The following is a 57,671-nucleotide window of genomic DNA, read 5'->3' as shown; positions in this document are numbered from 1 at the left end:
GCGATATGAGGAGGAGTTGCACTTTATGGTGCGATATTAAACGAAAGGGAAAAGTGAAGTTGAGTTTAGGGAATAAGGATAGGATGATGGATGGAGTTTCCCTTTCGTTAATTAACAAATTAAAACGGACAATTAAAATACATTGTCTATCAAGCATAATTCAAATAGTCTAAACAAATACTTAAAAAATCGAAAAATGAGCATGTTTTGTTATCAGTGTCAGGAAGCAGCTAAGGGTACAGGCTGTACAGTTAAAGGAGTTTGTGGTAAAACCGACGAGGTGGCTGCACTTCAGGATGTATTACTTTTTGTTTCCAAGGGAGTTGCACATGTAAATGCTCTTGCTTCTAAAAACGATTTAGGAAGTGATAAAGCCTATAAATATATGGTTGATGCTTTATTTATTACCATCACTAATGCAAACTTTGATGGTGGTAAAATTGAAGCTAAAATCAACGAAGGAATTCAGTTAAGAGATGAGTTAAAAGCTGCACTCGCAGCTAAAGGCATTGACTCAACTACTAAAGAGCACAGTGTAAACTACGCAGGGTCAACTAAAGAAGACTTTTTAGCTGTTGCACCAGCCATTGGCATCTTAGCTATCGAAAACGAAGATATACGTTCGTTAAAAGAACTTTTAATTTATGGGGTAAAAGGTATGGCTGCTTATGCAGAACATGCAATGAACCTAAACTACAATAGCCAAGAAGTTTGTGACTTTATTCAAAAAGCATTAATCGCTTCTACTGATAATACTTTAAGCGTTGACGAGTTAGTAGGCCTAGTACTTGAGTGTGGTAAGTTTGGTGTTGATGTAATGGCATTATTAGATAAAGCCAACACTGAAAGCTTTGGTAACCCAGAAATTACGTCTGTTAACATTGGCGTTCGTAACAAGCCAGCTATCCTTATTTCGGGCCACGACCTTAAGGACATGGAAGAGCTATTAAAGCAAACTGATGGAACAGGTGTTGATGTATATACACACAGCGAAATGTTACCTGCTAATTACTATCCAGAATTTAAAAAGTATGAGCACTTTGTAGGTAACTACGGTAATGCATGGTGGAAGCAAAAAGAAGAATTTGAAAGCTTCAACGGACCAATCTTGTTTACTACTAACTGTATCGTTCCTCCAAAAGAAAACTATATCGACCGTATTTATACAACTGGAGCTAGTGGTTTTGACGGATGTACACATATTGCAGATCGTCAAGATGGTCAGCCAAAAGATTTCAGTATAATTATTGAGCATGCTAAAAAATGTGCTTCTCCAACCGAAATTGAAACTGGAGAAATCGTAGGTGGATTTGCTCACAATCAGGTTTTACAATTAGCCGACAAAGTAGTCGATGCTGTTAAAGGTGGTGCTATCAAGAAATTTGTTGTAATGGCTGGTTGTGATGGTAGAATGAATGATCGTGATTACTATAGCGACTTTGCGACAGAACTACCTGAAGATACAGTAATATTAACAGCGGGTTGTGCTAAGTATCGTTACAATAAATTACCATTAGGTGATATTGGTGGTATTCCAAGAGTATTAGATGCTGGACAGTGTAATGATTCATATTCATTAGCGGTTACTGCACTTAAACTTAAAGAAGTATTTGAGCTTGATGACATTAACGATTTACCAATTGTATATAACATTGCTTGGTACGAGCAAAAAGCAGTTATTGTATTGCTTGCTTTATTAAGCTTAGGAGTAAAAAACATCAACCTTGGACCTACATTACCAGCGTTCTTATCGCCAAATGTAGTTAACGTATTGGTTGAAAACTTTAATATTGGCGGTATCACTAATGTAAAAGATGATATCGAACGAATGATTTTGTCATAGAAATCATTTAAATACGCCTTTTGTTTGTTCCCTCATTGTTTATACGATGGGGGATTTTTATTTTTACAGCAAAATAGGATTCCATAATATGTTATACGAAACAGTAAAGTCATCCATCTTTTTTTTAAAGATGGATAAAAAGCCCTCAGCATCTTTAATTGATAAAGAAGGTACATCTATTGAAGAAATAGCAAAGCCGATAGACACCGACTGGTATCGAGCATTATATTCAAGTGTTGGTGAAAACTTAAACTGGTTGGATAGAACTTTTATGAAAGATGATGTTCTTCAAGAAAAAATAAACTGTAAGAACACGCACATTTTCTGTTTTAAGATAGAAGGAAAACATGCTGGTTATTGCGAATTAGTTCAGGAAGATGATTCTGTTGAAATTTTGTACTTTGGTCTAACACCAGAATTTATTGGACAGGGATATGGAAAATACTTTTTAAACAAAACCATTGAATTAGCTTGGAGCCTTTGTCCTAAATTCATTGAATTAAACACCTGCGATTTAGATCATCCCAATGCCTTAAGCACCTATAAAAAGGCAGGTTTCACATGGTACAAAACCATAGTTGAAGAAAAGAAAATAAAAAAGCTTCTTTGATATTTCTACCAAAGAAGCTTAATTCTATAAATGTTATTTATTATCCCACTCTATTAAGTCGGGCTAATTTCAATTACGATAATGCATTTTTCATGGTAACACCAAGTGTTGCTGGCGACTCCACTACATGAATTCCGCATTCTTTCATCACTTTCATCTTAGCAGCAGCAGTATCATCTGTTCCACCAATAATTGCACCGGCATGTCCCATTCTACGACCCTTTGGCGCTGTTTGTCCTGCAATAAAACCCACTACTGGTTTAGTACCATTTTCCTTGATCCATCTGGCAGCTTCAGTTTCCATTCCTCCACCAATCTCTCCAATCATAATAATACCATCCGTATCTGGATCATCCATTAAAAGCTTAACAGCCTCCTTAGTAGTAGTACCAATAATAGGATCACCTCCAATACCAATACAAGTACTCTGACCTAAACCTTCTTTGGTTAATTGATCAACCGCCTCATAGGTTAATGTACCTGAGCGAGAAACAACGCCAATCTTACCTTTAGAATGGATAAAACCAGGCATAATACCCACTTTAGCTAATCCTGGCGAAATAACACCTGGACAGTTTGGTCCAACCAATCGTATATCTTTTCCTGTAATAAAATTCTTCACTTTTACCATATCCGCTGTAGGAATACCCTCTGTGATCGCAATGGCCACCTTAATACCCGCATCAGCAGCTTCCATTATAGCATCCGCCGCAAAAGCTGGTGGTACAAAAATTACCGACACATCGGCCTTTACCTTTTCTACAGCTTCTTTAACTGTATTAAAAACAGGCAAATTTAGGTGAGTACTTCCACCCTTTCCTGGAGTAACACCTCCAACTACATTGGTTCCGTATTCAATCATTTGTGAGGCATGAAATGTACCCTCACTACCGGTAAAACCTTGAACTATTACATTCGATTTATCTGAAACTAATACACTCATATTTTTTTCTCTAAATGTTTGTTTAACAAAGTAGGATTTTTTTTACATAAAGCCAATTACATATATCAAAAATATTCTGTTGGCTCGAATTACATAAAATAACAATGCTTTTTCAAATATGTTCGGCTTTTTTATGGTTGAAGTTTTAAAGTAGGTAATGCTTTACTTACTTTTGCGCTAAAATATGCGTTATAATGATTAATCTTAAGGATACAATTGTCGCGGTTTCTACCGCTCAAGGTGCAGGAGCTATTGCTGTTATTCGTTTAACAGGACCAGAAAGTATAAGTATTTGTGATCAGGTATTTAAATCCGTAAAACAGGGTAAAAAACTTGTTGACCAAAGCGCTAATACCATCCATTTTGGTTCCTTAATAGATAACGATAAGGAATTAGACGAAGTATTGGTCAGTATCTTTAAGGCTCCCAACTCTTTTACCGGAGAAAATACTGTAGAAGTATCGTGTCATGGCGCCCCTTATATCCAACAAAAAGTACTGGAGTTGTTTATTAATAGCGGAGCTCAACTTGCTGCTCCTGGTGAATTTACCCAACGTGCCTTTTTAAATGGTAAGATGGATTTATCTCAGGCCGAAGCGGTGGCGGATTTAATTGCATCCAGAAGTGAAGCTGCGAGACGAGTTGCTCTGCAACAGATGAAAGGTGGGTTCTCTAACGAACTAGTTCATTTAAGAGAACGCCTATTAAATTTTATCTCATTAATAGAATTAGAGTTGGATTTTAGTGAAGAAGATGTTGAATTTGCCGACCGTAAACAATTGGTAGGTTTAGTGGACGAAATTGAAAAAGTATTATCAAAACTCGTTAGTTCCTTCTCATTAGGAAATGCCATCAAAAACGGTATTCCCGTGGCTATTGTGGGTCATACCAACGCAGGCAAGTCTACCCTACTCAATACTATTTTACAGGAAGATAGAGCTATTGTATCAGATATTCATGGCACTACACGCGATGTTATTGAGGATACCATCAACATTGAAGGTATCACCTTTCGTTTTATTGATACGGCCGGTATTCGGAAAACTTCTGATACCATCGAAAACATTGGTATTGATCGTACTTATGGTAAAATTGAATCTGCTTCTATTGTCATCCTCATGCTCGACATAAACGATCCGGATGAAAAGATTCATGAGGCTATCTCTGATGTAAAAGACCGAATGAATGAGGATCAAAAGCTAGTAGTCGCCATCAATAAAATTGACTTACTCAATGAAAAAGAAATTGGTGCTCGTTTTGACAAGAACAATTTTCAGGAACTATCAGGCACAGATGCTATTGTTCCAATGTCGGCCAAACTACAAAAGGGTATTGATCTTTTGTCTTCTGAATTGATTAAGACAATTAACCTTAAGGCTGTAGATAATGATGAAGTAATTGTAACAAACGCTCGCCACTACGAAGCGCTTCAACGTTCTCACGAATCTATATCAAGAGTGTTAGACGGACTTAAAAGCGGAATTTCGGGGGACTTTCTTGCTCAAGATATCAGAGAAGTGCTAAGTCACCTTGCTGAGATTACAGGTGGAGAGATACATACAGACGAGGTATTAGGTAATATATTCAAGAACTTTTGTATCGGAAAGTAAATATCGAAAACAAAGTCAAACCAACGAAATTTAACACTTGATTATCAGTGATGTTAAGTATTTATTTAAATTTACCACTTGAGTTCGCTATACTTTCTTTTTACATCTTTTTACCTTACTTTTACAACTCATACTATTTGAAGTTGTAAAAAATGAAAATAAATTTACGAAAAAGAAAACTCAAGGATGGACGCACTAGTTTATTCCTTGAGTACTACAAAGGGTACTCTAAAAACGAAGATGGTAAAATTAAGCATAATCGAGAATTCGAAAACCTAGAACTTTACCTCACAGATAAACCTAAAACACCAAACGCTAAACAGCAAAACAAAACAAATCTTGATTTAGCCGAAAAGATTAAAACTAAACGTCAAGCTGAGTATGATTCTGGAAAATTTGGATTCAAGGATACTTCAAAAATAAATATCGACTTCATTGATTACTTTAAGAAGTTAACGGATGAAAGATTTGAAAGCAAAGGTAACCATGGCAATTGGGAAAGTACACATCGTCACCTAATAAAACATTTTGGGGAACGTCTTATGTTTCGCGATTTTGGTGCTGATAAACTTACATCATTTAAAAAGTACCTTGATAATGATGCTACAACGCCGCAAGGCAAAAACTTAGCTCCTAACACAAAGATTTCATACTTTAACAAAGTAAAGTCAGCACTTAATCAAGCCTTTAAAGAACGTATTATATTTGAAAATCCTGGAGATATTGTTAAAAGCTTTCCTAAAGCAGAAGTAGAGCGCCCATATTTAACCCACAGCGAAGTGCAAAAGTTAGCCAATACGGAATGTCGTAAACCAATATTAAAGAAAGCTTTTTTATTTGCATGCTTAACTGGTTTAAGATATTCCGATGTAGAAAAACTTACTTGGAAAGAACTAAGGGAAAATGAAGACGAATTAAGAATCATCTTTAATCAAAAGAAAACGGATGGTCTTGAGTATTTATACATAAGTGAAAATGCCCGAGAATTAATGGGTACAAAAGGTGATCCTGAAGAACAAGTATTTACAGGATTAAAATACACCGCTCAAACATCACAACTTCTGATGAAGTGGGCTATTAAAGCAGGAGTTTTTAAAGAATTTACATTTCACGCTAGCAGACATACGAATGCAGTTCTGATGCTTGAGAATGGAGCTGACATCTACACGGTTTCAAAACGGCTTGGACATAAAGAAATTAGAACTACAGAGATTTATGCCAAGATAGTGGATCAAAAACAAAAAGAAGCAGCCAATATTATACCCGAAATTAACTTATAATGGAAAGATTTCTGACTTATACCCAAACAGGGATAACCCTACTCCTACTTTTGCCTATCGGAAAAATGTTCTTTCTATATTTCAAATATTTTGTTTTTTACATGTTCAACTCACCGATATTTTGGTGGAATAAAGATATAGAAAAACCCAGATTACTATTTTTTATACTAGGACTATGCTTTAGTACTTTTTCCTGGGCATTTTTTAAGTACAACGACAATAATTGGCTACTAGTTTATATACTAGCAGTATGTCTAAACCTCATTGGGCTTTCGACCATGGTTTACATTTGGAGTAAAGGATTTGAAAAAAAGTTAATACCATTCATTAGAGAAAACCTACTTTCAGAAAAATTATTATGTCCGTACATCAATGGATATAATATAAATAACACCCTAAAAGAATTTATTGACAAACAAATAATTGAGTGCGATTTAGAATCTTTTTTTTGTTTTTTAAAGCTAAAAAAGATTTCTTCTGATTCAAAAATAATTAGCTATTACACAAAACGTGACTTAATACGTTTTATTTTTATAGTATTTGATATTGATGATATCAACCTAAAGTCATTAAGTAATATAATATCTCATTATTTCATATGTAAAGACAATACTCCTTATGAATTATCAGGGCTTAAAACCGAATTACCAAAGGTGAAAGCAGAAATCCTACACAACAAACATATATACACCAAACTAAGACGCGACATTCAATCAATATTTCTTGATAATATAAGATAGGAAACACTAATTTCCTATTTGTTTCCTCTTGATTTTAGGCCACTTACTTAACTTGCTTTTACTTTGTTTACGAATTCAAAATAAACGCAAATGGCCATTTGTTCATATTCACTTTTATAACAAAAGATCATGGACAATATTATTTCACTAGAGGAACGACTTATTCGTATTGAGAAACTTCTTATTTCACAAAAGAGGACTTTAACATTTGAGAATCTTGTTGATTACACGGGATTCAAGCCCTCGTATGTTTACAAATTAACAAGCTCATGTTCCATTCCACATTCTAAACCGGGTGGCGGTAAGCTCTTCTTCGATAAAGAAGCAGTAGATGACTGGTTACTAAATTCAAATAAAATTCCAACAAGAGAACAATTAGATCAGGAGGCTAGTGATTATCTGTTAAACAGAAGGCGCTAATTTAAAAAAGCGTTGCCTCCACAACGCTTCCTTATTTCATTGAATTTTAATCCAAAATAATATTCCAAAATTATGGAATTTTTCTGTAGTAACAACCAATTATATGGAAGGATGGATCAAATTACATCGAAGCCTATTAGAGCATTGGCTTTACAATGACAATCAACCTTTTTCAAAAAGAGAAGCATGGATTCATTTACTTCTTATTGCCAATCATTCAAGCAAAGAAATCGTTATTGGCAATCAAGTTTTTCTCTGCGAAAGAGGCCAAAGCATAAGGTCTCTAAATAGCTATGCATACACCTTCAAATGGTCTAAATCAAAAGTATCGAGGTTTTTTAAAATGCTCGAAAATCGACACATGATTGAAACGCAAAGCATTCATAAATCGACACGGATAACAATCTGTAATTATGAACATTACCAAGGTGAGCGAAACGCAAGTGAAACGCAACGGATTAAAAAACGGAACGCAAGCGAAACGCGCGCGGTACCAAACAAGAATGTAAAGAATGAAAAAGAAGAAAAGAAGTTAACATCTAATGATAATTTTCTAAATAATACAAAATCAAAAAAAGATCCTTTTTATGTCGAATTATAACCTTAAATCAGTTTATGCATACATTTCCCTTCTAGGAGCAAGAAGGGTTGATAATTTCTATTTAAACGATAGGGATAAAGAAATCTACAAACGACTCTTTCTATATTTTTACCAAAACAATCAATTTGAAAAATTGCACCCTTCGTATCGATTATCTAAAGGATTGCTTGTTACTGGAGATATTGGCGTGGGAAAAAGCCTAATGATGTCAATATTTAGAGACCTACTTCAAGAAAAATCACCACAAACAAATTTCCGAATGGAGAAGGCTTTTGATATCGCTGGCGAATACTCTCAAAATGGGTATGCTATTATCGAGAAACATGGTAAAAACTGTTTTGGAAAGAAAAATGGTATTTTAGATAAAAAACAACCAATCATAAAATGCTATGATGACTTAGGCACAGAAGATAGATTAACAGGGTTTTATGCAAACAAAACCAATGTTATGGAAAAAATATTACTTACTCGATATGACCAATTCATTCAATTTAAAATGAAAACTTTTATTACAACCAACTTTACAGGAGAGCAAATAGAAGAGTATTATGGGGCTAGAGTTAGAAGTAGATTAAGAGAAATGGTTAACGTGATTAATTACCCTGGCATTGATAGAAGAAACTAACATTAGGGAAAATAATAATTTACGCCACAATTATTAAACCTACTTAATATAATTCCCCTAGCGTTTTTAGCAAATGTTCACATTTTGTCCCTTAATTTATCAGAAAGAAAATTCCAATTAAAAAGTATCGCAAAGTAGATTTGATAAAAATGAAGCAAGATGTGTTTTTGTGCGGACAAATTAAAATTTATCAGCACAAAACCTTCTTGCCTGAGTGAATCAGGAGTGGAAAAACCCTCGCAACTTGGGTTCTTATACTAGTAACATATTAAACTTACAGTACAGTTATGAATAGAGACAAACGTTTATGGATTCGCGTTAATCAAAAAGAAAAAGAGGAGCTGGATTTATTGGCAAATGGATATAAAAACACCTCGCACTTTGTTCGCTCGTGTATATTTAATAATTTTTCTAATCCGATTAATCCAGTTGATTTTATTCGCGTGATGGATGAAGTTTCTCTGGATATGAAAAAAATTGGCAATAATATAAATCAAGTTGCTAAATATGTAAACCAAAGAAAAGATACACCCAGTGATAATTTGCTAATGGAATATAATAATTTACTGGATTCCTACATTAAAATTCAAATTAGGTTAGAAAAAGCATACGGAAAGATGATTACAAAAGCAATTCAATAATCAAGTTCCATATTTATATATTCTGTGAATATGGATTATTACATATATAGAATACATAAACATATATTATATGAATATTTGTTTATATAAAATATGTTTATGTATTTACACTTCCCTCACACCTACAACAACTTACACCCAGCCAAACAACAAGTAAATTACCAACAACAGATAATCCATATCATTTTATATAAATATATATTTCCATATTCATAGAATGTATATTTATATATTATTTAATTATGGATAAACTATAGACACAATAGTTAAAGCATAAAAAAAAGGCACCATAACTGATGCCTCATAATTCATTTCCATCTTGTTTTACGGTATCTTTTCCAATTTCGGTTTCTCCCTTTTTTAAGGGTTGAATTAGGAGTCTCCCTTCCATGAGGATAACAGAATCTGCACCCTCCCATTTCAATAAAGTTTTGAATCCTCGAAATTCTAACGTTATTATACTTTTTAGGAATGTCTACCAAACCTGGATAATAGCATCCAAAAGCTTTTTTCAGACGGAATTCTTTCTTTGTTTTTACTTTAAAGCTATGAGGTAAATTCTCCTCAAAATGTTCCATTTTTAGTTAAGTACTGATGAATACTTAACCAAGAACCTGTTGATATTTGTGAAATAAGCTCATTATAAAATGATAAATTAAAATTCTTTAAAGTATAATAGTAAAAATTCAATAAACTACAGGTTTATAGCGATTAATGTTTTTAAACATCCTTTAACCGTTATCAAATTTGCTTTCATATTCCTTTATTTCACTTTTATTACAATAAAAGCCTATTGTTTTACTATTTTCACAACCGTTTTACCAATTGCGAGCAAATGAACAAACAAAACCTTTCCGAAAGAGACATATGTACCAAGTTCATTAATCCAGCCATTGAAAAAGCAGGGTGGAATATGAGAAAACAGGTACGTGAAGAAGTTTCGTTTACCGACGGACGAATTATTGTACAAGGTAAACTGCATGCGCGTGGAAAACGAAAGCGAGCTGATTACATACTCTACAACAAACCCAATGTACCCATTGCTATTATTGAGGCAAAAGACAATAAAAAACCTGTGGGGTGCAGGAATGCAACAAGCTTTAGAATATGCAGAAATACTACAAATACCTTTCGTATTTACTTCTAATGGAGATTCGTTTGTATTTCACGACAAGTCGGCAATAAACGGACAAATTGAAACTGAACTAACCTTAGATGAATTTTTACTTTGGTAAATACAGCGAACTGGCTCAAAAGGTAATTACCAGCTTACTTGATAAGTATGAAAGCGAAGGTATTGTTTCCATTGAAACGGGCTCAGTTTTAAAAGTACAACCCCTAAATCAATTGGGTGGCCCAGTAGAATTAGTTAAAGCCTTTGGTAAAAAGAAAGATTTTGAGAAAGCAATTAAAGAATTAGAAAACGAACTATACGAAACTGCATAAATGACAGAAGAACAACTAAATCAACTCAAAAGTGCTGTAGAATTATCTCCTGATAATGTAGTACTATTGAAAATGTATTTCAATGGTTTAAAAGCACTCCATAAATGGAACGAAGCAGAAGAAATTATATCTAACCTAAACAAGCTGGAACCGTCAGTTGAGCATCAAGTGGAGTTTGCTCAGGTACTTTACCATCTAAATAAAATTTCGCAAGGTGTATTGATTTTGGAAAACGCATTAGCTTCTGACTCGAATAATATGGAAGCCTATAAGTTAATTATCCTTCTTTACTATAAAGAGAATGATGAAAATACCGCTTACAAATATTATAAAAGACTAAAGCGTATAGATCCTGATTTTTCTGACGAAGAAATAGACGAATTGTTTAGTTCTGAAGATGATAACAGTAGCGAAGATGATAAAATACGCTTACTTAGCGCTCCTGAAAAGATTACGCCTATTATACCTTTAGAAAAACCTGACGTTTCTTTTGATGATGTTGGAGGTATGCAATCTGTTAAGGAAGACATCTCCATGAAAATCATCAACCCTATTAAACATGCCGATTTATTTAAGCAGTACGGTAAAAAGATTGGGGGCGGAATTCTACTTTACGGTCCTCCTGGGTGCGGAAAAACACATATTGCCAAGGCTACTGCAGGAGAAATTGATTCTGCATTTATTTCGGTAGGCATTAATGAGGTAATGGATATGTACCTTGGCCAAAGTGAAAAACAGTTACATGAGATATTTGACTTTGCCAGAAATAATACGCCAGCAGTGATATTCTTTGATGAAGTTGATGCATTAGGTGCGAGTAGAAATGACATGAGAGGTAGCGCTGGAAAAAATGTAATTAATCAGTTTTTACAAGAGCTAGACGGCATCAATGCTTCAAACGATGGAATATTAGTATTAGGAGCCACCAACGCACCTTGGCATATAGATAATGCATTTAAGCGACCAGGAAGATTTGACAGAATCATCTTTATTCCACCACCAGACGCTATTGCGCGAAAAGAAATATTGGAAATTCAGCTTAAGGATAAACCTAAAATGGAGGTTGATATAGAAAAGGTAGCCAATAAAGCGGTAAACTTTACTGGTGCTGATTTAAAATCGTTAGTAGACTACACCATTGAAGAAAAATTAAAAGTGATTCTAAAATCGGGCAAAGAAACACCTATAAAAACCAAGGACTTCTTATCTGCTATTAAAAAAATTAGGCCTTCGAGTATGGAATGGTTTGAAACTGCACGAAATTATGCCGTGTACTCAAATCAAGGTGGACAATATGATGATATCAAAACCTTTTTAAACATTAAGTAACTATGAGTACTATAAGCAGAGCTGAGTTATTACTGCAGCAAAACAAATATGATTTAGCAGAAAAGGAATTACAATTACATTTAGCCGAAAACCCAAACGACGCTTTTTCTCATGCTTACCTGGCATTGGCCTATTCGGGACTCGGTAAAGACCAGAAAGCGCTAGAAGCAGCAAAACAAAGCGTAAGTCTAATTCCTGACGCATCTTTCCCTTTATATGTATTATCTAGGTGTTATGTAAGTATTGATAACCTAAAAGATGCTTTAGCTACGAGCGAACAAGCTTTAAGATTTGCCCCTGATGATGCCGATTTTTTATGCAACCATGGAGCTATATTATGCGACCTGAAAAAATATGAAGAAGCCATAACGGCACTCAATAGTGCTTTAGAAAATGATCCGGAACATGCAGGAAGCAAACAAATAAAATCAATTGTATTACGAAACCAAGGACGTTACAAGGAGGCTGATGATATTGCACAAGAGGCATTGGAGGATAATCCAGAAGATGCGCATTCATTTGCAGCCAAAGGTTGGACAGCCTTAGATTCTGGCAATACAAAGGAATCGTTACAACATTTTAAAAGTGCAGTTATGATTGACCCGAATAGTGAATTTGCTAAGTCGGGCATGGTGATGGCTTTAAAAGCGCAAAACCCTTTATTTAATTTGTTTTACAAGTTTCATACTTGGATTGCAAGCCTATCTCCTTCTGCCAGATGGGGATTTATTATTGGCATCTATGTATTTATGCGCGTATTAAGAAAAGTAAGCGAAACCAACTCTCCTATTGCACCTGTGCTTGGTTTTATCTTTGCCTTGTATATCTTATTTGCATTCCTATCATGGACAATAGACCCCATATTTAATATTTTCATGCGGTTTAACCAGTATGCGAAATATGCACTTAACAGAGGAGAGATTATAGCCTCTAACATTATGGCCTTTTTACTGATTTCGGCAGCAACACAATATCTATTAACATTTGCACTTCCCTGGTATCCTATTACAGGAGCTATTGGAGCTCTGTTTCTTACCTTGCCTGTATCCGGAACTTTTAATAGATGGGACACCAAAAAGTTTATTCCTCATTTGGTTTATACCATTGCTTTGAGCATACTATGGGTTGCAAATATAGTTTTACCCATAGCAGGAAATGATATTCCATCGTTATGGTTTTTATTTTTAGGTGGTACTATTGCCTACACATGGATATCACAAATGGGTAAATAACAAATTCAATTTTAGTTTATAATGAGCATTACAACAAACATAAAAGCCATAGTAGCCAAAGTAAACTTATGCGACCAATTGGAACAAGAGATTGCACAAAATACAAAGCAGGTGGAGAATTTAATGCAGAGGTGTTTGAGGGAGGTAGTTAGATAAAGATTAATAATTTTTATTACCATGGATAATGAGATTCTAAAATCACTTACTAAAGAAAAACTCAATCAAGAGATTAGAGAATTTGAGGGTGATAATGTTCATCTTGATTCTAATCAAATTGATACAGAAGCATCGGTGTTTCACAGTAACAAAAAGATAGTTTCTGCAGCACATTTTTTCTTTGAAAAAACTTTTAGCTATGTTATTGAATTAAAAGAATGTTTATTCACTAGTGGAGTAACGATTAATGCTGAATTTGAAAAACCGCTGGTATTTAAAGGTAGTATATTTAGCAAATCTTTTTCTCATACCGGTAATGTAAATAACAGGGCTGTTTTTGCCAATGTATTCTTTGGTAGCGAAACAGAATTTTCAAATGTCAACTTCAAAGATGATGTAAGATTTTCAAAATCAAGGTTTCTCCGTGGAGCAAAGTTTATATCATGCACCTTTGAAGGAATTGTAGATTTTAAGGAAGCAATAATAAAAGAAGAAATAGAATTTAATGACTGCACCTTTAATGGTAAAGTTTTCTTTTCAGTAGCACATATCAACTGGCTAACATTGAACAATTGTATTTTTAACAGTCTATTTTCTTTTGAAGAAGGAAGTGTTGCTACCTTCTTTCTTATTAGCCTAAGTAATTTTAAGTTAGATGTTTCCTTTAGGCAACTACGTTTAAATAGTTTTTCAATCAATAAAGCAATATTCGAAAGCAACATAGATTTTTCAGCATTACAAACAACTCCTTCAATACGTTCAATTGATATTAAATACTCAGAATTTTGGGGTGAAACTGTTTTCTTTGACAGACACTTTGAGAGCGTTTTATTCTATGATGTAATTTTTAAGGGAGTTGCTGATTTTTATAATTCTACGTTTCTAGAAGGTATTCCATTTATAAAAACACGCTTTTTAGATAGCTTGATTTTAACCAAAGTAAAAATAAAAAAAAACCTATTGGCATTTGTTAATTCATCTGTTGCTAAAAGTTTTATTCTTCATGATGCAACTTTCGAACAAGGATTAAACCTTGCTCCAATGCATGGTAACGGAGAAGGTACCATCAATGCACTTAATTGCAATTTTGGCGACTTTAAAGCATCTTTAGATGCAGGTGATGTGTACTTGGACGAAAACTGGAAAAAAATATCATTTGAGCACAAGAGGGAAACATACAGAATACTTAAAAATGAAGCTATAAAGCAAAATAATCGTATTGCAGCTTTAGATTTTCATGCAAGAGAGATGGAGTCGCATACTTTATGTGTGAAAGAAAAAGGAAACTATATTTTATCCCGAACTAGTAAAGAGACAAAACTTGATAAACTAGCGCATAAGTTATCTGAGAGGGCATTCAAAAAAGATACTATTGTAAAAAGCATTGTATTGGCACCCTTTGCTATCCCTATAATCTTAATAATGGTTATTTGCTACCCCTTTGCAAATATTAAATTTAACTCTGATTTATTTGTTCTAAGACTTAATCAAATAACCAATAACCATGGTTCGGACTGGAAAAGAGGAATAATATTTACACTATCAACATCTGCTATTTTCTTTATGCTATTCTGGTTTTCTTTGGAACAAGCACCTGTAGTTTTCAATGTAAATGCTTCTTTGGAGCATACTCTTGATGGAATTGGAAATATTTTTAGTAATTATCTAAACTTTACTAATCCAACGCATAGGGTCAGTTTTATGGAAAACCATTATAGTGAAGAAATATTTACCAAAGGAGCCTGGACTGTATTCTTTGATTTTATAGCTAGAATCTTTATCGGTGTAGGCCTTTATCAAACAATCCAGGCATTTAGAAAATATGGGAGGTTTTAATTTATATAGCGCATGAGTACAAACAAACTAGATAAATATATTCCAACCGTAACTGATCTGTCTGACTGGACTATAAACCTATATGCCAATACAGGTAGAAGTAGAGCAAAAAGAATTGCCTCCGAACCAGTAACAGATGACCTATATTTTGTAAAAGGTTAGAAAGTAACAAAAGATGGAGAAATCAAATAACCAACGGAGTTTTTATGATACTAGATAAAATCTAGAATCTTTAGAATCTATCCCTTCACCACTGCCAAAGGCTCCAACTCCACTTTTATTTTCACTAAATCCTTCTGATTGGCCATTACGGTATCAATATCTTTGTAAGCACCCGCAGCTTCATCTAAATCTTTGTTATGGCGAATGCCGTGAATGATTCCTTTGTCATCCAAACGTTTGATTTCGGTATTTAAATCTAATTCTCGTTGCGCTTGCTTTCGTCCCATTACACGACCTGCACCATGCGAGCATGACTCAAAGCTTTCTGGATTGCCTAAACCTTCCACGATATACGATTTTGTTCCTTGCGATCCAGGGATAATACCTAATTCACCTAAACGTGCTCTGGTTGCCCCTTTGCGATGAACCAGCACATTTTCGCCAAAATGATTCTCCCAAGCAGCATAGTTATGGGCAATGTTTATTAATTCATCAAACTCCACTTCTCCTTTTATAACTGATTGAAAAGCATGTTGCACACGCTCCATCATTAAACTACGGTTAGCAAAAGCAAAATCTACGCAGTAATTCATCTCTTCCATATAAGCATGTGCTTCATCCGTTTCGATGGGTAAAAATGCTAGGTCGTATGAAGCTGGAACTGAAGCGTGCCAGCGTTCGTTTAGGGCTTTCGCTTTTTTGTCGTAGAATTGAGCAACTTGATTCCCCAAATTTCTACTTCCAGAATGTATCATTACCCAGATATAACCATCGGACCCGTGTTGTATTTCTATAAAGTGATTCCCTCCTCCTAAAGAGCCTATTTGTTTTTTTGCTTTATCTATGTGTCGTTCAACGATTGAGGGTAATTCATCCATACTTGGCATGTATTTATCATCCTGAACCTCTTTATGCCAATTAAATCCTACAGGAATCAGCTTTCGTATTTGACTCATAATACGTTTTAATGTATCAGAATCAGCATCATCTATATTGGTTCGCATGGCGCACATACCACAACCAATATCAACGCCTACCGCATTGGGAATAATAACTCCTTTGGTAGCCAATACTCCTCCAATAGGCATTCCATAACCCATATGCGCATCAGGCATTAAGGCAACATGCTTATGTACAAAGGGCAAGTTGGCCATGTTTTTTGCCTGAATTAAGGCATTCTCTTCTATTTCGTCCAACCACATTTTTATAGGTCGGTTTTCTGTTGATATAACTTGTTTCATATTTAATTTTAATATCAAGACACAAGTATAAAGTATTTAGACTGATGTACAGGAAGTAAAACCAATACACCATAATTCTTTACTAACTCCCATTAAGTTATGGTCATACTCTATGTGTCATTTTTTGTTAAAATGGGATTCTTTAATGTTTTCTTTTTTTATCTATCAGTAGAGAATATCTCCTTTAACTGATCTACTACTTGACCTCCACCGGATAAGGAAATAGTATTAATTTTATCTGCAATTTTTTCCACATACTCCATTTCTTTTAACTTAAAAAGCATTGTGTTATCCTGCATCAATTTTGCAGTATTCAATAAACTTCGTGTAGATGCTGTTTCTTCTCTGCGCGTGATGATATTAGCTTGAGCTCTCTTTTGGGCTACTAATACCTGATTCATGATTTCTTTAACTTCCCCTGGTAATATAATATCTCGAATACCACCATCAGATAACTCTATACCATAATCAACAGATTTTTCGCGTACGGAACCCATAATAAAATCAGCCACCTCCTCTTTTCTCTCCAATATTTCATCCAAGGTTAAAGTACCCACATATTCTCGCAAAGCTAACTGAAGCGTTACATGCAATTGCTTCTTATAATCTTGATTTTCTGTTAAAGCTTTCATCGCATTTACTACTTTATACGTAGCAAAAAAGCTGATTCGAATCGCTGCTTTATCCTTTGTTAATAATTCTTGTCCCGAAATTTCTAATTGTGTCTGACGCAAATCAGCTTTCATAACAAGCACAGGCGTATTATTTTTCCAAAAACAATATACACCTTGGTTTAACTCTTTAATAAACTTATCATTAACAAACAACAAACCTTTTTCGTACGACTCTACACGATAAATTCTTACATAAGGAAAAATATCAGTTTTATAAAGAATATTTACAGGTATATCTTCGGTAATATCTACCTTACTTAAATCTACTTTTTTAAAGGCATAGTTCGTTGATCCTTTCCAATACGCATAACGCCCAGGCTTAAGCACTTCATTGAATACTCCGTTTTCATATTTCAATACCAATTCATTATCCAACACTTCTACAACTTCTAACATGTCGGCTAATTCTTCATCTTGCAACAAGATGTTTAATTCCATAGATAATGTAAATGGTTGCGACATATTACAAATTCCTACTTTATCAAAGAACCACACCCAATGAGTACCAGCTTTTAATATTTTAATATAATCTCCATTTCTAAATACTAAACCGATTTTACCTTTGTTTATTCTTATTCGTTTCATCTTTAGGTATTTTTAGTTTGTTAATCATTCATTTAATAAATAAGCAGAGCGACAAAGCCATCTTTGGTAACGGGAATTAGAGAATCACTATTTCTGAACAATTAGTTTATCTATTGATTGAATTCGATAATCTGAATTGCATATCTATAGAGTAAGTAATTATCCGCAATAATCATTACACCTCATTCGCTAGTAAGCCAAAGATTGTTATCATCCGAAAATGAATACTGGCTATTAGTCACTCTACTTTCATGTAACTGTTAAAAAGTGAGTAGTCAACTCAAAGTCAGGGTTCGAACCTGTAGTCTTGCGACCTTACCAATTAGAGATGTTGCTCTACCTATTTTAGCTATTCTGACATTTATCAGAAGGAGGGCTCGAACCTCCAACACACATCGGGTATGAAAAAAAGCAAAAAAACAAGTAGCACATTGAACTTTACTAAGCCAATACTATGAAGCTATACAGAAACTTACATCAAGCCTTGAAACTTTGTTTTAATCATGTCTTTATCCTCTCATACAGAGAAGAAATATTTTTAATCACAAAAGTGAGTGTATTCAAAGAACGTTTGTCTGATTGACTCTACAAAGATTCATCGTTACTGCGCAATCTTTTTGCGTAGTAGAATATTTTTTTTATTTTTCTTAAAAAAAATACAATATGCCAGTTAATAGGAATGCCCTCATTAGATATACTACTATTGATAAATGCTTGCGTAACAGATATAGGAAGTGGACTTTAGAGGATTTAATTGAAACTTGTTCTGATGCTTTATATGAGTTTGAGGGAATTGACAAAGGGGTTAGTAAACGCACCATTCAATTGGATATTCAAACCATGCGAAGTGAGAAATTGGGATATAATGCTCCTATCATAATCACCGATAAAAAGTACTACACTTATGAAGATCCTGATTATTCAATTACAAATTTGCCCTTATCAAATCAGGACTTAGATAAACTAACGGATGCAATAGAAATCTTAAAACAGTTTCAAGGATTTAGTCATTTTAAAGAGATGACAGGACTAATACAGAAATTAGAGAACAAAATACATACTGAGCAAAATCAATCTCGTCCAATCATACATATTGAACGCAACGAAGAGTTAAAAGGTCTTGAGCATCTAAATGGATTGTACGAAGTAATTCTTAAGCAGCAAGTCATCCTTATTAATTATAAATCTTTTAAAGCCAAGAAAGCACAGCGTATCTATTTTCATCCTTATCTATTAAAGGAGTTTAACAATAGATGGTTCTTAGTGGGCAGAAAAACAAAAGGAGAATCAATTATCACCTTAGCATTGGATCGTATTGAATCTTTCCAACCAGCAGAGAATATTAAATTCAATATGGATGAAACTTTTCATCCTCACTCCTATTATGAAAACATTATTGGTGTTACCGTAAATCATGGTCTTGTACCAAGAATAATAAAATTAGCCATTAACCAAGAAAATGCACCTTACGTTTTAACCAAACCAATTCATTGGACACAGGAACTCATTGAACAAAATAAAAATGGAATTATCATCAGTATTAAATTAATACCTAATTATGAATTGGAACGATTATTACTAGGTTTTGGACCAGCATTGGAAGTATTATCTCCTCCTTCTTTAAGGAAAAAAATGAGTGATTTGCTTACAAAAGCCAGTGAACAATACAACAAATAGATTACGAACGCAAGGCGTTCGTAATTGAGTATTGATTAATAAATTACATGCATTAAGATATAAAAAGCATAACTAGCTACTAATTATATCTAAATACATATAACGCTTTCAGAATTTGTTCTGTAAGCAGTTTTACAAACACATTATCAGTACATTAATTAATTTAATCCAGATTTTCAGCTATAGATTCTTCTATGTCCAACTTGATTAATTCCCAATGTTTTTCTCTTAAACAAATTGGGTCTAAGTCGGTATCTGCAGTACTAAAATCTGTCAGTTTATTAATAATGTCTTCCCTAGTGTTATTATAAGGATACCTTTTTTCATAAAAGCTCAACATCTCATTCCAGGAAAAAGACTCCATCAATTCGTGTAAATCCCAAAAGTCTTTTTTTCTTCCATTATTGCCAATAACTTCTAGTTTCATAGCAACTATCTCTTCTAATTGAGATAATCTAATACCATCATAGTTTACAATTGGATATTGAAACGGGTCAGTATAAAACAAATCAACTTTTATGGTTTCTTCTTTATGAGCGCCTACCAGGTATGATTTCCCCATGCTATCATTACCTCCAAAGCAATAATCTACGTATTTAAAGTTTGTTTCAAATAAATTGTCAATCTTATCAAAATCAATTGATTTATACTCTGCATCTGTAAATAAGTCAATATCCACGGAAATTCTATGCCCTAGAAGCAAACTCAAAGACGTCCCTCCTACCAACCTAAAAGCATCCAGTTCTTTAAACTTCATTAATTTTTTAAGCGTATCCCAAAGTAAATCTGAAACTGTTTCTTTATAGATGGTCATAACTAATGTAAATATTTTGCCACATTCTTGCTAAAAGAATCCAAATAACTACTTCCTATACTGCTTATTTCATGCCTTACGTCTGCAGTTCCATAGAAGTTTAATATTTCACTAATTTCTAATTCATTTCCTCTTTCAAAAACTCGTTTTATAATAGCTCTCTTATTTTTCAACCAATCTATTTTATCAAAATCGGTATCCCAAAAAATAGCCTTTCTAATTGATTTTAGGTTAGGGAATAATTTTTTGCTCGTTTCCTGGTAAGCCTTTTTAACATCATAACTGGCTTGTAAAAGCATAAAATAATCTTCTTCCACACCTAGTTGCTTTCCCAACCTAATGGATAATTTAGGATTTACACTTCTTTTTTCCTTCAGTATTGCACTAATTGTTTGAGCATGCTCATCTAACATAAGAGCCAAATCCTTATTTTTCAGACCTCGCTTTTTAATCTCTCGTTTCAGAATAGCTCCTGGGTGAATACCTTTTATTTTATTTATATCGGGTAGCATAATTAGTATTTTAATTCTTCAAAATTACAAAACCATTCAATTATAAACAAATTCGTTTATTTTTTCCTATAAATTGTGTTTTTTACTACTTTACATTTCTAAGGAGAGGCATGCTTATAACGAAAGCCATATCTAAGTAATAAAGTGAACAAAGAATAAGAAAATATTATACATTTATTGGGGAGTGCACGCTTTAGGAAGAGTTTCATAAACTATTTTAAGAAAATACAATCTTTACCTCTTTTTTGAGTAAAAAGAAAACGTACAGATTCGTTAATCGTCAATCGGATTGGAATATAAGTAAACTCCTTTATGCAATATTTTTAGATTCCTGAGTCCATAAAGATACTTTTCCAGTTCAGAAGTAAACGGTCCTTTAATTTTAGTAAAATATTGGGCATAATTGAAACTCATTTGTCCATCCAGTTCACCTTATCGTTTCAGTCATAAAAACACCTTTTCATTATTGTCAGATTTCCCTTCCTTTTCATAATTCTATGATGACACTTTATAGAAGCCGTACCTTCTCTTGCACACTCAGCACCTCGTCAAAGTAAGCACTATAATCATCTAATCGTATTTCGACAAAGGCCTTCCCTCTATTACCTATAAGAAATGTTGGGATATCATAATCGAGGTTTCCCATAGCTGGATAATTTTAAGTGGGAACTAATTTTTATAGTAAATCCAACTGAATATAATACAACATACATAGAACTGAAGGATTATACGAAAAGAACAATAATCAATTTCATCCACATGATGCAAAAGTTTTCCCAACTTCCCTAAATATTTTAGCATTAATAATTACATTTGATTTTCACAATCTTTACAATTTACATATTTTCTTAAGAGTCTGTAAATATAAGTTATTGATTGACGTATGTGCATTTATGATGATTATATTAACCTTAGCTGTAAATAATGAATAGGAGAAGTTATGAATGGTGGATTATCGGTGTAATTGGTATCGGATCCTATTTACTTGGAATATATGGATTTCATATATTATTTGAGAAGACTAGTATTGAGCGTTCGCCAATTGATTTGGCTTTTCAGTCATTGAAACTTTACGGAATGGAATTTCCTGATGAGTTTAAATCTCCATTGCCCCCAAGTCTTGAGTTAGCACGTTGGGTTTCGCCTTTTGTTGTATTATTTGCGGCATTTAAAACGGTACTTCTAATACTCCATAGTGAGATGAGTGTATTCCGATTAAAATTCCGCAAAAACCACGTCATTATCTCTGCATACCGTATACATTCTAACAACCTGATAAAGGAGCTAGTTCAGCATAAAAAACATGTTGTGGTTATTGCTGACCGAACTGAATTTAAAACCAAATATTCGTATAGTCTTAAAGGAATCACTTGTATAGATGGTGATTTGACATCGTCTGCATTTTTAAAAACTGTATCTGCACATAAATCAGAATCAATTGTATTTATTGATCAAGAGGATGATAAAAATCTGGAAGAAACTTACGCCGTATATGATTACCTTAAGACTAAGGGAAAAGATAAGGAACAACTCCTGTTAACCCATGTGGCTAATGATTTAAAAATGAGCGAGCTTGAGGAACTTAATTTCTTTAAGCCTTATTCTGCTCAAAATATGAAGAAAGCGAATTGTCATATTCGTACATTTTCATCGAATGAAAGAGCTGCACGTATATTATTCAATGAATTTTCACCTGATATTTTTCAAGATATAAAATCTCCTACTGATCCTCAAATGCACATTGCTTTAATTGGCTCAGGGCAGCTAGTTCAGAGTGTATTATTACGTTTTGCAAGATTAGGCCATTACGCCAATCTAAAAAGACTTAAAATAACACTTTTTCACGAAGATGAAAAAATGATTCCTCGTTTGGAGCGCAATATCAAGCCAATTCGCAAATTTGTTGATTTGAATTTACGTTATGACGATTTAGATATGTTTGATTCAGAATTGTTTGAAAAAACACATAAAGAAAACCCTTATACAGCAGTGTATCTTTTATGTGAAGATGATGCATTGAGTTCCAACATACTGAATAAGTTATCTAAAATAAATATAGATAACACTTTAAATGTGATTCTATCATTAGTTGACCCCAATGGAATTCTTAACAAATGGTATAAGGTTGAGCAGCTGAATCAGATAAAAATTCACAAGTTTAATTTAATTGAAAAAGTGTTTACTCAGGAATCTCTTTTTAACAATAAATTAGATGAATTGGCAAAGTTTATTCATGGTGATTATTACAATAAACTGCCCGAAGAGATCAGGAGTAATCCTAACAGGAGAGCTACTCAATATCCTTGGGATGAACTATCCAACGAAAATAGAAATGCCAATCGTGAGCAAGCCGATCATATAGCCATTAAAGCACGGGCTATTGGCGATACGAGCAAAACCCTAGATGGAATTAATAAGCTATCTGATGAAGAAATTGAAATTCTGTCGGAGATGGAACATATACGCTGGTGGGCCAATAAAGCCTTATCTGGTCATGTCTATGGCACAGTAAAAGATGATAGTAAGAAAATTCATTGTGATATGGTACCTTATGCAGAACTCGATGAGCCAACCAAACAATATGATAGAAATGCGATTAAGAATATTCCAGAGTTGTTAAGAAAGAAAAGACAACAAGTAGAAGAATATTAGAAAAAAGAATATGGAATGACTCTTTACAATTTAAAGAGTCGTTGTTTTTATTGCCTTCAAATTGATTTAATTATGACTGCCATCATACCTGACTATATTAATGTAACTAAAACTGATTTCGATAGGAAGCGAAAATCACTTGTTCAAACAACAGCTTGGCTAGCTGAAAATGCGCCAGCAAACCATCAGAACTGGAAAAAAGCTTTAGAACACCAATTACCTGAGGCCATGCATCTTATAGGTTTGTGTTATAATTGTGGCATTTGTGAAGAGAGTAATCTCGAAAAATCGATACAACTATACCAACTTTCAGCTGAAAAAGAATTGCCTGCCCCAATGAATAAGTTGGGTAAGCTACATTTGTATAGTGAAGATGTTGAAAAGAAATAGTGAAAAGGTTCTATTTTTTACCATTAAACATCAATTAAGTTAAATGGATTAATCATTAAAATTTAACATGGTAATAAACTTTAAACGTTTTTTTACGAGAAAAACTAAGGCTGAGAAAAGTTATCACATGCCTGACCTTAATGAAAAATTTAAGTCGAAATCAATTCGTGTCTTTTTGTCTTCCACATTTGCTGATATGCAGGAAGAGCGGGAGTATCTTATTAATGTTGTTTTCCCACACTTGAAAAGAATTGCAGGTAAAAGAGGACTTGACCTTACGGAAGTTGATTTGCGATGGGGAATAACCGAAGAGGAAGCTAAAAATGGAAAAGTAGTTCGACTGTGTTTAAGTGAAATTGATTTATGTAAAGAGAAAAGCGATGAATTACCATTTTTTATTGGAATAATAGGGCATAGATATGGCTGGCAACCGACCTATGCAGATATTGAGAAAGATACCGCTATTATAAAAGATTATCCAATTGTAAAGAAGTACATAGATAATAAACTCTCGGTAACAGAAATGGAAATGGATTATGCCATTTTAGGAAAAATAGATAGAGAGAAACAACTTGCTAATCAAGCGTATTTTTTTTCAAGAAGTGAGGAGTGTTTAGAGGAATTGCAATCGAAGAATACTACAATTAATTATTATGATGAAGATAAAAAGAATGGGGAGACTTCCCTTCTCGTTCTTAAAAATAGAATCAAAAGAGAATTATCAAATAATCAGCTGTCTGAATATGCCAACAAAGAAGAATTAGGACAGTTAGTTACAAATAACTTTGAGGCATTCTTGGAAGAGCAAATTGAATTTGCCAACAATGAAGAATTGGAACAGTATGTTTCAAATAGCTTTGATGATTTTTTTGAGAAGCAATTTTCTTTAGACTTGGATGATGGATTAAAAAACGACAAGCTAAATAATTCGAAGGGAGGATACCGTAATCTATCTGCGAATAAACTGGATAAAGAGAATTGGCAGCATGCCTGTTTCGCCCATAATCGATTACGTTATTTTGTTGAAAGAGATGGTTTGTTGCAGAAAATTGAAGCAAATCTTAAAAGTAATGGTAAGGTGTTTATAACGGGAGGAGTTGGCTCGGGCAAAACCTCTCAAATGGCCAGTTATGTAGCTTATAAACAACGGCGCAGTAGCAACTGTGAAGTGTTCTACCACTTTTGCGGAGGCTCGATGCATTCCGATAACCTTGACTCATTGCTCGTAAGATTGATTGCAGAGTTACAAAGATATATGGATAAACCAGTTGAAGTTCCTAATGAAGAAAAAGAACTGCTGGCTGCTTTTATAAAGGAAGTTTCATCATTACCATATGGGAAAAAATATGTTTTCGTTATTGATGCCATAGATCAATTGGATAATCTCAATAATTTTAACTGGCTACCTGATGTGATTCCAGATCATATAAGCATTCTTCTTAGTGTTAAGTCACCAATAAAAGATAAAAATCATTCTGCTGTTTCTCTGCTTAGCGAAAGAAAATATATTGAGATTAAAGTAGAGCCACTTAATCTGCCTGAAATTGAGCAAATAATAAATGCGTTACTTGGAGCTTATAGTAAGCAATTACCTGAGGATTTAATGCGCGAAATTGTTCAAGACGAAGAATCAAAGAATCCACTAATTTTAAGAACCCTTATTGAGGAAGTTCGCTTACTCGGAAATCATAACACACTTAAAAAGGATATCACGAATTATATTACTTCCAGCAGCAAGGAAGCCTTTTTTGAAAAAGTATTGAAGCGCATAGAGCGTGACTTTGACGGAGCCAAAAAGGTTCTAATGCATTTGGGGGTTTCACGGTCTGGATTGACAGAGAATGAAATACTACTAATTGTTAAGAACGATTCCGAAACAAATTTCACAAATCTTGAATGGTCTGGATTGTATGAAACTCTTCGTCCACACTTAAAAGAACAGGATGGTGTTTTGACATGGTTTCATGGTCTGCTACAAAAGGCTGTGGCTGACCGTTACCATACAGATGAATCTAAAATACATGCTTATCAAAAGCAACAGGTTGCATATTTTAAGAAAGATCCATTAAGCTCTCGATCGCTGCATAATTTACCATGGCTTTATAATGAATTAAAAGATTGGAATGAACTTGGAAATTTACTTGGTGATCCGAATGTGTTTTGGGGATTATATGATGGTTATGGATTAAATACGGAGTTAAATATATATATTGATAATATTGATGAAAACTTTGATTTACTAGAATTATTAAAGCAAAATATTGCAAAGACAAAAGACAAGCATCAACAAGCTGGTCAGTTGTTTACTATTGCCCATTACTATCACTGCTTAAAAAAATATAATAGTGTTATTTCAATTTACGAAGAATTGAATGTAATATTTCACGACTTGTCTAAGATAGATTCATCATACTTAAAACATTATGGTACAGTGCTAAATAATGTCGCTATTTTATATTATCAGATTGGAGATAATGATAAATCACTATTGTATTACGATAAGGCTTTTGAAATTAATAAAGAATCTCATTCACCTAATTCCGAAAAGCAGCAGTATGATAAAGCATCACTCTTAAATAATATCGCTGCAGTTAAAAAGCAATGCCATGAATATAAAGAAGCAAAGAGCTGTTATCTAAATGTAATTGATATTTATTTGGCTTTAAGGTCCAACCACAATAAAAATGTAGATACTGAATTAGCTACCATATATAATAATTTAGGGAGTGTTTACCATGATTTAAATGACCCGAAGGCAGCCAAGGAAGTTTATGAAAAATCTCTTAAAATCCGTAGGAAGCAGGCTGATGACTATGGCGAACAGTACTTAGAGGGTTTAGCGACGTCTCTACATAATATTGGCAATGACTCTGCTAGACGTGAGGAATTTGAAGAGGCTATTAACGCTTTTAAGGAGGCCATGCCTCTGTTTGAGAAATTAAATAAGAAGACTTCAGAGAGATTTAAAGATAAATATTCCATTCTTCTTACAAATTATGCAACTTCATGTTATTATCTCAAACAAAATGAGCTGTCAGAGTCCTTACATAAGAAAGCAATCACGATTAAAAAACAAATTTATAAAGAAGGAGGAAAGCGAATATTAACGGATTTAGAAACATCGTATTATAATTTGGGACTTTTATATACAGAAAACCTTAAAAATAATAAAAACGCCTTTGCGGCCTTTAAGGCTTCTCTGAAAACAAGCGAAGAATTAGTCAATCAGAACCGAAGCCTGTTTTTGCCACTGTTCCGTAAAAGTTATTCTTCTTTGTTAACCTTAGGAGTAGATACAGAATTGACCAATAAAGAAGACGCAAAAAATATTTTTCATTACCTTATTAATTACCAGGAACAGTTACCATCGAATATTAAACCTTATACATTGTCGCTCTTAATGGAGTCTCATTACCGTTTAGGAGAACTGTTTAAGAGGCTAGGTGATGTTGAGAAGTCAATAGTGCATTTTGTTATTGCCATTAAAATTGGAGAGGGATTGCCAAAAAAAGAAGCACGTGAGTCAGCAGGATATTTGCAGGATTTGTTTTATAAATTAGCTGATATTTATGATGATGTTTCCCATGATGAATCGGAAATAATAGAATTGCTTGAGAAATCAATATCTATTGGAGAAGATGTAATTACCAATGATAAAGATAAGAGGCATGCTTCTAAAGTTCTGCTATTTTCAATTATGCTATTAGGACAAAAACATCGCTTGCAAGGGCGTTATGCAGATGCTAAAAACATCTACTTAAAAGGAATGCAATACGGCAATAGAATTCCTGATAATTTAGATAACACATATGCAATAGCTAGGATTTGGCATGGACTTGCCCTTGCAAATTATAGGTTAAAGAAATATGATGAGTCAGAAACAGCCTACAAAAAAGCACTCATGCACCAGAATGCTCTTATTTCTGAGCTAAAGTCTAAGCAATCCATGGTCTCAGAATATAATTCAGATAAGGAATTAGGTGACATATTATATAATTTGGGAGTTTTATATTATTCGATGGAAGACCTTGAAAATAGTATGAAAAGGTTTGAGGAGAGTATTTTTATACGAAGAAAAGTAGCTGAAGATCGAGTTGAAAAACATATAATCGAACTTGTAAATTCTAAATTGAATTTATGTTTGGTTTATGGTAGTCTTAAAATATTTGAAAAACGCGCACAACTATATAATGAAATTATAAAAGAACTAATTCCTCTTAATCAGGTAAAGCCGAAAAAACATAAAATAACATTAGCGGATGCATACAATAACTTACTTGTTACATATCATAACTTAAAGAAGTATGATGAAGCTAAAAAAGCTGGTTCTGCTGCATTGGATTTATTTATTGAACTGAATGAAAACGGATACGACTATAATAATAAGGTAGTTCAATTAAGGAAATATTTGAGAGATTAAAGTTGGGTTAAATTAAAGATGAATGCATCATAATTTTTAATATTGGGAAAAGTAGCCGAAAGTTTATTTACTTTTGGTCAGTTCTATCTCAAAAGAAAAAAAAAAAAGGCAAGAGTGCAGTTTGAAATGTCGGCAGAGTTATTTAGGCAACTATATGAAGCGACAAATGATGAGAAGTATCAAAGTATGCAGCAAAAGGCATTAGAGCATGCTTCCTAAGAACAAAATGAAGCATTTTTATTGTAGAGTTGCTAAATATGAATATTGAACTATTAAACTATTTTTGAACTAATTAATGACAAGTTACTCTATGCAGAATTTTACATACACCAATAATGACGGCCAGATAATAACTGATACGACTGAGGGCATAATAAAACTGGAAGGGTCTTTCTCTTTAGAAGATGCGAGCAAATTAAGGGTGGGAAAATAGTTATTCCATTCAGACTTGAAAATGTAACACATGATGATGAAAGGAATTTATATATATCTTCAGCACATTGGTTTGATGAAAAAAACACTAATATAGAAATAGCAATAAATGAATTATTGGTTTCTATTCAATGTTTTTTAAATAAAAGTACAAAGGATAAATTATTAAATGCTGAAACGTTTAACAAACATGTCGATTCAGTACAACATGAACCTAAGAGAAAAATAAAGCCGTTCTTACTCTTTTTCTTTTATTTGTAGCGATAGTATTTGTATTAATAATATTCCCACTGCATTAGATGCTCACTATTTCAAAACAACTAATAGAGCAACTGGCAGAACAAGTACCATTCATTAGATAGAAAACGGATGAACTGAAGGTTGGACATATGGATTGACACTAAAGGATACACATAAGTAAGCACCGTTTACAATGCACTACAACAAACTAACAAGTTGCTGATATTTAATAATTTGACATGTTAAAAAAACTACATTTAAAATCTTTAACACATAAAGGTGAAATAATTGCTGATGCCAACAATGGTAAAATTGAAGTAAAAGGTACTTTTACCTATGATCAAAAAGACCTTTTTGCTGAGCTAGATGCTTGGATGGATAGATATTTTGAGGATCCACAGGAACTAACTCAGGTATTTTTTAGTGTAGATTATGTTCCAAAATCGACTTCAAAGCAAATTTTGAACTTGATTTCAAAAATAAACAACAGCTATTCAGGACGGGATAAAATTGAAATATTTTGGCATTACACATCTGATGATGAAGATTTTCAGAAAGCTGGTGAGGATTTTCAATTTTTCGCAAAAGTACCTTTCCAATTAGTTAAATATTAATAGATCTAAATAATTTGTTTCATAAAACAAATGGTAAATACTCACAAAATCATGATATTTAAACATTTGGGCATTACCCTTCCTTTGATGGCGATTTAGGAGAAGCAGGAGAAGGTTAAATTGAAACACATCCAGAACAAACGATAATTTAGGTATAAATGAACAACTGGGACTTAATAGAGAAAGCAAATCAAAAACTCACTGAAAATAATAATTCGGAAGCATTTAAGCTATATGCCTCTTTTCTTGATGAGCAGAATGAAGGGTGGAAAAAAGTATTTCTTGGAGAAATTCACGATCAGCTTTCTACGCTTGATCTAAACATTGTTTTTACAGGCTTTAATGCTGATTTATTATTACTTACTGAAACCAAAGATAAGGATGATGCAGATAGAGGGTATATTATTTATCTGGTCAATTTTTTGGTAGTAACCGAAGAAGGAGAAGCCGAGAGTGAGCGTTTTGAAAAGATTCTACAAAATAAAGCCGAAGTAGAGCTGATACTGGAGGAGGTTTTACCAAATGACAGAGACATTGAAGTGAAAAATATGATCATTGCCGGAGATGGAGAAAATCCATTTGTTGAGCATAACAAGCAATGTATCATGAATGATCATATTCGCTTTGCTATGCTGGAAGATTTTCAGCTCATTGATTTGTTGCCAGCCGATGAGTTAGATATGGTTTCTAGCGATTTTTTTGACTTTGCCCATAGCTTAACTGTTTATTTACAGCCAGATGATTTTCGAAAAAAATTAGAGAAAGAAAATTCGAATGATGCACAAATTGAAGATATTTCCCCAACTGATTTTTTAAAATTCATTGATCATCTAAAACCAATATTTTCTACAGAACCCAAGCTGAGCAATATTTTCGGCTTGTCGCTCAATATGGTGTATATAAATCAAAATAATGTTGCTCCCTTCGACATAGCATCATATTTTTTAAAGTCAGTTTATGAAGATGTATTGAATGATAAACGTGTAGAAGTTATTCGATATCGCTTTAATGAAATTGAATCAGCAAGCGACTTCTCAAGTTTTTTAGAGGAACAGAGATGGAAAATTGTGGTGATCGAAAATTTGGAATATCAGCTTAATGCTGAACGCTTAATGCAATTGGATGTGTCAAAAACGGATTTGGTGCAAATATTATGTGATTTTTTGGAGCGAAATACAAAAAACATATTTATTCTCTCATTAAATAAAACAGAATGGGAAAAACAAGAAACGCTTAACCCTTTACTAAGAGTCTGTTTTCAGCATATATTCCACTTCAAGCAGTACAATGAGAATCATTTGTTAAACTATTTCAAAAATAATCTGAAAAAAAAACATTATTCAATCAGTCAGGATGCAAAGGACTTGGCAAAAGATTATTTTCATTTTTTAAATAGGCAGTTAGCTCCCCGTCAATTTCAGCCCATCTTATCAACTATGTTGTCCCGCGAAGTTAGGTATTACAATGCAGTTAGCGCTAATGAACAACAATTCCTGGATGAAAAGTGGATCACCAAAATTGATGTGATGGATGCTATTAAGGATGAGTATTCACTAGAAAAAGGTCGTCCGTTAAATGAAATCATGCTGAATTTAGATCAATTAGTCGGTCTGGAATCGGTTAAACAAAGTATAAAAGAATATGCAGCCTTTGTTAAAATGACCAAACTTAGAAAATCAGATGATGAAGTGTCGTTAAATGCAATTTTTTCCGGTAATCCGGGAACAGGAAAAACTACTGTAGCATCCATCTTAGGAGAAATTTATAAGAGCATTGGAGTGTTGAGTAAGGGCCATGTAGTAACTGTAAAGCGGCATGATATTGTGGATCAGTTCATAGGCTACACTGCCCGCAATATGAAAAACTTTATTGATCAGGCTCGCGGTGGTATTTTGTTTATTGACGAGGCCTATGCTTTATATAAAAAAGATAACGAAAGGGATTTTGGTCAAGAGGCTATTGATACATTAGTGGCAGAAATGGAGAATATTAAAGATTCTACCTGCGTCATTTTGGCTGGTTATCCTGATTTAATGGCTAATTTTTTAAATTCAAATCCGGGTTTGTCAAGTCGTTTCCCACATTATTTAAGGTTTACAGATTATGATGATACAGCATTAAGTCAAATTTTTTATAAGATGGTTGAGTCTGCAGACTATCAATTGGACAATTCGGCTATAACTATACTCAATACTTTCTTTGCAAGAATAACTAAGGAAAAAACAAAGCATTTTGGAAACGCACGGGAATGTAGAAACCTGTTCGAAAAATTAAAGTTGATACATGCGAGCAGAATAATTTACAGTGAAGAAATTTCAACACAAAATCTACAATTAATTAGAAAGGAAGATGTAGAAAAACTAATAAGGTCATACTTCAAGAGTACCAACAATTATGAAAAACCCAGAAGAGTTGGATTTATGTAATTGTAGGTTTATTAAACATTAAAAAATGAAGAGAGATATGGAGGTTCGACTGAGAAGTGCTAATTAAAGTTGTATAGAATTGTCTGTGAAGAATAATTCAAAAACAAAAGATTACTTTGCTTTGGTGTTATCGATAACATAACCAACTAAATTAATACTGATTTTAAGGGGGTTAAAAATTCTTAAATCATCTTAGTATTTTTACACTTATTTTACTACTCAAACCTACTAAACAACTATATATAAACACTTAGAAAATATTGTATCGGAAAATAGTCGTGCGACTACAGGAAATAATTGATTTTAAAAGTACCAAAATGACCATGCGTTACTGCGAATCATTTCTTTACAAGGTTAGATAGCTGCTATAACAGGGCATTATTTATTCGTGTCATACTCGGATTGATAGATTTTAAAAATGGAACGACATCATCATTATATCATTCACAAACCAGAAGGTTTTCTGTCGCAGTTTGTGAACAACGAAAAAAAGCAAAAAAACAAACGTTTATTGGGCGAGCTTTATAATTTTCCTAAAAACACTATGGCTATTGGTCGCTTAGATAAGAACTCGGAAGGACTGTTATTGCTTACCACTGACGGAAAAGTGAGCGAACAAGTACGTAGCAAAAAGATTGAAAAAGAGTATTATGTGCAGCTGGATGGTTTAATTACTGATGAAGCCATTAAAAGATTAAAGCAAGGCGTAGAAATAGGCTTTGATGGTAAAAGATATACAACTTTACCTTGCAAGGTATCACGCTTAAATGATATTCCTGTACTAACACCTCCTAAAAAAATACGAAGTGACAGACATGGTCCTACAAGTTGGGTTTCTATATGTATTACCGAGGGGAAATTTAGGCAGGTGCGCAAAATGACAGCTGCTGTAGGCTTTCCTACGCTACGATTAATTCGGGTACGAATTGGTCATATACATCTTAATAATCTAGCCTCAGGTGGTGTTATTAAAACAGATGATTTACTGCGGCTCTGTGAGGGTAGCAAATAATTAGCCCTGCGAGGGCAGCGAATAATTGATTTCTTGATGGTTAGTCCTGCAAAGGCGGCGACTAATTGATTAGTATCGTGTAGTTTCAACAATCATACTAACAAAAGGAAGCATTTTAAGGTACTTCCCTTTGTTGTATATGATGTTATAGCTTCATTAGCTAATATAACAGGTATAAAAAACAACTTCCTAAGATGATAATTTTGTAAAAAATCCGCTTGCAGAAGGAACGTTAAAAAACCTAATAGCAAATGTTAAAATAGCTCCTGCTGAAATTAATATGGATTGTATGCTGGTTAAAAATTCCTGATTTATTACGATTAAAAAAACAATTACTGAAGCAGCTAAAAGTTTTATTGGTAAATTATACCTACTCCAACCTAAACTATTAGAAGATCTTAAATCATGATTAATGGCCTGTACCTCTAGCTTATTCTTACGTACAAAACAGGTAAAACTTAAATTAAACAAAGTTAAAAACTGTCCCTTTTTCACTAATCCTTTTCTAATTAGCACCTCAATCTCCTGACTCTTACGTTGGTTAACTATATGATCTTCGGCAATATCGTATAAAATTGACTTCTCGGAATCAGTGGATGAATCCCATATATTTTGATAAAACAAGTAGTTTAAAAGAGATACTTTTTGAACCAATTGTTTTTTATCTAGAAAATACTTAGCTGGAATTTTATTGTGCTCGACTAGCTATAAATGGTGATCATTTGGCTCTAGTAGCTGGCTAATTTAATTTGACTTTCTATCGAATATACAACCGCTTAAATCATAGGCCCCAATACCCCTTTGGAGAACATACCGTATTTTAAGCTGCAATCCTCGTATTTGCATTAGGTCATTTTTTATAAAGTAATATTTTGAAATAACTAACTGACTTTATAATTATTGGACATTTTAAATATTCTAAAGTTTTTGATTCTCTATTAAATTGATATTTGTTTGGTATTATATTGCTCAACCCAATAATATAAAATAGCATTGGATAAAAAGAACAATAACATATCAGCAAATCCCCAATGCCCCATTATCCAGGATGATGCGCCAAACGAATGTGCAAATAAAACAAATAATGTAAATACTTTGGAAAGTTTAGTTGGCAGAAGATATGCAAGAACTACAATAAGAACCAACCATAAGCCAGAAAGAATAAAAATACCCGATATATGGCCATGCATAAAGAAAGCTCCAATAGGATTAGCTTCATTGGCTGTTTGTAAATTACCTTGCCAATACGAAGCAGGTTGATAGAATATAGTTACAAAGATATCAACCAAAGCTACCCCAAAACCGGGTATGATGGATATTAGTTTTACCTTATTTAAAGGATTCATTTTAGTTTATATTCTATTTGGCAAATAAAGGATAATAATATATCTATTGATTATACTTAGCATTTCTATTATAGTGCTTAACTAGCTCTTTTAAGTTATCATCCCAAAGAGAATCTTTTCTATCAAAGTTATTTACCTTTTCTTGGATTGTTTGATCATCGGCCATTAATTCTTTCAAAAGATTATTAACTTTCTTTCTATTCACCCTATTAATTTTATAGTCTTTTATAAGGTACATAACTTCTTCGCTACCCCCGCCAGTAATTGTAAATCCTCCTCCTGCCGTTGGCATCATTCCCCCTGCAGTAGACAACAAATCAATATATAAGGAAATTTTGCCTTTACAAAGGCGTTTCATTAAATGAGGCTTCTCTTTGATGTATATTCTATCAAATTTATTAAACATACCCGTACTTATATACAAAACCTTATAAGAAGGTAGCTTTATCGCTTTTTTATCAGTATATTCTAACTTGTATTTTATAATACTGCCATAATAATCCTGGTAGGAAATATAACATTCAATCGTATCCGATATTGTTATTATTTCTCCTTTTACATAAATAGCATTGTCAAATAATTGTGAATAAGTGGATATCTTAAAAAATAGGATAATGGTTAGTAGGATTAGTTTTTCCATAAATAGAGTTTAAATAAATTGGCTCAAATGTTTCTTGAAGTTATTACTTAATAAACTTCTCTCTGCGTTGCAAATTTATTAATCCCCATAAAATAGCCACTACCGAAACCGAAATAATAATTAACCTATTTTGAAATAACATGGTTTGATATAGCGACTCACTCATACTGCCGGATGTAGAAAATGGATTTAGAAAGATATTCCACTTGGACGCCCCAGCTCGCGAGGATTTAGCGCAGCGTAATCCGTGAAAGCAAATAAGTATTTATTACTGACACTTCAAAGTTACGCTTAAAAATATTTCTGAGGATTTGTAATCCGGGCTTAATAAGTAATCCATTCCTGAGTTGCCTGAATCACGTTTAATAAATAGGGCAAATAGGCATAGTTACCTGCTGAGATTATGGCACGGATTACGCCAAAGCTACATCCATAACACCAAAAGAGCCACAACTTTTAAAATTGTAGCTCTTTATATTATCTGCAGCTCGCTTATTGCACCGAATACAATTCAGCGCTAACAACCTTCTTTTATTTTTTTACATATCCGAGGGAGTTGGCATGTAAATGACTTGGCATTAAACACCATCCATATATCTTTAAGCCTTTGTACTGTTGGCAACGCTTTAACGAATCAACTATACACTGTTTATGGTTTTTGCGAGTAAATACATCTATCCAACCAACAGTAGTCAGAGTAATGAAATAGGCTGATGTGTTATCGTGTATTTTATATTTATCTGACATTAAATACTAGTTTTATAAACCGGGTTGCAAACCCTTACAATAATAAACTATTGTAAACACTTGTATAATGATAACCCCTGTAAGTTATAAACCTATCGCTTATTACACGGATTATGCCAAAGCTAAATTAGCGCGAGTTGGACGCACTTAAAAATGCAGCCTTGTTTTATTTCATCAAACCACGAGATACAATCTCGCGGCAGCGTGGGTATAATAAACTAGTAGCTATAATCAATAAAACACCAAACTATACCAACTTTAAGATTCCCCCTCACCATAGCAAAACGCCCTATTTACATAGGTATGCAAGCACAATTACAAGCCTTGTTAAGTATTTTGAGCCATACTTAAATGCATTACAACACTGCAGCAACCATTCTGATCATCGGGAGGCAGCTCGCAACACTGCGAGGCTCAAAAGTTGCTTTGCTTTTGCACCAAACAAGACTGCGACATACAAAACGAACGTACGGTTTAGGCCAAACAGCATTGCGAGAAGTAAAAGCCACATAGCTTTTGTACTTTACAACACTGCGGCATGCAAAATGAACATGAGTTTTGAGGCTGCAGCACCTGTTTACTGCAAAAGCCACGTTGACCAAGCATCACGCAAGCTTGTTAAGCCTTTGTTTTACCATACCAAAACACCTGCAACTATAGTGATACCCCTCAGGCATTTCAAATATCTACACCACAACTCGCGCGGATTTAGTAAAGCACAATCCGTATCGAAGAAACTATTGCTGTAAATTATTTGGCATGATTACCATTTTGCCATAGTTTGAATGTTTGCTTACGTTTTAAATGCGCACAGTACTTTTGCATTAAGGGTAATATCCACTCTCGTCTACTTTCTGCCTCTTCTTGTATCTGCTTTACTATTTGCTTGCTGGTATGCTTTTAAAATCACGCTATATGGCTTATTACACGGATTACGCCAAAGCTAAATCCGCGCGAGATGGACGTTATTAAAAATGAAGCCTTGTTTTATTTCATCAAACCACGAGATACAATCTCGCGGCAGCGGAGAATCGCAGAGGGTAAACACGTTATGGGAACACTCAATATTATCCGAAACAAAATACTGGCAAGGATATTTGCTGTTGCTAAAAGAGGCACACCTTATGTGGATACATATGGATATGCCTCTTGAAAAAAATTAATTATTTATTTGTTTTAGTCTTAGAATACGGGGGCTTACAAAAAAACGCATGAAGGATTTACTGGATGGGAAAATTAAAATGGGTTAGGTTTCTTTCTCGAAGATGTGGAGGGTATTTTCTAAATCCAAAATATGTAATTGATTATTATGCCAAACAATTGAGTTGTTACTAAAAGGTAGTTTCTGGTTGATCGTAAAAAATTCAAGGACTTTGAGACTTGTTCTATCTAGCATGCATATTTTACCACTTAACACATCTGCAACAACTATTATATCTTGATAAACCCAAATAGGACCTGAAGTATGAAAACCCTCTAATGCACATTCTTCTGAAAACCTTTTACTTCTAATCAGATTACCATTAAGTGCATTGATCTCAAAAATTTCTTTTCCGTCCTGTTTGTAGATTTTATCTCCAACTATGCCATAGGCTCCTAAACGATCATGTTCCCAAATCCAGGCTTTTTTACCATCTATAGCATTTAAAGCTAAAAGTTGGCCTCCTTTCAATGGAACATATAGCAATCCTTTATAGCTAAATAATTCCCCATCTATCTCATTAGGCGTATCTGATAAGACTTCACCGGTATCTCTGTGTTTTTTGATAATACGACCATAATTGCTAATGTCAATTCTAAATTTTACTACGTGGTCTTCTTTATATGAAAAAACTTCTTTATTGGATTTATTAAAATAGTATTGTCCAACTTGGACAGAGTAAACATTAGAAATTGCTACTTTTTCAAGTTTAAGGTTAGATCCGACTAAATACATCCCACTTGGCATGAAATCATTTTTTTTGTAATAAATAACCGGAAGATTAGATTCAATTAGAACACCTGAAGAAATATTAAAGACTTTGTCATCATCAGACACAATCTCAGTTATATTATTTTCTTCCAAAGAAAATAATTTCGATCTACTATTAACTAGTTTATAAACTAGCTTCCCATCAAAAATTCTAAAAGAATCAATCTCTTCTTTTATCACCGAGATTAATACATAATCTACGATTTTATATAAACCATTATTGTATTTCTTAGCATAAATACCATCAGGAGTATTCCATATAGACCCTACTCCTTCATACTTATTTATTAAATTCATGACTTAGTTTAAGTTATTCTTAAAAATTTCAACAAACCAATCGTCATTGGAATTTAGGAACGATTCAAGTTGTATGTCATCGAAAATCTCCAAGGTTGGGTTATTAAGTTTGGTTTTGGCAAATTCGGTAAAGCGATTTCTTATCTGTGCATCCTTTAACAATGCCCCACCTTCAAAGTTTTTCCAAGCTTGAATTACTTTTAGTTTGTCTGTGGTATTATCTAGTCCATTTCTTACAACATCATTTAGGAATACTTTGTAATTCTCAATGCCGCCAATGTTTTTCAATGAGTTAAAGCTTTGCTTAGCAAAGTTAGAACTCGATCCTGCCACATTGGTGAAGAATTCCATCCCAGCTTTAGTTTCTATTTCGACTACTCTATTGCCAATCTTTACATAAACATCAGAATAAGATTCGTAAGATTTGCCATTGATAGAGTTAACTAGTCTACCCCCGGCTGCCGCACGAGTCCTCTCGTGTGGTTTTACTTTATTATCACTACATCTTATAGCATCCCCAGCCCCCCCCGCTCGCGCGGATTTAGCGCAGCGTAATCCGTGAAACTTTTCTTTTAATTAGCTACGGCCTAAATATACTTGCTTTTGAAATAATAGGGCAAGGATTTGCAATCCGATTACTTATTAAATAGTTACCCAACCTTGAGTCTCTTTTATTATATCAATTAAGTAAGGTAGCTGTGCATAGTTACGGGCTGAAGAATATATATAGTCTTCGGGTTCTGCTACAGTCATATCTAATACTGGGTTATTATGGATGTAATCTAATTTCTGATAGAAGAAACTATTGCTGTAAATTATTTCGGCATGATTACCATTTTGCCATAGTTTGAATGCTTGCTTACGTTTTAAATGCGCACAGTACTTTTGCATTAAGGGTAATATCCACTCTCGTCTACTTTCTGCCTCTTCTTGTATCTGCTTTACTATTTGCTTGCTGGTATGCTTTTTAAAATTCCGTAATATATCGCTTATTACACGGATTACGCAAAAGCTAAATCCGCGTGAGTTGGACGGTTATAATGAGCGAAGGTGTTACTTCACTACTTCCTCAAGTCTTTCAACAATAAACATTCCTTCTGCATTGAGCTTTACATGTTGGATATAATATTCATTGTATCCTTCGTCCCATTTTATAATAATAGAACCGTCTTGCATAATCTTTGAAGTAACGTTAGGGAGAGGTTTTTCTTCCATCCAATCCTTCGTTGAAGCATCATCAATTAATTCAAAAACTTTGATAGTTGAAAGGTGCTCCTTATTTTTATTAAAGCTTAATAGCTTATAAAAGTATGACTTCTGGTATTCATTAGGTATATCTTCTATTTTTACCAAAATACAATCATAACAATTACTCAATTTAACTTGTCCTATAAAACCTACTTTAACACTATCTGTTGAATGATAGTGTTCATATTTACCATTAATTAATTTTTCATGCATTCTAACTACCTCTTTTGTTGAATATATTCCAGTAGCTTTATGAAACTTACCTTTACTATCTATATAACCTTTACCTATGTTTACGGTTTGATTATATTCTTTTAAAGTATAATTATTTGTAGACGCTAAATCTGAAAATACATTAATTTCCAGAGGCAATTCAATATTTTTAATGTCATGAATTTGACAAAAAGCACTAATTTGAATGCATATAAAAGATAATAGCAATAATTTAAATTTATTCATAGTTCTCAATATTAATTACAAAAAGTTACTACATATTTTATCCAATAAGTCTCAGATTGAGGACTGTCATTATGTTCTCCTGTTATATCAGTCCATAACCATAGATTTTCAGAACCTGCATTTTCATTACTATTTTTTGTATTGGTATTATAGTTACCTCCACTAACCTCCCTTTCAGCTCCATCTTCAAGCTCCCCGTATGGATCATCAACAATCAACCCTTCATCTGTTATATCTAATAAACGAACAATGTGCCCCCCTGTTGGGTGAAATGCAGATAATAATACTCCACAACCACTTTCAAGTTTGCCTTTAATAGTTGTTCTTAAAGTATTTGTATTGTTCCAAATATCCATTCTTTCTGATTCTGTAACTCCAAACTGTTCTGCAATCTCTTGCCAATGTACGTAATTTGTTCTTTCAAAAGGTATTAAAATTGATTCCCCAATACAGTATAAGTAATCAGCTATTGTTTCTTCAGAATTACAATCTTCATCGCAATTCATACAGGGTCTATTTAAGCCTAAAACAGTTAATGCTCCTGCTAAAGATGTTACATTACATGTAACATTAGGAGAAGTCTCATTATCTCTTTGACTATAATATGGCACTTTCTTTTGTAATTGAATGTAATAATCTTTTTTCACTATGATATCTTCAATCCCTTCAATAAGTTCTCTTACTTGACTTATCTCGCTTGCTGTAAGATTATCTTTTTCGAATATATTATCAATTACAGCATTATTTCCTCCTCCAATTTCATCAAAGAATTCATTCCAATAATCTAATTCTGACATTTCGCCAAATAACCCTAAATAAGTTGTCCATACTTTTAAACCATCCAGACTACAGTTAAGTATTTGAATTATAACCTCAGGCTGTTTACTACTATTTAAAAACGCAATATATGAATGAGGTGCTCTATATGAAACTCTTATATATTCATGTTCCAATAGTTCACAGATTTTATCAATATGAAATTTAGTTATATCTATGGGACTTCTAGTGCAATATATTGCAGTATTGTAAGGAATTTCTTCAATAGTATGTTCAGCTATATATACTCCATTTGTATTTAAATTGATAGGCATGTTATTTTGTTCAATTTTACCAAATATTGTATTAGATAAAAAAGTCTGATTAGTGGAATTGTAAGAACCACCTCTTATTGACCAATCTGGATAACTAATCAAGGTAATATTATCGTTGGAACTTTTTACTGAACTCAAATATGAATTAAAGTTATTTGCTACATGGTTAAAGATGTCTGAATTAATATATTCACTTATGTCATTAAAAAAACTATTGGTTAAATTATTAATATTAAAACAAATGTCATCACTTATACTTGCACCCTCTTCTTCATCCTGAAACAGCGCCAATACAATCTTCTCCGGATCATGAATCAAGTCCCATTGGTACTTCCAAAGCTCGGTGCTATTGGAGTAGTCCATTAAATTTTGGGTGGTACCTTGGGTAAACTGGTCATCTGCTTTTGGAGAGAAGGTGTGGCGCAAGTTAAAAGCTCCATGAGCTAACTCGTGGCCTAATACGTTGGTGTTGTTTCCAAAATTAAAGATAAAACCATACTCCCCTGTTAATGGCATAAAACCAGCCAGTTTGGTTTGTGGTTCTTTTACAAAAAACAGATAATAGGTATTTTTAGTGGTACCACGAGCTTTTTTATATGCCCTTATCACCTTGTTCATGTCGCGGGTGTACTTACTGGTACCTGTACCTTCGGTTGTAAAGCTTTCGCTTTTTAATCCATCATAATCAAAGTTTTTATCAATTCTAACCGTCCAGCTTACAATAGCAGGAGCATATAGTTTATCTAAGGCTGTCTTCACACCTGCAACACCTGTTGGGCATTGGGCATTATTTAATGGCACTAATACCACCTCTTTATGTATTGGCGCGTAACTTACCAAACCAATGGCACCTACTTCGGTGAGTATTTCGTTGGTGGTAGAATCGTTTATACTTTCCTTTTTAACAGAGGCAGCCGTTAATATCTCCTCTTCACCTTCGCTCATACCTGTAAGTAAAAGCTGATCGCCTGCTTTGTTTTTGCTATAGGGAGCCAACATACCACTGCTGCGTATATAACGTACGGTATCGTTAGCCTTGCCTTTAATTTCAACCTCTAGGTATTCAGCACGTCCGCTAGCTAATGATTTCCAGGCAATTTTATCGCCGCTCTTGTTTATATTAAAATAAGAATCAGGCTTTCTATTACTGTCTTTAGGCACTGCGTCAAAACCAAACAATTGATTTGCGGCAGGCTTAAATATGGCACTTATACCGTATTCGCCTGTTTGGCTAGGCGTAGCCACACTGCTACTCTTTGCACCGTTAGTAGAAGGATTGGGTGCAGTATACACTTGTCCGCTGCCTGTGTCAACCACATACACCGGGCTTCCAGTTTTAGAACCTACTCCAACCGTTTGTCCTTCTTCAACAGTTACTTTTTCTGTTTTACCATCTTTGGTGGTTACCGTAACTGTATTTCCGTTTACCGTTACATTGGTTATTTCGGTTTCCACAATTATCTGATCATCGGTAGCATCTCCCAATACATCTTCAACAGAAATATCATCTTCATTATCTCCACCTTTACCTAGCTTATCCAGGGCAAGTACTAAACCATTGGCCTCATCATATACAAACTGCACCGAACCTTCGGTCATACGACGATCGGCATTGATAAATATATTCTCAAATTCTACCGCAAATTTCACAAAGCTTAAGTACGGAACCAATGCAAAGCCGGAACCAGAAAAACGACCATTTTCGCCAGTTACTTCACTGGCCTGTATACTAAAGTCTGCGGCTTTAAAAAAGTCAAACTTACGCAGTGCTGGCAATGGCTCAGTATTGCTAATATCAAAATTATCGGGTATTTTACCACAGGTATAGTCAACATCCAGGTTGGTTTTGCAACGCACAATACTGCTTTCGTCGCTTTCTTCCTCGCCACAAAGAGCGCTTACTTTAATTTCGTAACCTGTATTTTCTTGTAATCCGCTTAAGGTATAATTAGGAACATCTGTTTCTATGCTTTGCCAATCATCCTCATCAGTCGTTTTGTAAAAAATACGATATAACTGAATATTAATATCCGAACTAAACTTAAGTTGTACATCGGAGGTGGTTACCTTGGTTATTTGTATTTCAGGTGTTTCGCAAGCTTTACCGTATCTAAAACTATATACTTCAGAAAAACCATCATTCTGGAACTTAGCCTTTCCTTCCAAATCTACCGACTGTATTTGCCAAGCATAACTCATTCCTTCCTCCAAAGGAGGCATACCCATATCATAAATCAGGCTTGATTGCTTGGTATCTAAAGTAAAGATAGGGGGAGAAACTCGCACTACTTCGTAAGGGTTTCTACCTTCCGGACGAATTTCGTAAAGATTAAATCGATACACCGGATCGGCAGTAGGATCATTAGGCATGCTGCCCATCCACGAAAAACGAAGATTAGGATTACTCAATATATCTATCTCATCCTTGTCTTGTGGAAATGTAAGGCGTGGCGCTCGGGTTAAATACATAACGGCTACACCTGGCATAACCTGCGATATATTTATCTTATGAAAATAATCCCACAGCTCTACACTCACCTGATAAACGCCTTCGGGTAAACGACCGCTTCGCTCATATTCGCGCAAGCTATAGCCTTCAAATATTAAATTTTTAGGATTAAACAGTGGCTCTAAATCCAAACCGGTTATTACCTCGTGCATTCCTCCATCTAAATAAAATGGATCTTGATACATATTGGGTTTGGTATGCAGTTTTATACCATTCCCTTTTATAACCAATCTAAAATAAACAGGATACCGCTCCAGCGAAACATCATCAACATTAATGTTTAACTGCATTCGTCCAGGCTCACTGGCAAAACCACTTAAAGTATACGGCATAGGGGGTGTAAGTACCGTATAGGTACGCACAGGGTACACCGCCTGCGACCATGCTCCTAGCGTTATTACAAGTAATGTAAATAGTATGATTAGTTTCTTCATGCTTCTATTTGGTCATTAGTTATTGGTCAATGGTTATTACTAACTGAATAAGGTTTTTAGAAACGGATAATTGTTCACCGTTCCTAACTTATTCTACAATAACTTTAACCACTTGCCTTTCATCTCCTACTTCAACAAAAACTGCATAAATACCCGGCGAATTTATATTAAAGTCCTCGTTATAGGTATCTAGTCCGTTTACTTTTCTTTTTTCAATTATTTGTCCGTTTTCAATGCGAACCAAATAATAAGTAGCATCTATGGCTTCGCTCAGTTTTAACTTTGCATTAAAATAACCCGAGCTTGGATTTGGTGAGGCCACCAGCGATATTATATTTTGTTGAACAACTTGCTCTTCTTCGTCACCTAGCTCACGATTAGCTTTTGGCGTTACCAGAATAGTTTTGCGTGCCTGCGCCATACAGTTATCACTTTGTGCATTAAGGATGGCCTCGTAATTACCTTCTTCCTCAAATATCACCTTACACAAAAAGTTAGATTTTTCTACTATGCGATGTTTACCACTAAAATACCATTCAAAGCTTTGCGGCTTAGGCTGGCTCACCTCAATAATAATTAAGGTATCTCCTACTGGAACACTACTAGCCATCAGGAACTCAGCAGTTAAATCTGTATCTCTGGTATCAACCCATGCGGTATCTCGTCCAACACAATTATCCTCATCGGTAACTTCTACATAGTATTCTGCTTTATCACTCACCACCCATGCTGTATCTGTGGCAGCATTACCCAAGGAATTACTCCATTTGTAATTTTCATATTTTCCCGGATATAAACGTACATCGTTACCTATACATACAATTTTATCTTCGCCAAGCTGAGGGTAGATAGTTGTTTCGTAAGGTAAGAGATACTGCTTACGGATATGACAATTCATTTTGTCGTAAACATCCAACACGTATATTCCAGTATCTAGTCTATTAATTTTATCATCATCATCGCCATGTAACCATTGATATTGATAAGGAGTTCTTCCCCCTTCAGCCTCTACTTTAATTTCGCCATTAGGAACCCCAAAACACAGCGGAACAAGTGTTGTATTAGAAACACTTAAAGGCTCTGGTTCATAAATACTAAAGTGCTCCGTATCCTCACAACCATAATCATCAAAAACCCTCACGCTATAATCTCCACCACCAATTCTATCAATAGCATAAGTATTGGCTCCATTGGACCAATTTACATAGTGTTTCCAATCCATTGGAGAAACGACTATTTCGGCTTTTCCATCTGCATCATTATTACAAGTAACATCCTTACTACTTGAACTATCAATTTTTAAATAGCTTACATCTACTTTTAAAGTATCAAAACCAATACACTCATCCTCATCCGACACTTGTAAACAATAGGTATCTGGCTCAGTTACTTCAATATTTTGCTTTCGCGAAGAGAAACCATTGACCGAAGTCCATTGAAACTTATTGTAATTACCTGCATCAATTGGTAAAGTATTATAATGACATATTAAAGTATCGTTACCCACGAATGGCATCGCCGTTTTCTGATAAGTAAAATCGTAATTAAACTTTGCATAACAGTTATGACTATCCAATACTTCCAACCAATAACTGGCCTCATCCACCTGCGTTAAAGCATTTGTATTGTTGCCTGTACTCCATAAATAATTATAAGGTGCTGTTCCTCCAGTAGCAACTACATCAAGCGCTCCTTTCTCTCCACCCAAACACAGTGGTTGAACAATTTTATCTACCTTATAATTCAAGTCATCAGGTGTACCGATAGTAAACTCCTTAGTAACTGCACAACCTAAAGTATCACGAACCAACAAGCTATACACGCCTGTTTCCATGGCCCAAGCTGAATCATTTTCACTAACAGGCACTTCTTTTGCCCAAGAGTAATTATACTTTGGCTCTTCGTTTCTAGGGTTACCCAAGCTAACAAATGCCTTGGCCTGACCATCTGCATAAGCATAACAGTCCACATCCTTTACCTGAATAGAGTCGATACTCAAATTGGTGATATCTCCCAATAAAAACTCAAAATGGTACGGACAATTATAGGCATCACGAACCTCAAGAAAATATCTGGATGAATACAACTGGTTGATGTTTGGCGTTGAATAATCTAAATCTAATATTTGGGTTGAATTATCTGCAAAAACGGTATCTTTTTGCCACGTATAAGCATATGGTAATACGCCACCTGTATAAGCCGACTTAATTTCTCCCACGTCTTTTGAACAACGCGATTTTATAATATCGTTAAAGGTTTGAACTAACTCAGACTCCTGCGTAAGCGTTATATTGTTCTGCTGGGTTTCACAACCTAACTTGTCTTTTACAAAAACATCATAGAGTCCAGCGGTTAAATCAGGTACCGAATCTCCCAAAAACCAGTTCGTTTCATCAACTGATACTTTGTAATCAGCATTACCTCCTAAAATATTTAAGGTAATATGTCCGTCATTCCCCTCATAACAATCAATATCCTTGGTATCGCGAATAGATGCGACTAATACATCTGGTTCGGTAATCGTAATGTTTTGCTCATGTTTAACATCCACACTATCCATTACTGTTAATTGATAATCGCCAGCTGTTAAACCGGTAAAAACGCCATCTACAACTGTATCTTCGTTCAGTACGTAGATATAATCTCCCCAACCACCTTTACCTTGAATTTTAAAGTCCGCATCGGATAAGCCATTACAGGTAGGCGCTATTAATTGGGTAGTATCAAACGATAAGGCCAAGTCTGGTTCTACAATGCTGATTTCTCTTCTCATCCATTCCTCATCTTCGTATACACAGCCTGCAGTATCTCGGACTTCTAGTATATAATCTCCAGTAACTAATTTTTCGATAAGCAATGCACTATTTGTTTGCCCTTCTATAATTGGGTTGATATCACCTTTACTTAACCATCTATAATCGAAAAACTCATTTCCTTTTATTACACTACCGTTAATCCAACCAGTATCATCTCCTTTTTTAATAATGTAATTATTGTTGAGGGCTATCTTTGCCGTGTCTGGTTCCTCAATACTAAATGGTTTTGAAGCTACACAGGCATTATTATCTTTTACAAATAATTGATATGCTCCTTTTCGTAAATGATTAAAAAAGTAAGTATCCCCTTTTGAATCCGTTTTAACTACCGTATCATTTTCTGCATCTAAAATAAAATAGTTTAAAAAATCGGTATACTTTACATCGTTGCTCACCGAAGCTTGCACCCAACCATCGATATAGTTAGGACATGATGCTTTAAAAGAGTCATCAATAAAAATATTTAAGGTATCTGGTTGATCAATCGTAAAAATCTCTTGATAAACCACCTGAGCAGTATCTTTTACAAAAATTGTATAATCACCAGCTATTTTATTTATAAAGCTATGGTACGGTAACCAACCATTTTTAATGGTATCTAACGAATATTTATAATCATCAGCATCTCCCCAACCACCAAAACCGTCCACATAAATAGCACCATCCTCAAGTTTATTACAACTTACATCTGTAACCACATCATTCTGTATTCCTAAAGCATTTACAGGTTCCTTTATAGTAAGCGTTTCAGTAAACCATTCACCATAATAATTACATTGAGCCGTATCCTGAAGTTTAAAAGTATAGGTTCCTGCGGGTTGATTTTTTATGACAAAAGTAGTATCGAACATGTTCGAATAAGCAAACATGCTATCGACTAAAACATCACCTTTATCATTTAGCCACTGGTAATTATATTTTTGATTACCCTTTTCAACCGTAATACTATACTTTCCAGTACTTTCATCTTTCGCCCTGATGTAATTATATTTGGAGTCCAAAATTTTAAAAGTATCAGGATTATTTAAAACAATGCCAGGATAAATAGCGGAACAACCATCACTACTTTTAACACTTAAATTGTAAGTTCCATGCGGTAAACTAGAAACAATTAAATTACCCCGTTCAAATATTTGATCATTAACTGCAAAATCAGTACTCGTTATTGAATACATATAATCTAATGAATCTTTAGAAGGTTCAATATTTGGAACTAGTACTGGCGTTATACTGCCCGTTGCTGCATTATGGCAGTTAGGGTGAATTACATCAGTAATGGCCGATATGTTTAAACTATCCGTATCTACTGTAGTCACCACATCTTCACTTAAAATAGTTCTACAACCTTCTGCATCCATGGCTTCCAGTTTATAATGGTTACCCACAGGTAAGTTCGCAAACAGCGCGTCTACTCCATGTATTTTAACGGTATCGATTCCTTCTATCAAATGATACATGTACTCTCCTCCTGTAAATGCAACACCATCCTCTGCTTTTAACCTTATTTTAGCATTTTGTGCTGCAATACAAGAAGCCTCCATATTAAGGAATGGATCGGTAGTAGCGGGTTTAATAGAGTTGGGATTTAACTCAACAACAATAGGTATATTAGCTGAACAGCCAAATTCATCTTCAATGAGAACTTCGTAATTTTGATTGTCTAATTGATTATAGACTCTACTTAAACCATTATCCTCTTTTAAAGTATTAACGTTATTATCACTTTGATCCAAAAAATTAAAAATTGGGAAAGTGCTTGTTGGATAAGAAGCTGTATTTATGGATAAACTTATTTCTCCATTATTAGCCGATTCACAAGCCAGTTTTGTATCTGTAATTGCAGTAATTGTGGGAACCAAATTATTACTCCCTACAGTTATGTCATCTTCGTGCGAACAACCATTTACGTTATGAGAAACTTTAACTGTATATACACCTTTATTTAGATCTTCGAATTTACCACTAGTATTATTTTGCCAGTTGTATATATTAGGATGACCTACTAAATCGTAGTTAAGGTTTCCATCCCAACTTGTTGGAAGTCCTGAAACATCAATTACACCATCGTTAGAGGCATCGCAATGTTCTTCTTCCATTGTCAAAATAAAAGCTTCGAGTGGGTTTGAATTGTAATCCACTAAAATATCGGTAGTTATAAAACAACCCGCTTCATCTTTTACTTTTATAGTATATGTATCTGTACGCTGAACTGAATATGTAACTGAACTGTTAGAATTCTCTGTATAATCAGAATTATTAATACTATAAAAATACTTTTCAGTATCACTACCTCCTGTTTTTTTTCCTCCAACTAATTCTACGTTAATGGCACCGTCGGTCCCTTCAAGACAAGAACTATTGTTTGAAGTTGGATATCCTGTTTGAAAGGCCAATTGGTTTGGAGCTACTCCAATTTGATAATTATTAATGGAAGCCTCACATCCAACATAATCCTTTAAGGTAAAATTATATCTTTTAGTTCCAGATAGACCCTCTTTATAAACTGTTGGGTTAAAATCAGCAAATTCACCACCATCTATAGATAGTTTAAGTAATCCACCTCCATCCAATTGGGCATTTGAAACTAGGAACTTTATCTCACCACTATTATTTTCGCCATCGACAGTATGGGTACATAATGGTTTTATCACATCATCAATAGCCACAGAAATTGGGGTTGACGATACGTCAATATCAAAAGGGTATGAAATAGAGCAGCCTGCTGCATTAACTATATTAACTACGTACGATCCATTTTTAAGATTATTGATTGTTATATTTCTACCATTTGAATCTACATCAGCAGCAGTAAAAATAGTTGGACCACTTGTATATGAAACAGTAAAAGTAGATTCTGCATCCCAACCTCCATTAACCGTATACGAAATACTTCCATTATATGCCGCGGAACAAGAAGAAGGCTCCTTTGACCTCAAAGCAACACTTAAAACAGATGGTTCTGATATATGTTGTGTTAGATCGTCTATACATCCGTTATCATCAGATACGGTGCACGTGTATGTTGCCCCTCCTCTCAAGTTGTTATTAGCTACTCCCTGAACACTATTTATCATGTATGTATAACTTCCTATACCACCGCTAGCTTGCACCGTAATGGTTCCATCTGAAAGACTACTACAAGTTGCATTTGTATAACTATCCAGGCCTAATACCAATTCAGTTCTAGATATATTAATGTTATTTTGGGAATGTACTATTTTGCCACCTTCATCTATAATTTGCAAATTATACGTACCGGGCTCAAGGTCTGAAAACTCTTGTTCTGAGTTTAAACCAAAGCTTTGGGTTGAAGAATAAACCGGACTTGAACATGATAATGTTGCAGAAAAGTTTGGTATTCCACCTTCCGTCACTTTAACAGTAATTTTACCCAACTTTTTCGCAGGTGTAGAAGTATTATTCTCATGACAATCTGGATTATAGGGAGTAACTGTTGCCTTAACTTCCTCGGGTTTTACAAATGATAAGTTAATAGGTTTGCTTTTACATCCTGCATTATCTGTAACATAGAATTCATAAGAGCCTTGGTCAAACTCGGTATTATTAAAAATTGCTCCTTGTTGTGCTCCACCATTCTTTTTATAAAACAATTCAGTAGAACCTTGATTTCCTGAAATAGCCCCACTTATTGTTATGGTGTTATTATATTTTGGAATCTGATACGATTTGTTAGTTCCATCACTAGTTGAGTATTCTGTTGGGGCATCCATACTTAGTTTTAGTTCCTCTTTGTGAAAATAATCCGTTTTAATTACAGGACAAAGGGAACTATTACTTCCATCATAATAAAATGCTTTAACCGCAAAGGCTCCAACACCTAGTTGAGTAGGTATTGTTATTTCAGAGTTTGTAATTGTAATCGGTATTGTTGTTTGCCCACTCCAATAAAAAGTTGAATCAGGATATTCATCAACAGTATATTCTGTATTAGGGCATCCTGAAACTGGTTCATTGGAAAGTTTAGTAATATCTAACCTTAGTACTCGCCCTGGAACATTAGATACTTGTAAATTACTTATAGTGATTTGATCATCCTTTGTATTATAACATGTTGGGGGAGTTGTATTACTTATTGAAAAACTAGGTTCTGGTAAAAAATAAATGCCATTAATAACATTACAATCTTCACCCGCACCTTCTGGATTTTTTACAGAAATCTCTAGTTCCGTATTTAACCATGTATTATCTGGTAGTTTATTAGCATTAATATACGCTACTTTATAGCCACCGTCATCATGCACAGTACAATTTTCAATAATAACAGAGTGATCTATTCGAGTAATATTTGTTACTTCAATATCAACACCACAAAGCTGGTTCGAAGTTTGACCAAGTATAATTTTAATAGGATTATCGCCACAAGCTATTCTATCATTAATGATAATTCCATTAAAAATTGGTTTATACGAAACTTCAAGGAAACCATCTCCACTTAGGTAAGCATTATCACATAAAATCCAACTATCATCTCCTTGCGACGGATCATTTTTTTCTATGTGTGAAAATGAATTGTTGTCAAAAACATTATAAGAATATGAAATATTAGATGGAAGAGATTCCATTACAATACTTTCATTTCCCAATACATAATCACTTCCAATATCTGTATGGTTTGAGTGATGCCAAGTTAAATTTCCAGGTCCTGAGAAGGAAATTGGATTTACCGTATACTTACTTAAATCAAGTCCATAAAATTCATAATGAAATTTAACGTAATATTTTACAGGATCTTGAGCATTTGCTATTTTTATAAAAAACAATAAGCAAACTACAATAATAACTCTAACTAATGTAACCCTTAAATTATTAAACTTACAATTCATTTTCTTTAAAGTTTACTTGACCGAAATCAAATTTGTTAATTAGATTAATTTCTTTCGTACTTGTTACTCTTCCCGTTCCAGGTAAAGTATATTCAAGCTTGTAAGGGTAATTTCCTTTACTCACTTGAGGCCAGGGGTACGTATTTATTATCTTGTCAACCTGCGAATTATTTGGTATCATTCCCGCATCCACCAGATTGGATAGTTTATTTCTTATATCAACATAATCATCAGCCCATAATTTTGGTAATGTATATACAATATGGTATTCCTGAGCAGGTGAAATATAAGTACCACTCGATATCGCACCATCAGTAAGCAACGCGTTATATCCGACTTGCCAGATATCAATCTTTTTAACAGGTGGTATGCCATCTACATTTGTTTCACGCCAAGTAATTTTAGCATCGTCATGCAATGGGTAATTATTATAAATCATTTTTGCATATGTAGATAAATACCAATCAGATTGTTCAAGAATGGCAGAGTGCACTATCAACGGTGAATTATTATTTGAACCACTAATTTCATATTTATCAAAAACCTCATCAGCCTGGATAGTAACCCCTGGAAAATCAACGGCAACTTTCATATTATATAAAAATTGTACATTCAATTCATTGTAATTAATTTTATCTAAAAACTTATTGTATTTACTACATCTAAAATCTAATCCCCAAAAATCTATTTCTTCACCATCGTTTATAACACCGATAGCTTCACGTGTAGTTACTTCAGCACTATTTCCTTCCTCATCATTAATAGCTTGTTCATTATTCTCTATTACATTCCTATCTATTGAAGCATCATTCGATATTGGTTTATGCACCAAATCGAAACGGTAAATTTTACCGTTCAATATACCAGAAGGAACATCCGTCTCAACGGTTCTTGAATCTTTGTTATATTTAACAGGTAAATACATTGATTCTCCATTAACTTCTGTCCATTTTGCCTTTTGAGTATAACCATCCGTATTTTCAAAGAATGGTGCTACCCCAGGGTTAAAAGCAACATAAGCTTTATTGTACTCCTCTTTATAAAAGTTAACCATTCTATCAATTGGATAAGAATATGCAATGGCATCATTAGGAATCTTTTCAGGAAGATTGCCCGTTTTGAAGGTGGCTTCTTTAGTTTCGTAATATACTTTACCATCATCACCTTTATACTGTTGCCATTCACCATTAACTTTTTCATCGAAGCTAACTTTTGCTACTATTTTATAGGTAGAGTTTGAATAGAATATTTCTTGAATTCGGTATGCCAAGGATGTTTTGTCCTCATTCCACTCTATTTCCCCAGGATACTTACTTCCATCCTCAGTGTATACAGCATACTCATTAAGATTAATTTTAAAAGTTTTGGTTAATTCTGGATCCTCCGAAATATGTAGCACCTTATCTACCGGCATATTAAATACAGCTTGAGGCATGGTAAATACATCTACTTCTTCCGCGTCTTTGGCAGGTGTTAGGTCGGCAATAATTTCAAGGTCGGAAAGATCCTTTGCAGTTCTTAATTCACATTTTTCACCCACCGTCATTTTAAACTTACAAGTACCCTTAATCATACCTCCTAAAATGCGATACTTTCCACCTACAACTCCCATTAGCCAGGTTGGATTTGGCCCTTCCATTCGAATGGCTGCCGCTGCTTGAATATTTATAATATCAAATTTCTTTCTTTTACCAAAGATTTTGACTTTGATACCGATTTCTCCTGCAAAGTAGGCATAGGCTTGCCCTTTAGCATACCAACCATTAATCCCTGGTAATCCAGAACGACCTTTACAGAAAACATTAGGACCATAATCTAATAACATGATATCAAAGCCACCTCCAAGTTCAAATTTAGCGTAGAAAATAAGGAAGGTTAAATCCCCAGTATCAAATTTAAAATGTGCTCCAAAAGCTAATCCTTTACCCGTTATTAGCTCTCCATCTTTTCGTTCTCCATTAAATTCGGACTGATCCATGTCTAGAATCTCTAGTACACGCTGGTTCATCATCATAGCATCAGGGATATCATGGCCTGCCATGAAATACGATTTAACCTCCATCAAACCAATAAAGTTTAGACCTATAGGATCGGTTTGAGTACCCATATGTAAATACCATTTATCTGGGTCGATATGCAGTACTCCCCAACCTGCTCTATTTCTTTCTCCAACTCCCTTAAGAACTCCTGCAACATTTATATAAAGTTCCATCTCACTATGAAAAGTGCTATTCTCGACATCCATTAATATAGATACAGACATAGTTATTGGAGAAGGAATTTCATATTTGATAGACTCCCCTTTTACTACATTCTTTGTAATTTTCTTTATTTGCTCTTCAGATACTTCTATACTAAGATTAATAACACTTCCCTCACCTAAGATGAGTATCCTCTTTATTCCGAACGATGACGTAAACTCAATGGTAAATGAGGCCTCGCATTTCACCAACTCTTCATTTACTATAGCAGCGGTTAATCCAGCTTTTATCGTTAAAAAATCATTCGAACTTGGTACATAAGTTACACCGGAAAGTGATTCTCCGAATTTAGAACCCTCTCCTTCGTTGACTTGTTTCATTTTATAAAACAAACCACCTCCAAAACCAGTCATAATAAAAGGATGAGCACCGACTCCACCTTTTGCGTGTAAAAATGCATCAACAAAGAAATACCTAAAACCATCTACTTTACCAAAAACGGCAATTGCTTTTAAATTAAAAGTCTCAGCAAAAGTGGCGTCTACATCTCCTCTAAACCCTTTACCGTATATTGGGTCTCCTTCAATAAATGCTATAGTCCCTTTTATATCAAACGAGCCTTCTACACTTGCTTCAATAGTAATTGCTCCTACTTCTATTCCCTTAAATTTCCAGTTTCCTTTACTTAGGTCTGCTACAATACCTATCTCCGTACCTCCCGAAATTCCAAGTTCGCCCGCCGGTATAAGGTTGATGAAAATATCAAATCCAAACCGTCCAACGCCATCTCCTCTTTTTTGATAGGATATGTCTTTTATTACAATAGGAAAATTATTAAAATCAGGCTTTCCCTCTTTGGATGCTAAAGCCACATATTTAATATCAAATTCCGGAGCTTTAGTGGCTATGCGCATCTCCTGAAACTCAATATAAGGTATTTGAACAAGCTTATCAGATGCCCCTGCTTTTGAAGCACAAGCAAAGGTGATATCACCAGTTAATGTAGCAGCTGGCATAAACTTACCTTGTTCTACCCAAACATCAATTCGTGATGTAGGATCCAGCGTCACTTTGGCTGCAAAAACATTAAATGGCAATTCTTTACCTGGAGTAATGCCAAAATGATAATTTCCATCTGCATCATATAAAGCTTCAAACTTCATCGGATCATCTATACCATCTACTTTAACACCTCCATCTAATTCTAACTTCTTAAAATCACCGGTAAAAAAACTTAATTCAAAGTGAGTTACAGACATGGCCCAACTACCTAGTTTTCCTTCCTCATATGATAAAAGATTTTCTACCCCCATATCTCCCGTCAGTCCAAAATCATCTAATATTAAATCTCTGGCATAAAACGAAGTCGACGTGCCATCACTCTTCTTATACTTCCCGTCTAACACAATTAAAGCCTCTTTTACATAAAAACCTCTCCAAAGTGCAGCCATATCTCCAGTATATCCACCGGGATAACCAGACGGGAATACAAAGCCGGGTGAATTCTGTGTATCGCTACAATCAAGAACAATACTTTCAAATGAAAAGTAAGCTTCATCAAATCCCTTAATTTTAAAAGGCTCAAAACTAAGTTCTAAAACAATATCATTTAGGCTAGAAGCGGATATAAAGAAATCAGTTCTTACCTTACCTCCTACTTTACCCGAATTAACATCTACTTTTTTATATTTCTCTTCATTTAGCTCAACTGCCGCATTAATTCCTAAACTTTTAAAACCTGCACAATCCCAGTTAATAAAACTTCCTGGTTTCCAATACATATAACTACTCTCTCCAAGTTTAGTGCGTAGTTCACTCACTAACTTTAATTCAAAACCATCAATCAATCCACTTTTAAAAGAAAATTTAATATTGTCTGCTCTAAAACGAATTACTTTATTGTCTATCGGATTTTGTATAGACATAAACGCACTAAATTCTGCATATTGGGGATAAATAGTGGCCTTATCGATGATAATAAAATAATTAGGGTCGGCTAGGGTATCTGTATCATATGTAAGGCCAATGGGTAAGGAGAAAAAAGATGCTGAATCGAGACGGTTAACAAAGCGATTTTGCTTTATGATCTCAGATTTTACTGCATCCATAGCTAATTCTGCTTCAGAAACGCTTTCTACTTCTTCTAATAATTCATCAGCCAAAGAAACATTTGTTTCTTCTACAGAAATGCCTGAAAAACTTCGAACAGCGCCTACCTCGTAATGATTAGCCCAAATATTTGGTCCCATAGTTGAAGCTATAATGCAACAAATAATTAGCTTAATTAGTAGTCTAATGGGCTGAATAAGATGGTTTGGCTTAAAGTTCATTAATCTCATATAAATAGTTATACTTAATAATCCAATTTCTAACCTCTAACAAGGTTTTGCTATAGTCATCTGTTATAATATCACCTGTATCATACAGTTGCACAGGAAACTCCTTAATATGTGGAGCAATCATTTCAATTAACCTAAAGGCACAGTTTATCCTTACTTCATTATCTGGATTAGTAGAAGTACAGTTTTCCTCATTAAGTAATATTAGCTGTAATATAAAATCGAAGCATAAACGATTGTTTAAATACAATAAGTCAGGAATTAAATAAAACACCACCTGGTCGTTTATACCAATGTTTTGCACTTTATTTAAGCTGTTTTTAACATGCTCTACATACCCCATTCTACCTAGAGCAAGCTGAATATTCCATTTCAACGAAGGCTTTATATTATCTTCTAATAATAAAGATTCCAAGTAAGGTGCTAAGCTATGAATCTGAAGTTTTCCACATAAACGAACCAAATCACCCATATGTGTTGTTTCCGAATTGATGAAGATAGAGGCTAGCTGACTTTTACTTTGTTCGTTAAAACTGTTAACAGGAAATTCTTGTAAGTAATTTAGTAGGGTGTATTGTTTTTGTTCTGGGAGCTGTTTCAAGCCCTTATTGATAATAAAGAAAACATTATCTTGTTTATTAGCCTTTTCTTTAGCAATAATAACCTCGAGATAAAATAGATAAAAGGCAAAATCTACATCTTGTTCAGTACTTGAAAGAGCATAATCAAACACGTCTTGCTTAGGCAGTTTGTTATGTTCTAACCATTTAACAAGTTCTACTTTAACATATTCTCCTTTTCTATTTCGTTTAAAAAAATCTTTCAAACGACTATCTATCTGTGCTTCTGCACAAATACTTAACAAACTAAAAATAACAATGACCCCAACGCGCATAGATAAATCCAATTTTAATGTATAAATTAATTACACTAATATAATTCATATCACTACGCATGTTAAATTACAATGTTTCACGCTATTTAACTTTTAAAAATATTCTACCAAACTAAAAGCCCGTAATCGTTGATGTATAGTAGCTGCTAGCAAGTATATTTATATTTTAAATAAATAACACTTATTTATTCAACGTTAGTTGCCTTTTACATTTAATTACATTTTAGAATATTATTAACCATACAACATTCTAATAGTGTAAATTCTTATAGTTCATTAGCAAGTTTATAATTAATGAAGCCTAGCCTATTTACAACGGAGTGACTACGTCCTTACATTCATTTACATGGAAAGGAAATTAAAACTATTAGAAGCTGACATTTCTAGTGATTCGTATGTACATATTCCTCAAGCTTTTAAATTACGATATTAATGCGGATGAATCTTCGCAATTAAGGATGTACTAGAAAAACCTAAATTTTCATCGGATAAGTTGAAGCAACAACACTTTATCTTATCCGATGTTCCACAAGGCACGAGAAAAAAAGTAATGAGTTCGTATAGTTATAAAGTCGATAACCCAGCTCGCGCGGATTTAGCGCAGCGCAATCCGTGAAAGCAAATAAGTATTTATAACTGACACTTCAAAGTTACGCTTAAAGATATTTCT

General features: G+C 34.1%; 39 protein-coding genes and 1 pseudogene. 22 read left to right on the top strand and 18 right to left on the bottom strand.

Annotated elements, in window-relative coordinates; all coding sequences use genetic code 11:
• Positions 1–196 precede the first annotated feature (196 nt).
• On the top strand, positions 197–1,843 hold the full coding sequence (gene hcp / locus A8L32_RS22120) for a hydroxylamine reductase (RefSeq protein WP_066633393.1): 1,647 nt from the start codon (positions 197–199) through the stop codon (positions 1,841–1,843).
• An 88-nt stretch (positions 1,844–1,931) separates the two neighbouring features.
• Positions 1,932–2,453, top strand: coding sequence for a GNAT family N-acetyltransferase (locus tag A8L32_RS22115; RefSeq protein WP_066633420.1), 522 nt, complete (start codon positions 1,932–1,934; stop codon positions 2,451–2,453).
• A gap of 73 nt (positions 2,454–2,526) precedes the next feature.
• Here the strand turns inward: A8L32_RS22115 and sucD are convergent, their stop codons facing one another.
• Positions 2,527–3,396: a succinate--CoA ligase subunit alpha gene (sucD, locus tag A8L32_RS22110; protein ID WP_066633392.1), complete on the bottom strand. Its 870-nt coding sequence runs from the start codon at positions 3,394–3,396 to the stop codon at positions 2,527–2,529.
• A gap of 194 nt (positions 3,397–3,590) precedes the next feature.
• Between sucD and mnmE the strand changes: the two genes are divergently transcribed.
• From mnmE to A8L32_RS22075, 6 genes are all read left to right on the top strand, one after another.
• Complete coding sequence (mnmE, locus tag A8L32_RS22105) at positions 3,591–5,006, top strand: tRNA uridine-5-carboxymethylaminomethyl(34) synthesis GTPase MnmE (RefSeq protein WP_198931836.1); 1,416 nt, start codon at positions 3,591–3,593, stop codon at positions 5,004–5,006.
• Positions 5,007–5,158: 152 nt separating this feature from the next.
• Positions 5,159–6,286 (top strand): tyrosine-type recombinase/integrase, encoded by a 1,128-nt coding sequence (locus A8L32_RS22100; protein WP_066633391.1) that lies wholly within the window; start codon positions 5,159–5,161, stop codon positions 6,284–6,286.
• A gap of 869 nt (positions 6,287–7,155) precedes the next feature.
• A complete protein-coding gene (locus A8L32_RS22090; protein WP_066633386.1) occupies positions 7,156–7,446 on the top strand; it encodes a helix-turn-helix transcriptional regulator in 291 nt (96 codons plus the stop codon).
• Between the two features lie 103 nt (positions 7,447–7,549).
• Positions 7,550–8,047, top strand: coding sequence for a hypothetical protein (locus A8L32_RS22085; protein ID WP_066633383.1), 498 nt, complete (start codon positions 7,550–7,552; stop codon positions 8,045–8,047).
• Positions 8,034–8,672, top strand: coding sequence for a P-loop NTPase family protein (locus tag A8L32_RS22080; RefSeq protein WP_066633374.1), 639 nt, complete (start codon positions 8,034–8,036; stop codon positions 8,670–8,672). Before A8L32_RS22085 ends, A8L32_RS22080 begins: the two co-directional genes overlap by 14 nt.
• 287 nt (positions 8,673–8,959) lie before the next feature.
• Positions 8,960–9,313: a plasmid mobilization protein gene (locus A8L32_RS22075; RefSeq protein WP_083631463.1), complete on the top strand. Its 354-nt coding sequence runs from the start codon at positions 8,960–8,962 to the stop codon at positions 9,311–9,313.
• Positions 9,314–9,621: 308 nt separating this feature from the next.
• Here A8L32_RS22075 and A8L32_RS22070 read toward each other — a convergent pair whose 3' ends face one another.
• Positions 9,622–9,891: a hypothetical protein gene (locus A8L32_RS22070; RefSeq protein WP_071797497.1), complete on the bottom strand. Its 270-nt coding sequence runs from the start codon at positions 9,889–9,891 to the stop codon at positions 9,622–9,624.
• A gap of 257 nt (positions 9,892–10,148) precedes the next feature.
• Here A8L32_RS22070 and A8L32_RS22065 point away from each other — a divergent pair.
• From A8L32_RS22065 to A8L32_RS23580, 6 genes and pseudogenes are all read left to right on the top strand, one after another.
• Positions 10,149–10,536 (top strand): annotated as a pseudogene (locus A8L32_RS22065) (type I restriction endonuclease); the annotation flags it as partial.
• The gene (locus A8L32_RS22060; RefSeq protein ID WP_066633360.1) at positions 10,529–10,759 is read left to right on the top strand and encodes a type I restriction-modification enzyme R subunit C-terminal domain-containing protein; all 231 of its coding nucleotides are present in this window, start codon (positions 10,529–10,531) and stop codon (positions 10,757–10,759) included. The pseudogene A8L32_RS22065 and the gene A8L32_RS22060, both read left to right, overlap by 8 nt.
• The gene (locus A8L32_RS22055; RefSeq protein WP_066633358.1) at positions 10,760–12,088 is read left to right on the top strand and encodes an AAA family ATPase; all 1,329 of its coding nucleotides are present in this window, start codon (positions 10,760–10,762) and stop codon (positions 12,086–12,088) included.
• A 2-nt stretch (positions 12,089–12,090) separates the two neighbouring features.
• On the top strand, positions 12,091–13,320 hold the full coding sequence (locus tag A8L32_RS22050; RefSeq protein ID WP_066633355.1) for a tetratricopeptide repeat protein: 1,230 nt from the start codon (positions 12,091–12,093) through the stop codon (positions 13,318–13,320).
• A gap of 177 nt (positions 13,321–13,497) precedes the next feature.
• On the top strand, positions 13,498–15,312 hold the full coding sequence (locus A8L32_RS22045) for a pentapeptide repeat-containing protein (protein ID WP_066633353.1): 1,815 nt from the start codon (positions 13,498–13,500) through the stop codon (positions 15,310–15,312).
• Between the two features lie 12 nt (positions 15,313–15,324).
• Positions 15,325–15,474: a hypothetical protein gene (locus tag A8L32_RS23580; protein WP_158027281.1), complete on the top strand. Its 150-nt coding sequence runs from the start codon at positions 15,325–15,327 to the stop codon at positions 15,472–15,474.
• Positions 15,475–15,551: 77 nt separating this feature from the next.
• Here the strand turns inward: A8L32_RS23580 and A8L32_RS22040 are convergent, their stop codons facing one another.
• Together A8L32_RS22040 and A8L32_RS22035 are read right to left on the bottom strand one after the other, a co-directional pair.
• On the bottom strand, positions 15,552–16,715 hold the full coding sequence (locus tag A8L32_RS22040) for an RtcB family protein (RefSeq protein ID WP_066633348.1): 1,164 nt from the start codon (positions 16,713–16,715) through the stop codon (positions 15,552–15,554).
• Between the two features lie 158 nt (positions 16,716–16,873).
• The gene (locus A8L32_RS22035) at positions 16,874–17,974 is read right to left on the bottom strand and encodes a slipin family protein (RefSeq protein WP_066633345.1); all 1,101 of its coding nucleotides are present in this window, start codon (positions 17,972–17,974) and stop codon (positions 16,874–16,876) included.
• A 663-nt stretch (positions 17,975–18,637) separates the two neighbouring features.
• Between A8L32_RS22035 and A8L32_RS22030 the strand changes: the two genes are divergently transcribed.
• Entirely contained in the window at positions 18,638–19,651 is a 1,014-nt protein-coding gene (locus A8L32_RS22030) for a helix-turn-helix transcriptional regulator (RefSeq protein WP_066633341.1), read from the top strand.
• A gap of 163 nt (positions 19,652–19,814) precedes the next feature.
• Here the strand turns inward: A8L32_RS22030 and A8L32_RS22025 are convergent, their stop codons facing one another.
• Positions 19,815–20,465, bottom strand: a complete 651-nt coding sequence (locus A8L32_RS22025; RefSeq protein WP_066633339.1) for a nucleotidyl transferase AbiEii/AbiGii toxin family protein — start codon at positions 20,463–20,465, stop codon at positions 19,815–19,817.
• Positions 20,466–20,467: 2 nt separating this feature from the next.
• Positions 20,468–20,977: a HigA family addiction module antitoxin gene (locus A8L32_RS22020; RefSeq protein ID WP_066633338.1), complete on the bottom strand. Its 510-nt coding sequence runs from the start codon at positions 20,975–20,977 to the stop codon at positions 20,468–20,470.
• Between the two features lie 924 nt (positions 20,978–21,901).
• Here A8L32_RS22020 and A8L32_RS22015 point away from each other — a divergent pair.
• The 7 genes from A8L32_RS22015 (at position 21,902) to A8L32_RS21990 (ending at position 33,163) form a co-directional block, all read left to right on the top strand.
• Positions 21,902–23,629: a RyR domain-containing protein gene (locus tag A8L32_RS22015; protein WP_066633335.1), complete on the top strand. Its 1,728-nt coding sequence runs from the start codon at positions 21,902–21,904 to the stop codon at positions 23,627–23,629.
• A gap of 72 nt (positions 23,630–23,701) precedes the next feature.
• On the top strand, positions 23,702–24,019 hold the full coding sequence (locus A8L32_RS22010) for an SEL1-like repeat protein (RefSeq protein ID WP_066633332.1): 318 nt from the start codon (positions 23,702–23,704) through the stop codon (positions 24,017–24,019).
• A 127-nt stretch (positions 24,020–24,146) separates the two neighbouring features.
• Complete coding sequence (locus A8L32_RS22005; protein ID WP_158027280.1) at positions 24,147–28,439, top strand: tetratricopeptide repeat protein; 4,293 nt, start codon at positions 24,147–24,149, stop codon at positions 28,437–28,439.
• Positions 28,440–28,481: 42 nt separating this feature from the next.
• Positions 28,482–28,658, top strand: a complete 177-nt coding sequence (locus A8L32_RS23575; RefSeq protein ID WP_158027279.1) for a hypothetical protein — start codon at positions 28,482–28,484, stop codon at positions 28,656–28,658.
• A gap of 692 nt (positions 28,659–29,350) precedes the next feature.
• A complete protein-coding gene (locus A8L32_RS22000; protein WP_066633328.1) occupies positions 29,351–29,725 on the top strand; it encodes a SiaC family regulatory phosphoprotein in 375 nt (124 codons plus the stop codon).
• Positions 29,726–29,883: 158 nt separating this feature from the next.
• The gene (locus A8L32_RS21995; RefSeq protein WP_066633327.1) at positions 29,884–32,151 is read left to right on the top strand and encodes an AAA family ATPase; all 2,268 of its coding nucleotides are present in this window, start codon (positions 29,884–29,886) and stop codon (positions 32,149–32,151) included.
• A gap of 418 nt (positions 32,152–32,569) precedes the next feature.
• Positions 32,570–33,163, top strand: coding sequence for a pseudouridine synthase (locus A8L32_RS21990; protein WP_066633325.1), 594 nt, complete (start codon positions 32,570–32,572; stop codon positions 33,161–33,163).
• A 189-nt stretch (positions 33,164–33,352) separates the two neighbouring features.
• On the opposite strand, the gene A8L32_RS21985 is transcribed toward A8L32_RS21990, so the two are convergent.
• The 12 genes from A8L32_RS21985 to A8L32_RS21925 all read right to left on the bottom strand — a co-directional run bounded on the left by A8L32_RS21985 (position 33,353) and on the right by A8L32_RS21925 (position 57,001).
• Positions 33,353–33,817, bottom strand: a complete 465-nt coding sequence (locus A8L32_RS21985) for a hypothetical protein (RefSeq protein WP_143525201.1) — start codon at positions 33,815–33,817, stop codon at positions 33,353–33,355.
• 284 nt (positions 33,818–34,101) lie between these two features.
• A complete protein-coding gene (locus A8L32_RS21980) occupies positions 34,102–34,509 on the bottom strand; it encodes a hypothetical protein (protein ID WP_066633319.1) in 408 nt (135 codons plus the stop codon).
• Positions 34,510–34,552: 43 nt separating this feature from the next.
• Positions 34,553–35,149 carry a hypothetical protein gene (locus A8L32_RS21975; protein ID WP_066633317.1) on the bottom strand — a complete coding sequence of 199 codons (597 nt, stop codon included), beginning with the start codon at positions 35,147–35,149 and terminating at the stop codon, positions 34,553–34,555.
• 43 nt (positions 35,150–35,192) lie between these two features.
• On the bottom strand, positions 35,193–35,315 hold the full coding sequence (locus A8L32_RS23800; protein ID WP_262495132.1) for a hypothetical protein: 123 nt from the start codon (positions 35,313–35,315) through the stop codon (positions 35,193–35,195).
• A 1,827-nt stretch (positions 35,316–37,142) separates the two neighbouring features.
• Positions 37,143–38,165: a PQQ-binding-like beta-propeller repeat protein gene (locus A8L32_RS21960; protein WP_066633312.1), complete on the bottom strand. Its 1,023-nt coding sequence runs from the start codon at positions 38,163–38,165 to the stop codon at positions 37,143–37,145.
• A gap of 3 nt (positions 38,166–38,168) precedes the next feature.
• A complete protein-coding gene (locus A8L32_RS21955; protein WP_066633309.1) occupies positions 38,169–38,516 on the bottom strand; it encodes a hypothetical protein in 348 nt (115 codons plus the stop codon).
• 291 nt (positions 38,517–38,807) lie between these two features.
• Complete coding sequence (locus A8L32_RS21950; protein ID WP_066633306.1) at positions 38,808–39,056, bottom strand: hypothetical protein; 249 nt, start codon at positions 39,054–39,056, stop codon at positions 38,808–38,810.
• 162 nt (positions 39,057–39,218) lie between these two features.
• Positions 39,219–39,872 (bottom strand): hypothetical protein, encoded by a 654-nt coding sequence (locus A8L32_RS21945; protein ID WP_066633303.1) that lies wholly within the window; start codon positions 39,870–39,872, stop codon positions 39,219–39,221.
• An 11-nt stretch (positions 39,873–39,883) separates the two neighbouring features.
• On the bottom strand, positions 39,884–43,906 hold the full coding sequence (locus A8L32_RS21940) for a fibronectin type III domain-containing protein (protein ID WP_066633300.1): 4,023 nt from the start codon (positions 43,904–43,906) through the stop codon (positions 39,884–39,886).
• An 88-nt stretch (positions 43,907–43,994) separates the two neighbouring features.
• On the bottom strand, positions 43,995–51,566 hold the full coding sequence (locus A8L32_RS21935; RefSeq protein ID WP_066633297.1) for a SprB repeat-containing protein: 7,572 nt from the start codon (positions 51,564–51,566) through the stop codon (positions 43,995–43,997).
• Positions 51,556–56,016 carry a hypothetical protein gene (locus tag A8L32_RS21930; protein ID WP_143525200.1) on the bottom strand — a complete coding sequence of 1,487 codons (4,461 nt, stop codon included), beginning with the start codon at positions 56,014–56,016 and terminating at the stop codon, positions 51,556–51,558. Before A8L32_RS21930 ends, A8L32_RS21935 begins: the two co-directional genes overlap by 11 nt.
• A gap of 70 nt (positions 56,017–56,086) precedes the next feature.
• Positions 56,087–57,001, bottom strand: a complete 915-nt coding sequence (locus A8L32_RS21925; RefSeq protein WP_066633291.1) for a hypothetical protein — start codon at positions 56,999–57,001, stop codon at positions 56,087–56,089.
• Positions 57,002–57,671 lie beyond the last annotated feature (670 nt).

Origin of the sequence: Labilibacter marinus (assembly GCF_001659685.2) — a bacterium.
Lineage (GTDB): Bacteria > Bacteroidota > Bacteroidia > Bacteroidales > Marinilabiliaceae > Saccharicrinis > Saccharicrinis marinus.
The sequence above is the reverse complement of the archived record's forward strand: the minus strand, read 5'-3'. Positions and strand labels throughout refer to the sequence as shown.

Excerpts from the sequence above, each read along its gene's own strand:
- hcp (WP_066633393.1), top strand. The coding sequence starts at position 197 with ATGAGCATGTTTTGTTATCAGTGTCAGGAAGCAGCTAAGGGTACAGGC.
- A8L32_RS22115 (WP_066633420.1), top strand. The coding sequence starts at position 1,932 with ATGTTATACGAAACAGTAAAGTCATCCATCTTTTTTTTAAAGATGGAT.
- sucD (WP_066633392.1), bottom strand. The coding sequence starts at position 3,396 with ATGAGTGTATTAGTTTCAGATAAATCGAATGTAATAGTTCAAGGTTTT.
- mnmE (WP_198931836.1), top strand. The coding sequence starts at position 3,591 with ATGATTAATCTTAAGGATACAATTGTCGCGGTTTCTACCGCTCAAGGT.
- A8L32_RS22100 (WP_066633391.1), top strand. The coding sequence starts at position 5,159 with ATGAAAATAAATTTACGAAAAAGAAAACTCAAGGATGGACGCACTAGT.
- A8L32_RS22090 (WP_066633386.1), top strand. The coding sequence starts at position 7,156 with ATGGACAATATTATTTCACTAGAGGAACGACTTATTCGTATTGAGAAA.
- A8L32_RS22085 (WP_066633383.1), top strand. The coding sequence starts at position 7,550 with ATGGAAGGATGGATCAAATTACATCGAAGCCTATTAGAGCATTGGCTT.
- A8L32_RS22080 (WP_066633374.1), top strand. The coding sequence starts at position 8,034 with ATGTCGAATTATAACCTTAAATCAGTTTATGCATACATTTCCCTTCTA.
- A8L32_RS22075 (WP_083631463.1), top strand. The coding sequence starts at position 8,960 with ATGAATAGAGACAAACGTTTATGGATTCGCGTTAATCAAAAAGAAAAA.
- A8L32_RS22070 (WP_071797497.1), bottom strand. The coding sequence starts at position 9,891 with ATGGAACATTTTGAGGAGAATTTACCTCATAGCTTTAAAGTAAAAACA.
- A8L32_RS22060 (WP_066633360.1), top strand. The coding sequence starts at position 10,529 with ATGAATTTTTACTTTGGTAAATACAGCGAACTGGCTCAAAAGGTAATT.
- A8L32_RS22055 (WP_066633358.1), top strand. The coding sequence starts at position 10,760 with ATGACAGAAGAACAACTAAATCAACTCAAAAGTGCTGTAGAATTATCT.
- A8L32_RS22050 (WP_066633355.1), top strand. The coding sequence starts at position 12,091 with ATGAGTACTATAAGCAGAGCTGAGTTATTACTGCAGCAAAACAAATAT.
- A8L32_RS22045 (WP_066633353.1), top strand. The coding sequence starts at position 13,498 with ATGGATAATGAGATTCTAAAATCACTTACTAAAGAAAAACTCAATCAA.
- A8L32_RS23580 (WP_158027281.1), top strand. The coding sequence starts at position 15,325 with ATGAGTACAAACAAACTAGATAAATATATTCCAACCGTAACTGATCTG.
- A8L32_RS22040 (WP_066633348.1), bottom strand. The coding sequence starts at position 16,715 with ATGAAACAAGTTATATCAACAGAAAACCGACCTATAAAAATGTGGTTG.
- A8L32_RS22035 (WP_066633345.1), bottom strand. The coding sequence starts at position 17,974 with ATGAAACGAATAAGAATAAACAAAGGTAAAATCGGTTTAGTATTTAGA.
- A8L32_RS22030 (WP_066633341.1), top strand. The coding sequence starts at position 18,638 with ATGCCAGTTAATAGGAATGCCCTCATTAGATATACTACTATTGATAAA.
- A8L32_RS22025 (WP_066633339.1), bottom strand. The coding sequence starts at position 20,465 with ATGACCATCTATAAAGAAACAGTTTCAGATTTACTTTGGGATACGCTT.
- A8L32_RS22020 (WP_066633338.1), bottom strand. The coding sequence starts at position 20,977 with ATGCTACCCGATATAAATAAAATAAAAGGTATTCACCCAGGAGCTATT.
- A8L32_RS22015 (WP_066633335.1), top strand. The coding sequence starts at position 21,902 with ATGAATAGGAGAAGTTATGAATGGTGGATTATCGGTGTAATTGGTATC.
- A8L32_RS22010 (WP_066633332.1), top strand. The coding sequence starts at position 23,702 with ATGACTGCCATCATACCTGACTATATTAATGTAACTAAAACTGATTTC.
- A8L32_RS22005 (WP_158027280.1), top strand. The coding sequence starts at position 24,147 with ATGCCTGACCTTAATGAAAAATTTAAGTCGAAATCAATTCGTGTCTTT.
- A8L32_RS22000 (WP_066633328.1), top strand. The coding sequence starts at position 29,351 with ATGTTAAAAAAACTACATTTAAAATCTTTAACACATAAAGGTGAAATA.
- A8L32_RS21995 (WP_066633327.1), top strand. The coding sequence starts at position 29,884 with ATGAACAACTGGGACTTAATAGAGAAAGCAAATCAAAAACTCACTGAA.
- A8L32_RS21990 (WP_066633325.1), top strand. The coding sequence starts at position 32,570 with ATGGAACGACATCATCATTATATCATTCACAAACCAGAAGGTTTTCTG.
- A8L32_RS21980 (WP_066633319.1), bottom strand. The coding sequence starts at position 34,509 with ATGAATCCTTTAAATAAGGTAAAACTAATATCCATCATACCCGGTTTT.
- A8L32_RS21975 (WP_066633317.1), bottom strand. The coding sequence starts at position 35,149 with ATGGAAAAACTAATCCTACTAACCATTATCCTATTTTTTAAGATATCC.
- A8L32_RS23800 (WP_262495132.1), bottom strand. The coding sequence starts at position 35,315 with ATGAGTGAGTCGCTATATCAAACCATGTTATTTCAAAATAGGTTAATT.
- A8L32_RS21960 (WP_066633312.1), bottom strand. The coding sequence starts at position 38,165 with ATGAATTTAATAAATAAGTATGAAGGAGTAGGGTCTATATGGAATACT.
- A8L32_RS21955 (WP_066633309.1), bottom strand. The coding sequence starts at position 38,516 with ATGGAATTCTTCACCAATGTGGCAGGATCGAGTTCTAACTTTGCTAAG.
- A8L32_RS21950 (WP_066633306.1), bottom strand. The coding sequence starts at position 39,056 with ATGCAAAAGTACTGTGCGCATTTAAAACGTAAGCAAGCATTCAAACTA.
- A8L32_RS21945 (WP_066633303.1), bottom strand. The coding sequence starts at position 39,872 with ATGAATAAATTTAAATTATTGCTATTATCTTTTATATGCATTCAAATT.
- A8L32_RS21940 (WP_066633300.1), bottom strand. The coding sequence starts at position 43,906 with ATGAAGAAACTAATCATACTATTTACATTACTTGTAATAACGCTAGGA.
- A8L32_RS21935 (WP_066633297.1), bottom strand. The coding sequence starts at position 51,566 with ATGAATTGTAAGTTTAATAATTTAAGGGTTACATTAGTTAGAGTTATT.
- A8L32_RS21930 (WP_143525200.1), bottom strand. The coding sequence starts at position 56,016 with ATGGGACCAAATATTTGGGCTAATCATTACGAGGTAGGCGCTGTTCGA.
- A8L32_RS21925 (WP_066633291.1), bottom strand. The coding sequence starts at position 57,001 with ATGCGCGTTGGGGTCATTGTTATTTTTAGTTTGTTAAGTATTTGTGCA.